This window comes from Gilliamella sp. X-46 (assembly GCF_057063525.1).
The window spans coordinates 1-57671 of the sequence record NZ_JBXSQH010000001.1; the positions used below are offsets into that span (position 1 = coordinate 1).

Consider the following 57671-nt stretch of genomic DNA (forward strand, 5'->3'; position numbering starts at 1 on the left):
GCTACAAATAAGGTCAGCACCTTTCACGGGAAAAGTCAGGAAAAGTTACAAACGGCTTTTTACGTTATTTAAGGGCGAATGCGGCAACGCAGTAAGCTGGTAGTATTAAGATTAAGGTGCAAAAACGGGCTACATGAACAACTACGCTGATGCGGGCTTCGTCAATAACAACTACTGGACGAGTGACGCAACAGGTAGCAACCAGTTCAATGTCAACTCGAACAACGGCAACGTCAACAGCAACAGTGCCAGCAACTCCCGCTATGGCCTTTGCACCGAGGCCTTATTACAGTGTGCTCTGCTATGGGTGTGTTTGAATAAATTGATGTAAAAATTGTTTTTTTACATGCACCGCTGTATAGGCACTATTACTTGGCACAAAGTAGTGATTGAGTCTATTGAAATGGTGCTCAATGACCTGTTTACGCAGTCGATAGTGGTTAGCATGTTTCATTAAACCTAAATAACTATTGATGACTGCTTCCATTTTTTTGAGTAATGGGTAATCAACTGTTAAAGGTTGCTCAATAATAGATTGCCAATAGGCGTTATTAGGAATAAAACTAAATTGTTTGTTGCTTGTGAGTAACTGATTAAAGAAGCGCAAATAATTGTTGAGTTTTTTAATGTTGCGACTGCGTAAATGTAAGTAATGAGGGTAAACCTTATAACCTAAATAATCAGCACCTTGCCGACATAGTTGTAAATGTTGTTTTTTGGGATGAAGTTGTAATTTTAGCTGTGTGGTAAGAAATTGGTTAATTTGTTGTTTCCATGCTAATAATTGTTTAGCCGAATTGCCAAGTATAAAAAGGTCATCCATATAACGCACATAACCTTTTATTTTTAATTGATGTTTTATAAAGTGGTCAAGCGGATTTAAATATAAATTAGCAAAAAGTTGGCTACTTGCTGAACCAATCGGAATCCCTGTATCCGGAGGAGATGACGCTAATCGCTTATGTTTGGGAATGGTTGCTAATAATGCTCTGCTACCGCTAACAACATAAGCAGATTGTGCGACATTTTGTAGTAATATTTTACTTGATACATAGGCAATTAATGATTGGTTATGGGGTGCATGTTTTTTTAATAAGGTTAACCAGTTATTGAGTAATGTTGGGCGATGGATTGAGTTGAAATAATTTTGAATATCAAGCTGTAAATAGTAAGTATTATTGGGTCTACGCATTAATTGTTGTACTCGCTTTACGGCATATAAAGTACCTTTACCAATACGATTAGAGTAAGAGTCTTCAATAAAGTGAGGACTAATAATTGGCTCAGCTTGGTTTACTAACCAACATTGCAATAATCTGTCACGATAAGCTGGTGCATAGATTTCGCGTAGCTTTGGGTCGCAAACGGCAAAACGTGTATAGGTGCTTGGTTGGTACTTTTGGTTCAGTACATCGTTTGCTAACTCGTTACAAAGTTCAGCAATGTTCAACAGTGATAACGATTTTTGTAAACTTTGTGCGGTTTGTGTGGCTGCATTTAATAATTGTTTTGTGAGGTTATTATGCATAATGAATTGCCTAATCCTATTAAATCAACTTTTGTTCAACCTAAAATATTTAATGATTTAGTGACATTATACCAATGCTATTGGCAAACGCATTGCCACTTACCAAAGTCCTTTAAATTTACCACTGGCGAAGCGATATTGACCGAGCTAACTGAGGCAATTCGTTCTGCAGTATTATCTAATATCGTTGACCGAGATAACATCAAAGAATGCCAATCCGCCATTAAACAGTTACAACATATTCGCGCCTCGTTAGATGTTATCAAAGGGCTATTGTGTGTAGGTTGGAAAATGAAAATGATATCACACGGTGCTTTTGCTTTATTCAACCAATCCATCGACAACATCCAAAAGCAGACCACGGGTTGGCAACATTGGTTTATGGCGCAGATGAATGATGAGGATTTAAGCTAAGGCTAAAACAAAAACAAAATTAAAAAAGCGCATTAATTTAAACGTTTTTATTTCACAAAAAAAACACCTTATTTACTCACAAAAAATCGGTCAGAAAAGGTATTGATTTTATTAAAGTTTTTCTGGCTGTTTTTTTACAAAAACCGCCTAATAAAAACACAACAATTCTTCCCAAAAAAGATGATTATGTTATTTGTCCTATTCCGGCGTCAGAATGTGCCGACAACAGAGCGAGGTTAGCACGCCAAACAGGGATGTTTGGCGTGTTTGTGGTGCGCTTGGAGCGCGTCCACAAACGGTGCGTTAAGACCGAGCGACGGCGGACAAATTTGTCTGGAACAAATTTGAACATCTGAGCAAAGCGAAGATGGCCTCGAAGAGGCGAGTATCAGGATGATACGAGTAATTGCGGAGGGTAGCCGCAGGCCACATTCTGCAGCCAAAGCGTGGGTTGTCAGGGAATTCGCTTTAATTCCCTGACTCGGACGTGGTCACTGTAGCTATTTTATTCACCCAAGGTCAAAACGTCCGAAACCACCGCACCCAATTTATTCTATTCACCAACCCCAAAAGGCTTGATTTTCCGCTCAAAAATCAGTCAGAAAAGGTATTGATTTTATTAAAGTTTTTATTTTTGTTTTTTTAAGTAAAATCAACCATTTAAAAAACCTATCGATTTGCATTGATAACCTACTCACTGCTACTTTTTGCTAATAGCTTGTCTACATCCCCCCTTATTTAAATTAATTTACCAATAAACCATTTCCCCTCGTTGTGAGATAATTTGCATTGTTTAATATTGCATCAATTATCGGCAGTTTAAAGACTATTTTATTGGTTTATGGTATGATTATCGCCAAATTCAACGACAATAAGTTATGGTGATTATGAGTTATCAAGTTCTGGCACGCAAATGGCGACCAAAATCATTTTCTGAAGTTGTGGGGCAGGAACATGTCCTTAAAATTTTGTCTAATGCGCTATCACTTGGTCGCGTTCATCATGCTTATTTGTTTTCAGGCACGCGTGGCGTGGGTAAAACGTCAATTGCGCGTTTGTTAGCTAAAGGGCTTAATTGCGAAACTGGCATTACAGCAACGCCTTGTGGGATTTGTGATAATTGTCGTGATATTGAGCAAGGGCGATTTGTTGATTTACTTGAAATTGATGCTGCATCGCGTACCAAGGTCGAAGATACACGCGAAATACTTGATAATATTCAATACTTGCCAACCAAAGGGCGTTTTAAGGTCTATTTGATTGATGAAGTCCACATGTTGTCACGCAGTAGTTTTAATGCACTACTCAAGACCCTAGAAGAGCCGCCCGAGCATGTTAAGTTCTTATTGGCGACAACGGATCCACAAAAATTACCGATTACTATTTTGTCGCGTTGTTTGCATTTGCATTTAAATGTGCTTGATACAGCGCTAATCAGCAAACAATTAGCTCATATTTTACAGTTAGAACAAATTAGCAGCGAACCTAAAGCGATTGGGATGTTGGCAAAAGCCGCTAATGGAAGTATGCGTGATGCACTGAGTTTGACCGATCAAGCCATTGCCCTTGGTAATGGTAAGGTTGATGCTAATTCGGTGGCGGTTATGCTTGGTACGCTTGATAAATCGATTCCGTTTTCGTTTGTTGAGGCATTGCATCATAGTGATGGTAATGCACTAATGCAACAAATCGAAGCCGCTGCTATGCAGGGGGCGGATTGGGATAATTTATTAGCCGAAACCATTACCTTGTTGCACCAAATTGCGTTATTACAAGTAGTGCCAACAGCATTAGGTGATTATACCGATAACGAAGACCGTATCCGCTTTTTAGCACAATATATGTCGCCGAATGATGTGCAGTTGTTTTATCAAATTTTGTTGATGGGTCGTAAAGAGCTTGCTTTTGCTCCCGATAAAAAAATCGGTGTTGAAATGAGCTTTTTACGTGCTTTGGCTTTTATGCCTAAGGCGGTTGATGCGGTCACTCCCCCCGTCGTAGTTAGTCCTGTTTCTGTTGAAAGCAATACGAAGCCACAAGGGCAAATGCATTCGCAAACTCAGAATGATATCCCTGCGCTAGCAACAAGTGCACCACAAGTAAGTCAGCCTGAGAATATCCCAGTTGCTGACTCAGAGCAAACTACATCATCAGCCCTTGATTCGCAAAAATCAGAGCTTAGTTCACCTTTATCAAAACAACCGCAAAACTCTTCGCAACTTATGAGTGATACGTCGCCTGTTATAACCCAAAAGGTTGAGCAAACGGCTAATACTAAATCAACCACTGGCGATGTAGCGATTCCTGAAGATGTTTCATCGGTGACTAAGAGTATTTTAGAAATGCGTATGCAGTTGATGAAAGAGGAACAAAATCCAAAAAAGTCTAACGCGGTTGGCGCGACTAATGTGGCCCAACCAAAAAATCCAGTAATCAGTTCATCACTTAAACGAATTAAACAAAATAAGGCTCCTGTTGAGTCTATCAATACCCGTAGTGGTGAAGATAGTCGTGATAACGAAGAAGAAATCACAGCGGAAAATTATCAATGGCAAGCCAGTGGTTTAATTGCTATGAAAGATGAGATCGTGGTTGATACAAAAGCATTCCGCGAGTCACTTAATGGCGAAAAGACCCCCGAAATGACCAAAAAACTGATTGCCGAAATGGCTCAAAAAGATGCATGGTGTGCTGAAATTGAACAGTTGGATTTGTCGCCTTTAATTAAACAAATTGTGGTTAACTCCGCTTTTGAGCAAGTAGATAATGGAACGATAGTGTTGCATATGCGATCGGCAGTTAAACACTTAATTAATTCAGCAGGGAATGTGATTAAAGTGAAAAAAGCACTTTGTAAATATCATAATCAAGATCTTGATGTGAAGATTGTTATTGATGATGATCAAAATCGTAAGACGCCAATCGAAATGCGTGAAGAGTTGTATCAACAAAAACTAGCTCAGGCAAAAATAACCATTGCCGAAGATCCAAAAGTGGCAACAATTTGCCGATATTTTGATGCCAAGATTGATGAAGCAAGTGTTCGTCCTGTATAATCGTGGCTATATTTTTTAACGAGGAATTATTATGTTTTCAGGTGGAAAAGGCGGCTTGGGTAATTTAATGAAACAAGCCCAACAAATGCAAGCAAAAATGCAACAAGCTCAAGAAGAGATCGCTAAATTAGAAGTAACTGGCGAGTCGGGCGCGGGTATGGTTAAAGTCACTATTAACGGTACGCATAGCTGTAAACGTGTTGAAATTGATCCATCACTATTAGCAGAAGACGATAAAGAGATGTTAGAAGATCTTATTGCCGCTGCTTATAACGATGCTGCTCGTCGTTTAGATGACGCACAAAAAGAAAGAATGGCGCAAGTAACTGGTGGTATGCAACTACCTCCAGGCTTTAAAATGCCGTTTTAAGTTAACGCATTCATTTAGTCAATTAACCCTTTTATATTGCCGAGTTTGTTAATCAACTCGGCAATGTTTTAGTTATGCCTGTCTATTTATACAGTTTTTCTTTATTATTTTTTTGCTATCAGGTAAACTACTTTAATCATTTGCTTAATTATTACGCTTTATTATTAAGGATATATTGTGATTGGTCGTTTACGTGGCACTATTATTGAAAAGCAACCTCCTAAAGTACTGATTGAAGTTGGTGGAGTCGGTTACAATGTGTTTATGCCGATGACCTGTTTTTATGAATTACCTGAAAACGGGAAGGAAGTTATTGTGTTAACTCATTTTGCTGTGCGTGAAGATGCCCAAGTGCTTTATGGGTTTAATCAAGAGCAGGAACGTGAGTTATTTCGTGAGCTAATTAAGGTTAATGGTGTTGGTCCCAAATTAGCGTTAGCTATTTTGTCGGGTATGTCTGCATCGCAATTTATTAGTGCGGTTGAACAAGGCGAAATTAAAACCTTAGTTAAGTTGCCGGGCGTAGGTAATAAAACGGCTGAACGGCTAATTGTTGAAATGAAAGATCGTATTAAGCGTTTTGGAGAGCAATTATCAAGCGCTAGTACAATTGTTGATACAGGTAATATTCTTAAATCGGCTAATCAAATTGAAGGCGAGGCGGTTTCAGCTTTAATTTCTTTAGGTTATAAACCGCAAGAAGCTAGTCGCATTATTAATAAAGTCATTAAGCCAGACATGGATAGCGAAACGCTGATTCGTGAAGCCTTAAAATCAGCATTATAAATAGGAATTTATTATGATTGAAGCGGATCGTTTAATTGCCCCACAAGCACAAAAGGAAGAAGAGTCACTTGATCGTGCTATTCGCCCTAAATGTTTGGACGAATATATTGGGCAACCGCAAGTGCGGGAGCAGATGAAGATTTTTATTCAAGCAGCTAAACAACGTAGTGATGCGCTCGATCATGTACTTATATTTGGTCCACCAGGACTTGGTAAAACAACTTTAGCCAATATTGTGGCGAACGAAATGAATGTCAATTTACGCACCACTTCTGGTCCTGTTTTAGAAAAGGCTGGTGATTTAGCGGCTATGCTGACTAATTTAGAGCCTAACGATGTGCTGTTTATTGACGAAATCCACCGACTTTCCCCTGTAGTTGAAGAAATTTTATATCCTGCGATGGAAGACTACCAATTAGATATTATGATTGGTGAAGGCCCTGCTGCACGTTCGATCAAAATCGATCTTCCCCCCTTTACGTTAATTGGTGCAACAACTCGAGCTGGATCGTTAACTTCACCACTGCGGGATAGGTTTGGTATTGTGCAGCGCCTTGAGTTTTATCGAGTTGAGGATTTGGAATATATTGTTAGTCGTAGCGCTAAATTTTTGGGGATGGATTTGTCAGACGAAGGTGCACATTTAATTGCTAAACGTTCACGCGGTACACCACGAATTGCCAATCGTCTTTTGCGTCGTGTACGCGACTATGCCGATGTAAAATCAAAAGGGGTTATCGACAAAAAAATTGCCACTCAAGCACTTGATATGCTTGATGTTGATAACGAAGGCTTTGATTATATGGATCGTAAATTGTTGCTGGCTATTATCGAAAAGTTCATGGGTGGTCCAGTCGGATTAGATAACATTGCCGCTGCCATTGGTGAAGAGCGCGAAACGATAGAAGATGTGCTCGAACCCTTTTTAATTCAACAAGGTTATATTCAACGAACACCTCGTGGCAGAATCGCAACACCACATGCGTATCGCCATTTTGGCATTATTCAGGATAATTAGGTTAAAGTTGTGAGAAACTTAAGTTTCATAAAAAAACGTGACTATTAGATGAGTCACGTTTTTTTATTTACTGATGTTATATTGCTAATTTTGGCTTAACCGAGTTCTTTTTCAGTAAAAATGCCACTAAATAAATCGGTACTTAAATAACGCTCGCCAGAAGATGGCAAAATCACCACAATGGTTTTGTTGGTATTTTCAGGTAATTTTGCTAAGCGATCCGCGGCAAAAATAGCAGCACCCGATGATATTCCCGCTAATATGCCTTCTTTTTCCATCAATTCGCGAGCTGTTTCGATAGCGTCTTCGTTCGATACTTTTTCGACTATATCAATTAAACTTAAATCAAGATTTGTCGGAATGAAACCAGCTCCAATACCCTGAATTTTGTGCGGTCCTGGTTTGATAGGCTCGCCTGCTAGTGCTTGACTAATGACGGGTGAATTGGTCGGTTCAACGGCAACTGCGGTAATATTTTTGCCTTGTGTTTTTTTTATGTAACGTGTTACGCCAGTGAATGTACCGCCTGTTCCGACACCAGCAATAAAAATATCGATTTGCCCATCGGTATCTTGCCATATTTCTGGTCCCGTTGTTTTTTCGTGTATTTCTGGGTTAGCAGGATTACTAAATTGTTGTAGCATGAGATTCTTTTTAGGATCACTTGCCACAATTTCTTCGGCTTTTTCGATTGCGCCTTTCATCCCTTTGGCTGCTTCAGTTAAAATTAAATTGGCGCCTAAGGCTTTTAGCAGTTTTCGACGTTCAATACTCATGCTTTCAGGCATGGTTAAAGTTAATTTATAGCCACGAGCAGCAGCAACTGCCGCTAGCGCAATGCCTGTATTACCACTGGTTGGTTCGATTAGTTCGACGTCTGAAGTTAATAATCCTCGCTTTTCAGCATCCCAAATCATGTTCGATGCAATGCGACATTTAACACTAAAGCTGGGGTTGCGCGATTCAACTTTAGCTAATATATTGCCATGACCAAAGTGTTTTAAACGAACAAGTGGGGTATGACCAATGGTTTGTGAATTATCATCAAATATTTTGCTCATGTATGTATCCTTATCAATAACTTTTAAACGGATAGCCTTAAAATTTTTGCTAATTTTTATGAATTAGTATTATAAAGATAACTCAAAAAGATGATACTAATTAATAATTATAACAATATTCGTTTTGGTCATAAGCATAGTCAATTATGTTTTTTATATCTTTCTTAATAGTACTGTGTACCTATTTTTAATTGTATTAAAATCTAGCAATTTACCGATTTAGGCATAATTTTATGAGGGGATTAAATTTAAAGAGCAATATCTAAACTTTTTTTAAATTCATCCATCAACATCACTTTCCATCTCTAATTCGATCTTCTTAATCGCCTGTGCACAGCGATAAATACGATTATCAAGTGCGGCTATTTTGCTTTGGTTGATGACGTCCTGCGATAGTTCTAGCTCGTATTTCATCTCTTGCAATCGGCGTAAATAATCTAAATGGCGCATGTGTTTTTGGGCTAGGGTTTCTTCAATAATGGTGTCGGGTTCTTTTTGACGCAAATTGTGGGTGGCAAGTTCGCGCGTTAGGGCAGCCATTTGGTTGACTAATGTTTCTGATAAAAAAGTAATTTGCTCAATTTTTTCTGATTCGATATTTGCGACTAATGCTTGATACGTTTGTTTGACCTTTTCAAGGTAAAACGTTTTATCTGTGACAATTTTATTGGTATGAAAAAGTTGTTCGTCAAAATAAGGCTCTTTAAATTTCTGTTCGTTTGCCAAATGAACTTGTTGTTGTAATTGGTCAATTTGCTTTTGTAGTGTAGCGAGTAAATTTGCCATTGTTGTTAGTCTTTGTTATAAGGTGGGAGTATCATTATCTTGACCAAAATAATCGCCTAAGTGCAATTTTGCTAATGTTATGATTTTCATAAATGATTCAAATGTTAATGTATTGGTTTCGGTACCGTTTTCGGCAATGACTTTTTTAGTAATTAATTTTCCTTTTAGTTGATTATAGCAGTCAACTAAGTTAAGTGGTAAGGGCGATAGGGCACGTTTACCTAACCAAAATATTCCTTGTAGCGGCAGGCTTAAGGTAAATAGTATCGTTATTGCCGTGACCGCAATTGGTGCTGGCATGTAATATTGCCAAACCAGCAAACTAACCACGATAGGAGGTAAGTATTTAGTTGTGGTTTTTATGTGGTTAATGATTTTTACTTCAGGAAATGAATGTGCTAGTTGTTTGTCTGTCGGGCAAAGCTTCATATACCTTTGCCCAGCTTTATATGTGTTTATTAGATTCATATTTTTGTGACTCCTCGACATTCACTTCTTATTATCTTAAAATAGTACTATTCAAATTGGGGACTCTTTTTATTCTATCTCAAAAAGTAAGATATCAGAAGTCACCTTAGCGTAGTCACATTGATTTTTAAATCATGTGCAGAGTTACCAATTTTGATTGGTATATATCTTTTTATTCAATCTATAGGAATTACTATGTCATCAAGTAATAACGCTCTTGTTCTTAATTGCGGAAGTTCATCATTAAAATTTGCTATTATAAACCCTGAAAACGGTGATGAGTTTCTTTCTGGATTAGCCGAATGTTTTAACCTGCCTGATGCACGTATTAAGTGGAAACTTGATGGGGTTAAAGGTGAAGCATCTTTAGGTGCAGGTGCTGCACATAGTGAAGCAATTAAATTTATTGTTAATAGTATCTTCCCACAAAAACCAGAATTATTAGATAGTATTAAGTCTATTGGCCATCGCATTGTTCACGGTGGTGAAAAATACACTCAATCAGTTGTTATCGATGATTCAGTACTAAAAGGTATTGAAGATGCCGCTGCTTTTGCTCCATTACATAATCCTGCGCATTTAATTGGTATTCGTGAGGCGTTTGCTGCGTTTCCACATTTAAAAAATAAAAATGTGGCAGTATTTGATACAGCTTTCCATACTACAATGCCAAAAGAAGCTTATTTATACGCGATTCCTAACGAATTATACACAAAACATGGTATCCGTCGTTATGGTGCACATGGTACAAGTCACTATTATGTAAGCCAACAAGCAGCCAAATTATTAAATAAACCAGTTGAAGAAACTAATGTGATCACTTGTCACTTAGGCAATGGTGCATCAATCACTGCAGTTAAAAACGGTAAATGTGTTGAAACTTCAATGGGTCTAACACCACTTGAAGGTTTAGTCATGGGTACACGTAGTGGTGATATCGATCCTGCGATTATGTTCTTCTTACACGATAATTTAAAAATGTCTGTTGCTGATATTAATAACCTTTTAAACAAAAAATCTGGTTTATTAGGTTTAACGGGTGTGAGCAGTGACTGCCGTTATGTAACCGATAATTACGAAACAGATGAAAACGCTAAAAACGCTTTAGATGTGTTTGTTCATCGCTTAGTAAAATATATCGGTGGTTATGCTATGCTTTTAGACGGTCGTTTAGATGCTATAGTATTTACTGGTGGTATCGGTGAAAACTCAGAAGAAGTGCGTCGTATGGCATTACAAAAATTAGGTATTCTTGGGTTTGAACTTGATCAAGAACGTAACCTTGCAGCTCGTTTTGGTAAAGGTGGAACAATTACTAAAGATGGTTCAGCTATTGCGATGGTGATTCCAACCAATGAAGAACTAGTCATTGCTCAAGATGCTGCGCGTCTAACTGCGTAATAAATATTTAAAACCGCCTAAATGGCGGTTTGTTTTTTTATATAAAAGAATTAAGAGGTAACAATTATGTCTCGTACTATTATGCTGATTCCTACCGGTACCAATGTTGGATTAACAGGGGTGAGTCTTGGTGTTATTCGAGCTATGGAACGTCAAGGTATTAACTTAAACGTTTTCAAACCAGTAGCACAACCTAGAGCGGGTGGCGATGCACCAGACAATACGACAACATTAGTTAGTCATAACACTTCAATCCCAACACTAAAACCGCTTAAAATGAGCCATGTTGAAAATCTATTAGGTTTAAATCAACAAGATGTGTTAATGGAAGAGATTGTAGCTCTTTATGCTGAAAACACGAAAGGTGCTGATGTTGTTTTGGTTGAAGGTATTGTACCAACGTCTGATTATCCTTTTGCTAATGAACTCAATAATAATATCGCTAAAACTCTTGGTGCCGAAATTATTTTTGTGGTCAATATGGGCAAAGATACGCCAGAGCAACTTAGAGATCGCATTGAAATTGCTCGATCTAACTTTGGTGGCATTAAAAACGAAAAAATCGTTGGTGTGATTGTTAATAAAGTCAATGCGCCAGTTGAAGAACAAAGCCTTGCTCGTCCTGATGTTGCTGAAATTTATCACACACCTAAATTTGATGATAAAAAAATTACTATCGATGATTTAAATGCACACAGCCCATTACCAGTACTTGGATGTATTCCTTGGAATATGGATTTAAGTGCTTGTCGTTCTGTTGATATTGCTAAGCATTTTGATGCAAAAATTATTAATGAAGGTGATATCAAAAACCGTCGCATTAAACATATATCTTTCTGCTCACGTAGTGTGCCTAACATTATCAGTCATCTACAACCAAATGCACTGTTAGTGACTTCTGCCGATCGTGCTGATGTATTAGTGACGATTAGTTTAGCTGCTATGAATGGTGTGGCTATTGGTGGTGTGCTTTTAACTGGTGGTTATGAAATCGACGAAAAAATCGCAAAATTATGCCAACCTGCCTTTGATACTGGTTTACCTGTATTTACAGTTAAAACTAACACTTTCCAAACGTCAATTAACTTACAACAATTCAATTTAGAAATCCCTGTTGATGACAAAGAACGTATGGAAAATACCCAAAATTATATGGCTGATCATATCGATGCTAAATGGGTTAAATCATTAAATGAAGTGGTGAATTCTGCACGTCGTTTGTCTCCTCCTGCATTCCGTTACCAATTAACTGAACTTGCACGCAATGCGAAAAAAGTAGTGGTATTACCAGAAGGTGATGAACCAAGAACAGTTAAAGCAGCTGCAATTTGTGCTGAGCGTAATATCGCTAAATGCGTATTAATTGGTAATCCTGACGAAGTGCGTAAAGTTGCCGCTTCTCAAGGCGTAACTTTAGGTCAAGGTGTTGAAATTGTTGATCCTGAATTAATTCGTGAAAAATATGTACCTCGTTTAGTTGAATTACGTAAAAATAAAGGTATGACAGAAGTGATTGCTCGTGAGCAATTAGCTGATAACGTAGTACTTGGTACAATGATGCTTGAAGCAAATGAAGTTGATGGTTTAGTTTCAGGTGCTGTACATACAACTGCTAATACTATCCGTCCACCATTACAATTAATTAAAACTGCCCCAGGTAGTTCACTTGTTTCATCAGTATTCTTTATGTTAATGCCTGATCAAGTGTATATTTATGGTGACTGCGCAATTAATCCAGATCCAAATGCACAAGAGCTAGCTGAAATAGCTATTCAATCTGCTGATACAGCAATCGCCTTTGGTATTGAACCACGTGTTGCGATGATCTCTTATTCAACAGGTAGTTCAGGACAAGGTGCTGATGTTGAAAAAGTGAAAGAAGCAACCCGAATTGCTCAAGAAAAACGTCCAGATCTTATGATCGATGGTCCATTGCAATATGATGCTGCGGTAATGCCAGATGTAGCAAAATCGAAAGCACCAAATTCACAAGTTGCAGGTAAAGCAACAGTATTTATCTTCCCTGATCTTAATACGGGTAATACTACTTATAAAGCAGTACAACGTTCAGCCGATCTTGTTTCGATTGGTCCAATGCTACAAGGTATGCGTAAACCTGTGAATGATTTGTCTCGTGGTGCATTAGTTGACGATATTGTCTACACTATTGCATTAACCGCAATTCAATCAGCACAAGAACAAAACGCTGCAAAATAAGTTTAGCAAAACGTTTTAACTATAGATAAAAGGTGATGCAATATCACCTTTTTTTAATTAAATTTAGCTAAGTGATGGGTTTTAAAAGCTTGAGTTATAACGATTTAGTTTTAAAGTATTTTGTTCTAGAAATTTGAGACAAGGTCTTCAAAAACTTATTTTAAGTCAAGTCCAAACATTCAAAGTTGATAAAAACAATAAATAATAAAAATTTATAAATGATTTTATCCCTCTATGTTAGTTTTTAATAGTGTTAATAACATTTTCATAAATTGTTCTTTATCACCTTGTAATGTCGAAAAAAAATCTTTATCTATTTGTTCAACCAAAGGTACAGTTTCATTTGCTTTATTCAATCCTTTTTGTGTTAATTGAATGGATTTTGCTCGACTGTCTTTAATTGAGCAAGAGCGTTTTATATAATCCTTTTTTTCTAAATTCTCTAATATTTGGGAAATTGTCATCACATCGATATTTGTTTTATTTGATAAAATAACTTGTGTTATTTCGTCTGGTTGCTGTGATAGATAAGCAAGCGTTGCAAGCACTATAAATTGAGGATGAGTGATAGACTGTTTTTTCAAGCAATTTTTGATATTCGTATGCCAGGACGAATAAGTTTTCATAAAAATAAAACCAATAGATTCAGAATCAGTTTGGAATTGAGTCAAAAACTTATTGTCCTTTGTCATAATTTACCCTTCAACTAAGCCATTTAATTTGTAAGTTTTATCTATAATATCATCTGAAATCTGTTTTATAAAATCATAGGATGCTTTAGTATCCATTTTTGGATCCGGTTTTAGAGAAATTTCTGATTTTAATGCATATTGATTATGCGATATTTCAATAATCTGATGTGAGAAAAACAATAAACCTATTTCAGGCATATCAAATTGTTCTGTAAATTCTTGCTCATCAATAATTTTTGATAAAGTTACCTCCATTTCCGGTATATTTTGTAATTTGAAAATACCTTTAGACCCTGTTTTTAAGTCACCAAATATACGAAAGTCTTCAAGATCAGTTTCCCATAATTTTCTTAAATTAAGATCAGTATAGTATTGCCAAATTTGAGTTGGTTTAGCTTTGGTTGGTAATATGAAAGAAATTGAAATGGTATTCATAGCGGCTCCTTTTTATAAGTTGACTTGTTATAAGTTTACTTATTAATTAAGTAAAGAGAATTCAATTTTTTTGATTTGTTGACCTATTACGAGGTTAATTTGATGACCATGATATTGAATTCTGTAATAAGATGAGTTCAAAATTATTAATAATATAAAATATTTATAATTGTTTTTAATTAATGCTCTCAATTTAATTGGTAAATGGTACAATATCAGCCTAATTTTGTATTAGTTCATAGTTTAGGAATAAAATTGATGAAAAAAGACATCCACCAACAGCGCATATTAATCCTCGATTTTGGTTCACAAGTTACTCAATTAATTGCTCGTAGAATTCGTGAAATTGGTGTGTACTGTGAACTTTGGCCGTGGGATGTATCAGAAGAAAAAATTAAACAATTTAATCCTAAAGGTATTATTTTATCAGGTGGTCCAGAAAGTACTACAGAAGCTAATAGCCCTCGTGCTCCCGAGTATGTCTTTAATGCTGGCGTACCTGTTTTGGGTATTTGTTATGGCATGCAGACTATGGCAATTCAAGTTGGTAAGGGCGGTCAAGTCACTGGCTCTAACCAACGTGAATTTGGTTATGCTAAAGTGGATCTTATTGGATCGTCAAAATTAACTGATGGTATTTTGGATAGTACAAGCGAACAAGGCATTAATCAACTTGATGTCTGGATGAGCCACGGTGACAAAGTAACAACCTTGCCTGATTGTTTTACACTAATTGGTCGTACTGAAACTTGTCCATTTGCTATTATGGCTAATGACGAAAAACAATTTTATGGTGTCCAATTCCATCCAGAAGTGACTCACACTGTTAAAGGTTTCAAGTTATTGCAACGTTTTGTGATTGATATCTGTCACTGCGAAAAACTTTGGACACCATCTTCAATCATTACTGATGCTATTGCTCGAATTAAAGAACAGGTTGGTAATGACAAAGTATTACTTGGCTTATCTGGAGGGGTTGACTCTTCAGTTACAGCATTGCTATTGCACCAAGCCATTGGCGATCAGTTAACTTGTGTATTTGTTGATCATGGTCTGTTACGTTTGAACGAAGCACAACAAGTTATGGATATGTTTGGTAATAAATTTGGCTTAAATATTATTGCAGTAAATGCCGAAGAGCGTTTTTTAGCTGCACTAAAAGGTGAAGCAGATCCAGAAGCTAAACGCAAAATTATTGGACGTGAATTTGTTGCTGTATTTGATGAAGAAGCAGCAAAGTTAAAAGATGTAAAATGGTTAGCTCAAGGCACTATCTATCCTGATGTTATTGAATCGGCAGCTGCTGATACCGGCAAAGCTCATGTAATTAAATCACATCACAATGTTGGCGGCTTACCAGAAGATATGAAAATGGGCTTGGTCGAACCTTTGCGAGAACTATTTAAAGACGAAGTGCGCAAAGTGGGTTTAGAACTTGGGCTACCTTATGACATGCTTTATCGTCATCCATTTCCAGGACCAGGCCTAGGTGTGCGGGTACTTGGTGAAGTAAAGAAAGAATATTGTGACTTATTACGCAAAGCCGATGCCATTTTTATTGAAGAGCTATATAAGGCAGATTTATACCACAAAGTCAGCCAAGCTTTTACCGTATTTTTACCAGTACGCTCTGTTGGTGTAATGGGTGACGGTCGAAAATATGACTGGGTCGTTTCACTACGTGCAGTTGAAACTATTGACTTTATGACTGCTCATTGGGCTCATTTACCTTATGATTTTCTTGGTCGTGTATCCAATCGCATCATCAATGAAGTTAATGGTATTTCGCGAGTTGTTTATGACATAAGTGGAAAACCGCCAGCTACCATTGAGTGGGAGTGATTCCATTTAAAAATAGATATATTTTATAAAAAGCTTTGTTAATCAAGGCTTTTTATTTTTTATATTGGATTTTTTATTTTTCGAGATAAAAGTTCTCTATCTTGTTTTTTATAGCGCCATAGCCATTTCCCACTGGCTAATCGATGATAAAAGAATAGGCTTCTGATTATCCAATCAATAAACATACCAAACCAAACACCTATCACACCAAATGAAAAATAAACCCCTAAAAGATATCCAACTACAATTCGGCACATCCACATGCTACCTATTGCTATCCACATGGTATAGCTGGCATCTTTTGCGCCTTTAAAACCGTATGGCAAGACAAATGAGGATGCCCAAAATGGGGTGAATAGAGCATTAAACCATAGCAGGTGTTTGGCTATATCAATAACTTCTTGGTCGTTGGTGTATAGTGAGCTTAATAAGCCCGCAAAAGGTATTGATAAAAAAGCTAAAAGGCATAATAGAAAATTTGTTAAATGAAAGATAAATTTAAGTTGTCTGGTTGGTTGATATATTTGTCCCATACCTATGCGCTTACCGACGATGATAGTAGATGTGGCACCTAAAGTACCTCCAGGCAAATTAAGTAAGCCTGCGATTGAAAACGCAATAAAGTTGGCGGCTATGGTTGATGTACCCATTCCTGCTACAAAGGTTTGGGTTAGTAGTTTGCCTATATTAAACATTACCGATTCAACACTTGCAGGTAAACCGATGCTTAATATATCAATAAGAATTTTTGCATTAAACGAATGAAAGTAGCTTCTAAAAGGGATAAAAAGTGCTCGGCTTGGTTTGATAGTTAATACTAGTAATATAAAAAACATACCGCAATAACGTGATATAGTTAAGCCAATACCCGCACCAATAAATCCTAATCCTTGCCAATCAAATATACCGTAGATTAATACATAACTTATCGATAAATTTAAGATATTCATGATAATGTTTAAATACATGGGTAGTTTAGTATTTCCTGCCCCACGTAGTGCACCGCAACCAATTAAAATAAAGGCTAGCGCAGGGTAACCTAATACAGTTAATCTAAGAAAGGTTAATGACAATTCTTTAACATTGGCTTCGGCTTTACCTGCGATAATCTCAATTATCCAATATCCTGAAAATTCAATAAAAATAAATAATAAAATTGAGATAATAATGAGTAAAGAAATAGATTGTCTGGCGGCAACAACGGCTTTTTTTCGGTTGTGACGTCCAAGGCTAAAGGCAACGACTACTGATGTTCCAAGCGCAACAGCCATAAAAAATGACATGATAATCATATTAAAGCTTTCAGCTAGACCTACGGCAGCCATCTCGGCTTTGCCTATCCAGCTAACTAAAAATGTACTAAAAATACCCATTAATATAACTGACAGGTTTTCAATAAGTATAGGAATGGCTAAAGGGTAAATTTCTCGCCATAAGAGTACATTATTTGAATGTCTTTTTTTATATATTTGAAATTCTTTTAAGCGGCTAATAATTTCAACATTCAATTTAAGGCCTAAATTTATACATTAAAATATGCTGTTTATTATAACGCTATTATTTAACAGAAATAAGTTTATGCTTAAAAAATACATCTGGAATCGGTTGATAAATAATTTAATGTTAATATTTTAAATATTAATGATTCAAAATTAACTAAAAATAAATGTTTTTTTTTAATTGCTAACACATATAACGCTATATTTTATTGCGTAATTTCGTATTTGGCTTTATATTATTGCCAATAATCTTATTCTCGTTCTATTCTAATCATTTATAAACATAATTTATGCATAAAAAACGTCTTTCTTTGATTGTAGCGATCATTGCTGTTATTGCTTTGGTTATCATTATATATCTTGCTAATCAACCTAGTACGATTATATTACAAGGTGAGATTGAATCTAGCCGTGTTGATGTCGCAGCTAGGGTGCAGGGGCGAGTGATTCAATTTAATTATGATGTTGGGGATAATGTTAAACAAGGTGATGTTCTTCTTACCCTTTCAAACCCTGCGTTGTTAGCACAGTTTGCGACAGCTGAAGCAGAATTAAAAGTAGCAATGGCGAGTCGTGATAATACTTATAGTACTAGGCCAGAAACAATTGATGTGCAAAAAGCGCAATTAGATAAAGCGAATTCGGATTTAATTTTAGCACAAACAAGCTATGAAAGAATCGATCGCTTAGCTAAAAATGGCACTGTTTCAAAACAGAGTTATGATGAATCTTTTAACCAATATCAAGCGGCGATTAAAGCTCATGAAGCTGCTAAAGCTAATTTAGAATTAGCCGAAAATGGTAGTAGTATAGAACAGAAAAAATTAGCTGATGCGCAGGTGGAACAGTCTGAAGCTGCGTTATCGCAAGTAAAAGCGGATGTAAATGAATTAACTTTGGTTTCTCCTATCAATGGACAAATTACAACCCGTGTTGCAGAAACAGGGCAATTGTATAGCCCAGGAACGCCACTTTATTCTATTATTGATTTAAATGATATTTGGTTTACCTTTAATATTCGTGAAGATTTACTTGGAAATCTTAAAGTCGGCGATACGTTTCAAGTAAAAGTACCAGCATTAAATAATCAAATTATTGATGTTAAAGTCACTGTATTAAATGCATTAGGTCAATATGCTAATTGGCAAGCGACTAAAGCAACAGGGGATTTTGATCTGAAAACTTTTGAAATGCGTGCTAAACCAATCAATAAAGTGTCTGGTCTTCGTCCGGGAATGAGTGTCACAACAAAATGGCAATCTCATTAAAATAATCACTCAGGTGGCGATTATTTTACACAAAAGGAAACGGCATTGATGTCTAATTCGCTATTAAAAGTGATTAGGTGGGAACTGAGTAAAGTAATAAAACAACGTTTTTTGTTTTTAATGGTTTTCATCTATCCTTTATTATTTATTTTTTTATTTCTTTACATGTACCATGCTGGCATTATTACTCAGGTACCTATCGCTGTTGTTGATCAAGATACAACTAAATCATCACGTTTACTGATCCAACAAGTTGCCGCTTCACCGCAGTTACAAGTAGCTAAACGTTATCAAGATCTTTCTTCTGCCAAACATGCCTTAATTAAGGGAGATGTTTATGCTGTGCTTTTTATTCAGCCTGAGTTTGAAAAAGATCTTATAGCCGGTCATCAACCAGAAGTTGTGGCTTTTTATAATAACCAATATATGTCTGCTGGTACGATTATTTTCCGAGCTATGAGTTCTGCATTAAAAACGGCAAATAGCCAAATAGTCTTGCAAGGGTTGTTAGAAAAGGGAATTGCAGCACCTGTTGCGGAAGGTCAAATGCAAACTGTCCCAACAAGTTTACATCCACTATATAATCCAACATTAAATTATCTATATACCTTAATTAGCGGTATCATTCCGACTATTTTGCAGATAATTATTATGATGGCAATGGTAACAAGTATTACTCGTGACCGCTTTGATGTAACGAGTTATCAAAAAACGTTACAATTAGCTAATCATAATATTTTTATTTTTCTATTGGGACGTATTCTTCCTTATTTTTGTTATTTTTTATTTTGCCTCAGTTTATTTGATATTATTTTAATCACTTATTTTCATTTACCACTAAATGGGAATTTTATACTGCTTATACTCGGTGGAATGGAATTTATTTTAACTTCATGTTTATATGGTGTTTTCTTTGGTTTAACAGGATCAACACTAGCGCAAGCTTATGGCAGTGCAAGCTTAGTTGCATCTCCATGTTTTGGATTTACAGGGCTTATTTTCCCTCGTATTGCAATGAATACTTTTGCTTATGTTTGGGGGGCTTTATTACCCGTGACATGGTATATAGAGATTCGTCTGGATCAAACTCTAAGAGCTCCGAGTATAATGACTTCATTAGAACCATTTGTTTATTTATTGATCCAATTAAGCGTTGTTGTCACTCTTATCACTCTCCATTTACGAAAAATCCGTAGGCGGTTAATATGATTAAATCTTTACTATTAATTTCCTATGATGAATTAAAACGTATTTTCCAAACTAAAGCGATAGTTAGCGTTATGTTTGTAGGGATTTTTATCTATTTCTTCTTTTATCCACAACCTTACTTAAATGAAGCGATACGAGATGTTCCCATTGCAGTTATCGACCAAGATAATTCCAACTATAGTCGAGAGCTAATAAGGCAAATGGATGCCAATAAATCTATTAAAATAGATTTGCATATTGCGGATTTACAAACCGCTAAAAAGCAGATTGAAGAACGTAAAATATATGGTGCAATACTGATACCTTATCGTTTTCAGCAGCATATTTTAGAAGGGAAAACCAGCTCTGTTTTATATTATGGTGATGCTAGCTATATTTTAATTTATAGTAATGTCGCAACCGCTATTAATACTGTTGCTAGCAATTTTGGCGCTAACATTTCAATTTCTCGAAAAATAGCTCAAGGTGTTGATCCTGCGGTAGCGACTAATAATGTTTCGCCGTTTAATACTCAGTTGATTAGCTTATTTAATCCTCAATCAGGTTATGCAACCTATATTATTCCTGCAGCTTTTATTTTGATCTTATATCAAACATTACTTATTGGCAGTATTTTATGTCGTTTATTTAGTAAAAACTCTAATTTTGAACAAGATTTTATTAAAAAGCAGAATAATTCCTCATCTTCAGCATTATTACTACTTTTGGGTAAATTATTGACCTATTTAGTACTCTATTTAATCTATTTTATTATTTATACCGTATTTGCTAATTATTGGTATGAGTTACCACGACTAAGTCATCTTTCAGTTTCGTTATCATTTATTATTCCCTTTATTTTTTCTACGGCGTTATTAGGTAAAGTGATATCACATGTTGTCCATACGGTGAGTGATGTGTTTTGCTTAATCATACCGTCAAGTATGGTTATATTTTTTGTTACAGGACTCTCTTGGCCCAAAGAATTAATGCCTTCTTTGTTCTACTTGATTGGCGATATATTTCCTGCGGTACCTGCCATAGTAGGCTCGGTAAAAATTAATCAAATGGGAGCAAGCTTTTCTGAATTTAGCCAGCAATATTGGCATTTGTGGATATTAACCATTGTTTATTTTTGTATCGCATTCATGTTAGAAAAACGTTGCATTCAAAAGGCAATGTCTGCATATATTAGTGAAGAAAAAGAAAAAAATTAAAACTACTGTGCTTAAATCAAAATAAAAACACAGATTTGATAGGGTATTTTCTAAGTTTTGCATCGATTTGTTTAGTGCTTTTTAAAATAGGCTTATCTTTTTAACTCTATGATGAAAAACTCATTTTCTAAATTAAGTTTTGATAATTAACTATAAATATAAAAATTTAAAGCTCATCTTGAAGGGTGATGTATATCATTATATCATAGCCAACCATAAAGGCTTTATTCACTAAAATAACAAATAAATGAGTCCTCATGTTAATTAATGCTAAAACTATTCTTGATAAATTAAACCCACATAATAAAGTTAATTACGATTCTGTTCTAAAAGAAGTGATTGCTGATTGGCAATCGGGCGAAGTTCGACCTAAGCTGCTGATTCATAGCTGTTGTGCACCGTGTAGCACTTATGTTTTAGAATATTTGGCGCAGTATGCCGATATTACAATCTATTTTGCTAACTCTAATATTCATCCGCGTGTTGAGTATGAATATCGTAGCGTAGTGCAACAAAAGTTTATTGCTGATTTTAATGAAAAAACGGGTAATAATGTTCAGTTTTTAGAAGCTCCTTATCAGCCTGCAGAATTTATTAAACAAGTTGAACATTTACGTGATGCCCCCGAAGGTGGTGAGCGTTGTCATCTTTGTTATAAAATGCGTTTGGATTTAGCTGCAATAAAAGCTCAAGAACTGGGTTTTGATTATTTTGCTAGTGCATTAACTCTTAGTCCTAAAAAAAATAGCCAAAAAATTAATGAATTGGGGTTTGAAATCCAAGAAATCTTCTCGGTCAATTACCTTCCTTCTGATTTTAAAAAAAATAATGGTTATAAACGTTCTATTGAACTTTGTAAAGAGTACGATGTTTATCGACAATGTTATTGTGGCTGTATTTTTGCAGCTAAAGCACAAGGTGTTGATTTAAAAAATGTGATTACAATTGCTAAGCAAGGTTTAGCCAAAAGTAGTCTTTAAACGATTAACATATTTAATCTGGCAATATATACTCAAAAGTATATATTGCCTAAAACGCCGTGTCATTCTGTTGATTTTGCTGATGCAATATAAAGGTCCAGAACAGCGTGTGATTTAATAATACTGTTGTACTTTGTTTATGTATACTAAAGTTCATAGCAGTTGAACCGATGTTTTATGACAAAGTGGCAATTGGGATCACCAGCTAGCAGTTTTCATGAGCTAAATTATTTACATTTTATGCTTCCTTATTTAAAAAATACACAATTACTGTGCATTGTTTAATTCTTATAAAATGATATAGTTAGATTTATTTTTCAAATTTAATTATAGCAGTCGGTTTGACGACAGGAATGTAGATGTTATCAATTTATCAATTAAAACCCAAATTTCAAGCATTACTCCGTCCTTATACAGATCGTCTTTATAAAGCCAATATTACAGCTAACCAAGTAACCTTAGTTGCTTGTTTGGGCTCTGTTATGATTGCTTTTATCGTTGGATTATTGGCATCATATCAATGGATTTTTGGCTTGATTCCTTTATGGATGTTCATTCGTATGGCACTCAATGCTATTGATGGAATGTTAGCCCGAGAATACAACCAAAAATCAAACTTAGGTGCTTATTTGAATGAAATTTGTGATGTGATTTCGGATTGTGCATTGTTACTTATTTTTACGCAACTAGTTGATGTAAATATTTATTTAGTTATTTTTGTCGTTCTGCTGTCGTTCCTAACGGAATATAGTGGTATTTTAGGTGTTATGATTGGTGCTTCAAGACGATATGATGGGCCAATGGGGAAAAGTGATCGGGCGTTTATTTTTGGAGTGATAAGCTTAGGTATTGCAACTTATTTATTACCTTTAAGTTGGATCAATGTACTGCTATGGATTATCAGTTTTTTACTTATGTATACAGTCATTAACCGAGTCCGAAAAGGTATGCAAGAAGCAAACAAATAACAAGGAGAAAAACATGCGCCAACAGCAACAAAAAACCTTTATTAGTCACGATGGGTGTCAGTTATTTTATCGCTATTGGCCTGCCATTGATAGCAATACAAATCTTTCTAAAGCAATAGTGCTTTTTCACCGAGGGCATGAGCATTCGGGGCGTGTTGCTCATCTTGCTGACGAATTAAATCTACCCGATTACCAAATTTTTGCTTGGGATGCCAGAGGCAATGGTCAATCAGAAGGCGAACGTGGTGACGCTCTTAATTTTGCAACATTAATTAAAGATGCTAACTGTTTTATTGAGCATATCATATATGAGTATGGGCTTCATCAAGAAGATATTGCCATTATTGCCCAAAGTGTTGGTGCAGTTATTGCTTCGGCGTGGGTACATGACTATGTACCCAATATTCGGGCTTTAGTTTTAGGTTCGCCTGCTTTTAGCGTTAAGCTTTATGTTCCACTCGCCGTATCAGGGTTAAAACTATTATATAATTTAAAAGGTAATTTTTTTGTTAATAGCTATGTTAAGCCTAAATTGTTAACACATGATACGGAGCGTGCGGAATCATTTACTCAAGATCCATTAATTACTCGACCAATATCGGTTCGATTACTTCTTGATTTATATGAAGTGTCCGATCGTATTGTTAAAGATGCCAATGCCATTAGGGTTCCAACACAGTTATTGGTCTCGGGTTCAGATTATGTGGTAAGGCGTAAACCACAAAAACAATTTTATGATAATTTAGGTACCGAACAAAAAGAGTTTCATATATTGCCTAATTTTTATCATGATACCTTTGGTGAAAAAGATCGAAAGTTTGCTATTGAGCGGGCAAGACGATTTATTGTTGGTTGTTTTGCAAATGAACTAAGTACTCCATCACTAGTTAATGCTGATCGAGTTGGTTATACAAGACAAGAGGCTGATAATTTAACAATGCCACCATCGGGTTGGATTAAGCCATTATATTGGAAGTTTATTAAAGCCAATTTAAAATATGCAAGTAAACTCTCTGATGGAATTAAACTTGGTTTTGAGACGGGTTTTGATTCGGGTAGTACGCTTGATTATGTTTATCGTAATGAGCCATCAGGAACATCAAAACTAGGACGCTTTTTTGATTATATTTATTTACAATCTATAGGTTGGCGCGGAATTCGGCAACGTAAAGCACATCTTGAAGAATTATTAAAACTGGCTATTAATAAACTTTATGAGCATAATTGCTCTGTTGATATTGTGGATATAGCAGCAGGGCATGGTCGATATATTTTAGAAACAGTTAATCAAATCACAAATAAGCCTAATTCAGTATTATTACGAGATTATAGCGATATTAATGTACAAGAAGGCCAAGCATTAATAGAGGAAAAAGGCTTAGCGAATATAGCGCGCTTTGAAAAAGGTGATGCTTTTAGTCGGGAGCAACTAGCCCAATTATCACCTAAACCTACTTTGGCTGTTGTATCTGGTTTGTATGAACTGTTTAGTGATAACCAGTTACTACGTGATTCTCTATCAGGTCTTGCTGAGTCAATACCGGAAGGAGGATATTTAATTTATACTAATCAACCATGGCATCCTCAATTAGAATTTATTGCAAGAGCATTAACATCACATCGTGATGGTCACCCCTGGGTTATGCGAAGACGAACTCAAAGTGAAATGGATCAGTTAGTTGCGGCTGCTGGTTTTAAAAAAATCACAATGCGTATTGATCAGTGGGGTATTTTTACCGTATCACTAGCGCAAAGAATTAAATAATTATTCATGGATATAGTAAAACGACGATTTGATAAGCTAACTATTTATAAGTTGGTATGGTTAGTTAGCTTAACTATTTTCTTTTTTACTAGCTATAATTTTGTCAATTGGTTTACAGCTACACGTAGTGATGTAGGGCATATTGTTTTTGGATGGGAGCGTTCAATTCCTTTATGGCCTTGGACTATCGTACCTTATTGGTCGATAGATCTTATGTATGGGTTGGCAATTTTATTGGCGTACTCTTGTCGAACTCTTAAAATTCTCTGTTTTCGACTTTTATCCGCTCAGATTATTTGCATTATCTGTTTTTTGATGTTCCCGCTCAAATTTTCTTTTGAACGTCCCACATTAGATGGATTTTTTGGAGGATTATTTGATATTTTGATGGGATTTGATAAACCCTTTAATCAAGCTCCGTCGCTTCATGTTACATTATTGGTTATTTTGTGGAAATTTTATGCTAACTATTTTCGTAGTGGCTGGCGTTATATTTTACATATTTGGTGTTTATTAATTGGAATATCGGTATTAACTACTTGGCAGCATCATTTTTTTGACATTCCAACAGGCGTTTGGGTTGGGTGCTTTTGTATTTGGTTATGGCCTGATCATGATCTATCACCAATAAAAAATTGCCAACGGCCTAAACAATATCTTTGGAGTTGCATCTATTTTTTACTGTTTTTATTGTCGTTTTGTATTGCTATTTACTTTTATTATTGGGCATTGTGGCTATTATGGTTTTCAGGTGCGTTTTTATTGGTTTCAGTAAATTACTTATTATTTGGTGCCGCAGGTTTTCAAAAGCAGGTTAATGGTCATTTTAATCTGGCTACTACTATTTTATATCTGCCTTATTTTATCATTATGTGGATTAATTCACGGTTGTGGACCTTTAAAAATAGGTCAGTAGATTTAATTTGTGATAATGTTTATTTAGGGAGAATACCATCCAATAATACATTGCAGACAAATCACTTTATTTCGATTGTTGATCTTTGTGCTGAATTACCAATAACACAATTTAAAGGTTATTATCATCTGATTCCTGTATTGGATATGACTCCATTAACTATTAAACAGTGCCAAGATGTTGCTGAAATCATTGAGCAGTATCACCAGCAAGGAAAATTATTGGTTTGTTGCGCATTGGGTTATTCACGCAGTGCTACAGCTATTATTGCTTGGTTATTGTTGACGAAAAGAGTACCAAGTTTAGATACAGCAATAGCTATGGTAAAAGCGCGCCGTAGCACCATCGTCATTTCAGATAAACAACGTTTAATCTTATCGAATTGGTTATTACAAATAGACAAAGGAAGTTAGTATGTTAAGTTGTGATAAGACAGAATCAACAAAAGCTGCCAATCAAACTACACTAGTAACATTTTGTAGTTTGCTAGCTATAAGTCAACAATTGAATGGTTTGTCGCTATTACTCACTATAATTGCATTATGTTTTGGGATGATGGCAAGTTGGTGGATAGGCTCTTTTTTGTTTACGATTTGTTGTCTTGTAGCTTTTTTGCTTGGATTAATAAGCAAATATTATGCCTTGCGAATCGAATTTGATAAAAAACTGTTTGATTATTTAGTTATTAATATTGATCGGTTACCTAACACACTTATTGAGTTGGATGATGCATTACTACAATTTAATTTGATCAAATCACGCCAACTACCAGTACGCTCGATTAATGAGCGTCAAAAGGGGACAATAAAGCTATTTAAAAAACAAGTTATCTGGCTTGTTTTACAGATATTGCTGTTAATCGGAATATTAATGAGTGGCATTATTCATTTTAACTAGAAAATTCAACGCTAAAAATTATAAATTTAAGTCAGCGATAAACACACAATAAGGAGAAAATGGATGTCTAATTATCAACGCGATACTTTATTGTTATTTGTTGGTATTGGTGTGTTATTGATTATCGCATCAATAATTGGTTTGTTGTTGAAACGATACGTGAAAAGCCCAAATAGTGTTATTAATAATCTCAATACTCGCATTAAAGCATGGTGGATAATGGTCGTAATTATTGGTATCGCTTTTTTGTTAGGTAAATTAGCTGTAATTTTTCTATTTTTTGTGGCTTCTGGTATTGCGCTTCGAGAGTTTTTAAGTTTAACGCCAGCTAATCGTTATGATTTTTATGCACTGATATTTGCTTATTTTATTGCTTTACCTTTGCAATTTATTTTTGTGGCTATGTCATGGTATGGATTGTTTAGTATTTTTATTCCTATTTATGGTTTTTTATTATTAGCCATTTTGGCAGCAATAACTGGTTCAACCAATAATTTTTTAGCACGAACGGCTGAAGTGCAGTGGGGACTAATGATTACAGTTTATAGCATTTCTTGCGTACCGGCACTATTAACATTACCAATCGACCATTATCAAGATCGTAACCTTCTTTTGATTGCTTTTTTAGTATTGGTTGTTGAACTTTCAGACGTGTTGCAATATGTGTTTGGGAAATTATTCGGCAAACATAAAATTAGCCCAAATTTATCACCATCAAAAACGGTTGAAGGTTTTCTTGGTGGCACATTAACAGCAAGCTTTGTTGGCGCTTGCTTATTTTGGATAACACCGTTTAGTTTTTTTCAAGCTGGGTTAATTTCACTTATGCTAACCTTACTAGGTTTTTTGGGAGGCTTAGTTATGTCAGCCGTCAAACGTGATAGAGGAATAAAAGATTGGGGAAATCTAATCGGCGGTCATGGTGGAGTGCTTGATCGTCTAGACTCTATCTGTTTTACTGCTCCTGTTTTTTTTCATGTTGTACGTTTTTTTTGGGTATAGAATTTACATGATATTTAAATAGCCATAGTTTAAATAAATTACAAAAAAATCAAATTATGTGAATGAATATAAAAATCCACCGTAAAAAATGAGCAAAACAGTTTAATTTGTGATATAAATACAGACATTGTATTAACGTTAAGATATAGATAAGGACTTTATTATGTTAAAAGAACAAATGGTAGTAAAAAATTCAACCGGCTTGCATGCACGCCCTGTTACAACACTAGTTAAATTAGCTGGTCGTTATAAATCATCAATTGAACTTGTTTATAATGATAAAGCAATTAAATTAAAAAGCATGATGGGTTTACTTGGTGCTGGAGTTAAAGGTGGTTCAACCGTCGAAATCATTTGTGATGGTGAAGATGAGAAAGCCGCAATGGACGAAATCCGTGAATTATTTGCTACTGGTTTTGGTGAATAATTGTTAAATTAGCTTAGCTAATCATCAATTTAAACACTTGATTCCGTCGACTTAGGTCGACGGAATTGTATAAAAAGGCGTTAACTTTATACTTTGAGTAGACGTATTTCTTTAATTAGACCGTTAGTCTTTGATTATCGAATTTAGTTCTTTATGATCAATCGAAGGTAACATTCGTGTAAACCCTCTAGTAAGATAAAGTAAATAAAGAAAACCCATTGCCAACCAAACTAAACCAACAATCATCGCTGTCGCATCAAGGCTTGTCCATAACCATAATGACAGTAACACGCCAATTGCAGGTAGTAATCCATATTTAAATAGCATTGATGCTGTTTTTGAGCTTCCTTTTCCTAAATAGCTTTTAATCACACATAAATTGACGAAAGTAAAAGCCACTAATGCGCCAAAGCTTATCATTGAAACCACTAAACTAAGATCTAGTACTAATGACAGCAATGAAAAGCAAGCAACAAAGATTATCGATAAATAAGGTGTTCTAAAGCGTGGGTGAATTTTATAAAAAATCTGTTTAGGTAGCACTCCTTCACGCCCCATTGCATAAAAAATCCGTGATACACTGGTTTGTGCGGTCATAGCCGATGCAAAAACGCCAGTTATATAAGCAGCTTGGAAGAAGTTATACATAAATTCTCCGCCCAATGTACTAATATCACCAACACGACGAACTACGTCTAAACTTGCTGTATCTTTATTATTTACAAAATCTGTCCACTGAGGATAGGCTAAATGTGCACAATATGAAACAACTAAGAAGATACAACCAGCAATTAATACGGTACATATAATAGCTTTAGGTAATGATTTTTGTGCATCATTTGATTCTTCGGCAAGTGTTGCTATTGCATCAAAGCCTAAAAAAGCTAAACATAATATTGCTGCACCAGATAGCAATCCACTAAAATCATTTGTATCAACTAATAATGGTTTTAGCATTGTTTCTGGTGTCAAATGAACATTAGTCACTGTTAAAATGATAAATAATATGATGAACACCACTTGTAATAAATTCAAAGTAATGTTCACACAATTAATTAGTTTGATTCCAAGATAGTTTAATACACTGACCCCTAAAAGGGACGCCAATACAAAAACGTAAGCAGGAATAAAACAGAATCGATCGTGAAGATAAATACCTAAAACTAAATAATTTAATATTGGTAAAAATAGGTAATCAAGGATTTGTGCCCAACCCACCAAAAATCCAACTTTTCCACCAAAAGTACGTTGTACATAAGAATAAGCAGAACCAGCAATAGGTAACTTATTTGCCATACGACAATAGCTTAATGCAGTGAAAAAAATCATGGCAAGGGTGATGATATAGGCTATAGGTAAGTGTCCATTACTGGCAACAGTTACTTCCCCATAAGTGGTAAAGATCCCCAAAGGAACCATATAAGCTAAACCAAATGCAATTAATGCAGGTGTGGTTAAAACTCGTTTCATTTTTATTGCGGACATGACTTTGCTCCTCTGTCCCAAAAAACAATAAAAAACTACTAAGTATAGTTTTGCCTTTTTACCCGCTTAAAGCGGCAGGGAATTCTGCCATATTGTGATAATTATGCAAGTTAATTTTTAGTAAAAAGGTACTTAAACAAGCAAATTATAAGCTTTAAAGTGCTTTACGAGTTATTTTAGCTCAATTTAATTTAGGTTATTACGTTAAACCGTAAAATTTCTATTTGTATATTTGTGATCTAAATCTATTATTTATTAGACAAAATAAGTGTCAGTGTAAATAAATTATTGTATATTTTATCCACAAAACAAATAGAGTGGAAATTAAGTTATTGTTAATAATCTATTATTATTAAGAGGAGCCATTTATGCAGTCAATCCCTGTTTTACCGGTTGATTTAACCGGTGATGCTGTGAATCAAAAATCATCAGTTATCCATTTAATGGTCGAAACTAGTCAAGCTTATTTAACCAATGTAAAAACTTTTTTTGACGATGTTATGGCGCATGAACAAGAAATGGAAACCGATGTGCTACCTGATATTGCCTTGCCACATGCAAAAAGTAGTGCAGTTAAAATGCCATTTATTGTGGTGGGGAAATATAGCGATGGCATCATTTGGAATAATGATAATAAAGTGAAGTTAATCGTTATGATTGGTGCTCCAGAACATGCCAATAAAGAGCATTTATCCATTATTGCTAAATTAGCATCGAATTTAGCTAATGATGATTTTGTAGAAGATTTGCTTAAAAGCGATATTGAATCTGTAGCAAATAAGATTAGAGGTCTATATGAGTAGAAAAAAGATTGTTGCAATTTGTGCATGTACAGCTGGAATGGCGCATACTTATATTGCCAAGCAAAAAATTGAAAATGAAGCAAAAAAACGAGGCTGGGATTTCAAAGTTGAAACACAAGGTGCCGCAGGTATTGAAAATTCATTAACCGAACAAGATTTTAAAAGTGCCGATGTAATTTTATTAGCGACTGATATTTCAATTGAAAATGCCGATAGGCTTGAGCCTTATAAAAATGTCATAAAAGTGAGTACTGGTGAAGCAGTTAAAAATACTGCCAATATTTTTAATAATGCAGAAACTATGTCGACTAAAGTGGTTAAAGATAGTATTGGTAAAGAGATATTTAGAGCATTGAATACGGGTATTAGTAAGTTTTTACCCGTTATCATTGCATCGGGAATACTTTTTTCAATTGTGTTAATGACAGGTGAGGTAACAAACGATACTATTTTGCCAAGTAATCAATTCTTTATTGATTTAAAACAAGTTGCCTTATATGGCTTTGCCATGATGGTGCCTGTGCTCGCTGCTTATATGGCTTATTCCATTGGTGGTAATGCTGCTTTAGCACCTGCATTTATTATGGGCTATGTGGTAAATAATCCAATTGGTTCTAACCAAGTCAGTACTGGATTTATTGGTGCAATGATTTTTGGTATTTTAATTGGTTATTTTGTTAAATGGTTCAAAACAGTTAAAGTTCATCCAGTGATAGCTTCGGTTATGCCTGTGATGATTATTCCAACTGTAACTATACTAGTGATGGCGCCACTTTACATTTATGGTTTATCTTATCCGCTTGATTGGTTTGTTAAAGCCATGGTCGCAACGTTAAAAGGTATGTCTGAAGTCAATGCCGCATTCTTAGGCATTGGTATTGGCATATTAGCTGCGCTAGATATGGGGGGACCATGTAGTAAAGCTGCAACTGCATTTACCTTAGCTGCAATGGCTGAGGGAGTTTATGGTCCAAATGGCGTATTTCGTATGTGCTGTGCTATTCCTCCATTAGGATTAGCGGTGTCATCATTGATTGTGTCACGCTCAAAATACACCAAAGAAGAGAAAGAGTTTGGCATTACCGCTTTCTTTTTGTCATTAGCGGGCATTACCGAAGGTGCGATCCCTTTTGCGGCTAAAGATCCAAAGCGTGTTATTATAGCTATTGTTGTTGGCACTGCCATCGCAGGTATGCTAGGTATGATTAATGGTATTGAATCATTGGTGGCATTTGGCGGGTTAGTGGCGTTAGGTGGGGTGACCAAAGCTGCCACGTGGTATGTCATTGATATGTTTATTGGCGCATTAATTATTGCCGCTATTTTACATTTAACGAAACCAACAGCAGTAGAAACAGAGACAGTAGCTGAAGTTGACTAGAGGCTAAATAATGACTCATGCTACACCAATCATGGTTGGTGTAGCAATGTGTTAAAAATAATTGAAGTTTAAACTATGCTTGCTGGTAAACTATTTGACCGCCGACAATCGTTGTTAGTACCTTGACATTTTGCATATCTGTTGCTGGGATGGTAAATGGATTGCGATCTAAAATAATCAAATCAGCAAATTTACCTTTCTCAATTGACCCGATGTATTCATCTTGTTTTAATACATATGCGGCATTAATAGTGGCACTACGTAATACTTCAATAGCGGTTAGATTGCGATCACTGTTTAACCGAGGATGATCGGCGTCGATTTGTCTAGTCATTGCAATTTGGAAATCGTACCATTCATTTAATGGATCAATTGGCCAATCGCTACCAAAAGCACATGTTACACCTGCATCAATATATTGTCCGTGCGCTTCTAAACCGTTATAGCGTTCTGGACCAAATAGGGTTTGATATTGTTCAACCATTGCAGAACTACAACCAGCCCATTGGAATGAAAATACTACACATGCATTTAATTGTTTGTATCTAGTAAATTGGTGTAGTGCGCTTAGTTCGTTATGCGCAGTGCTTGGACGAATATCGGCATTAGGTAGTGCCTTACGCATTTTTTCGATGGCATCAAGTACAACTTCGATAGCACCTTCACCAACTGTATGCATATGCGGATGAAAACCAGATTTTGCGGATTCAAGTATTAACGCATCTAACATCTCAATGGAATAATAAAGATCACCATAACGATCTTTTTCGTCGGCTAAATTATATGGTTTAAGCAAGCGAGCGGTCATTAAAGGTGCTTGCATTACGCCATCTACAAATAATTTAGTATGTGATATTTTAATGCCAGGCTTTGGCTGCCAGTTTTTGTCATCGTAACGTGCAGCGAATTGTTTAACTTTGTTCAATAAAGTTGGAATTTCTTCTATTGAAGATACATCATCTGGCGGTAATTCACGTGCACCAAATAAGCGAATAGATAATTGGTCTTGCTGTTGTAGTTTTAAAAATGCATCGGCTTGGGTTTCGGTAATTCGAGCATCCATAACAGCAGTAACGCCTTGTTTATTTAGTTCTGCTTGCGATAATTTAGCAATGTTGACTGCTTGTTCATCGGTGAGCTTAGAAATGCTGTCAAACGCACGCATGGCAGGGGCATCTTCTAATATGCCATTTAATTCACCGTCATCAGTACGTCCAATCTTTCCATCAGTTGGTTCAGGGGTATTTCTGTCTAAACCAAATTTCTCTAAAGCAATGCTATTGGCAACTAAAGTATGACAATCATTTGAAAACAAAATAACAGGACGTTTTGTATTAAGTCTATCGAGATCAAAGCGCGTAATATCTGTGCCAATTGGTAAAACCTCTTGCCGTAGCCAGCCACGAACTTGTAACCAATGAGTATTATCACTGATAGAATCTTTATCTAAATATTGCTGTATAATAGCTAACGTATCATCAATAGTTAAGCTTTGATAATTCAAATTACATGACGATAATTGCATACCTCCCCAAAAAGTATGCAAATGCGAATCAATGATACCTGGCATCATGGTTTTGCCTTGTAAATCATAAACAGTTGTATGATTATCGACATATTGACTATTATTTATTTGCTGCGTAGTCCCCGTTGCAATAATATAACCATTTGCAACAGCAATTGCCTGACAAACGGTGTCTTGTTTATCGGCAGTGTAAATATAACCATTAATGTAAATGACATCAGCCTTAGCCATTATTTGTGACTCCTTAACATAGAGAGCAAAATGAAAGCTGAACGATAGCAGATTTATAAAAAATTTGTCAAATGCAATAATTTTCTTTATTGTGTGCCAAGGTTATGCTACAAATAAGCTATTTAGTTACAGCGTCACAAGGTGAGCCGATGAAATATCAACAACTAGAAAACCTTGAATGTGGTTGGAAGTGGCACTATTTAGTAAAAAGACATAAAGAAGGCGAATTAATTACTCGCTATATTGAAAAAAGCGCTGCTGAGCATGCTGTCAATGAGTTACTATTATTAGAACATAATCCAACGAAAGTTGTTGATTGGATAAAAGCACATTTAAATCCCGACTTAGATAATCGAATGAAGCAAACTATTCGGGCAAGACGAAAACGGCATTTTAATGCAGAGCAACAAAATACACGAAAAAAATCCATTGATTTAGAATTTTTGGTTTGGCAACGATTAGCAAATTTAGCCAAACGTCGTGGATGTACATTATCACAAACTATTACGCAACTAATTGAAGATGCCGAGCAGAAAGAACAATATGCAACAAAGGTATCGACAATTAAAGATGATTTACTATCGCTTCTTGATGTGAAGCTAGATAGTAAATAATACAAACAACAGAATAAAAGGTTTAATTATGGGAAAATCCCTTGTTATTGTGGAATCACCAGCCAAAGCAAAAACGATTAATAAATATCTTGGCAAAGATTTCGTGGTTAAATCAAGTGTAGGTCATATTCGTGATCTGCCAGTGAGTGGTAGCAGCCAACGAGCTGAAAAAGCCACAAAAGATACAAAAAGTAAAGTCGAGAAAAAAGTTAAACGTTCTGAAAAGCAAGCCTTAGTTGATCGTATGAGTGTTGATCCATACAATGGTTGGAAAGCACATTACGAGATTTTACCGGGCAAAGAACGGGTAGTTTCTGAACTTAAAAAACTTGCTAAAGACGCTGATATGATCTATCTCGCAACCGACTTGGATAGAGAGGGAGAAGCTATTGCTTGGCATCTTAAAGATGTCATTGGTGGAGATGAGAGTAAGTACCGTCGTGTTGTTTTTAACGAAATCACCAAAACAGCGATCAAAAACGCTTTTAATGAGCCATCAATGCTTGATATGGATCGAGTCAATGCTCAACAAGCGCGTCGATTTATGGATCGGGTTGTGGGCTTTATGTTATCGCCATTACTTTGGAAAAAGGTTGCACGTGGATTATCAGCTGGTCGTGTGCAGTCAGTTGCAGTGCGTTTAGTCGTTGAGCGTGAACGTGAAATCCATGCCTTTATTCCTGAAGAGTATTGGGATCTTTATGCTGATTTAACGACTGCTCAAAAAGAACAATTAACATTACAAGTCACCCATTACAAAGACAAAGCGTTTGAACCAAAAGATAAAGTTGCAATTGATATAGCCCTAGCCGAACTTAATAAAAACCAATATCATGTAACAAATATTGAACAAAAACCAACCAAAAGTAACCCGACAGCACCGTTTATTACTTCGACTTTGCAACAAGCCGCTAGCACGCGTTTAGGCTTTGGTGTTAAAAAGACCATGACATTAGCTCAGCGATTGTACGAAGCTGGTTACATCACTTATATGCGTACTGATTCGACCAATTTAAGTCAGGATGCATTGACAATGGTACGTGATTATATTGGTAAGAATTTTGGTAATAAATATCTACCAACGTCAGCCAATGTATATAGCAGCAAAAAGAATTCTCAAGAGGCACATGAGGCTATCCGTCCATCTGATGTCACCATTCTTGCCGAAAAAATTAGTGATATTGATGCTGATGCTTGTAAATTATATCAATTAATTTGGCGACAATTTGTGGCATGTCAAATGACATCGGCTGAATATAACTCAACTACCATTACAATCCAATCTGGCGATTTTACTTTAAAAGCAAAAGGTCGTACATTGCGCTTTGATGGTTGGACTAAAGTACAACCGCAACTAGCCAAAAGCAATGAAGATAAAATATTACCGCCGTTATCAGTCAACGACAAACTCGATTTAATTAACTTAAATCCAAATCAACACTTTACCAAACCACCTGCTAGGTATAACGAAGCATCATTGGTTAAAGAGCTTGAAAAGCGTGAAATTGGTCGCCCATCGACTTATGCAACCATTATTTCGACAATTCAAGATCGCGGCTATGTGCGTTTAGATAATCGTCGCTTTTATGCAGAAAAAATCGGTGAAATTGTTACTGATAGACTCAGCGAAAACTTCAATGATTTGATGAGCTATGATTTTACTGCACGTATGGAACATGCATTGGATGAAATCGCTCATAAAAAACAAGAATGGCGCGAAGTACTTGACCAGTTTTTCAGTGATTTTAGTCAGCATCTTGAAGTTGCCGAACAAGCGCCTGATAAAGGTGGTATGCAACTTAATCCATTAGTATTAACGCCTGAAATTAAATGCCCTAATTGTAGTCGTGAAATGGGTATTAAAACTGCGGGTACAGGTGTATTTTTAGCCTGTTCAGGCTATGCGTTACCACCTAAAGAACGTTGCAAACAAACCATCAATTTAATTCCGGAGCACGAAACTCTAAATATTTTGGAAGAAGCTGAAACAGCCGAAACCGAAGCATTAAGAGCACGTAAACGCTGTCCAAAATGCCATACAGCAATGGATAGTTATTTGCTTGATAACGAACGTAAATTACACATATGTGGTAATAATCCAATTTGTGATGGTTCATTAATTGAAAAAGGCAACTTTAAAGTAAAAAGTTACGAAGGACCAATTATTGAATGTGAAAAATGTGGATCTGAAATGCATTTAAAATCAGGGCGATTTGGTTTATATATGGGCTGTACTAATCCTGATTGTAAAAATACACGTAAGATCTTAAAAAATGGTGATGTTGCACCACCTAAAGAAGATCCGGTTGATTTACCAGAACTTCAATGTAGTAAATCTGATGCACATTTTGTATTGCGTGATGGTGCAGCGGGTATCTTTTTGGCGGCACATAATTTTCCAAAATCAAGAGAAACTCGTGCACCGTTGATTGAAGAGTTACAACGTTTTAAAGATCGCCTGCCAGAAAAGTTTATTTACTTGACCGAAGCACCAAGTAAAGATCCTGACGGTAATCCATCCATTGTTCGTTTTAGCCGTAAAAGCAAACAACAATATGTTACCTCTGAAGTTAATGGTAAATCGACAGGTTGGGTGATGCAATACGTAGATGGCAAATGGATTAATAGTAAAAAATAGGTAATAGCAACTAAACTTTTGTCAAAAAGAGTTTCAGGAAAGCATATGTTTTAGTATAAAAATAGTTATTATTGTTTGTGCTAGACAGTGAAAAGACTTACCTTACCAATTCTCCCTTTTGAAATGTGATTAAAAGGGAGAAAGCATACAGTTAAAGGAGCTTTTGTTTGTCATGAAATTGCAACAATTACGCTATATTGTCGAAGTCGTCAATAACGATCTCAATGTATCGTTAACATCCGAAAAACTGTATACATCTCAACCAGGCATCAGCAAACAAATAAAATTGTTAGAAGATGAGCTTGGCGTTCAGATATTTACCCGAGTGGGTAAGCACCTTTCAGAAGTGACGCCTGTCGGTGAAAAAATTATTGCGCTTGCTCGAGAAATCCTCAACAAATCTAACGATATTAAAATTATTGCCAAAGAATTTAGTCAGCCAAATCAAGGCTCATTAACAATTACCACAACTTATACTCAAGCACGTTATGCCTTGCCTGTTGTGATCCAGCAGTTTATGCAACAATATCCAAATATTACTTTGCATATGGAGCAAGGATCATCACCACAGTGCATATCTCAAGCACAAACAGGGCAGGCCGAATTAGCTATCGTGACCGACATTTCACAGCTTAGCGATGATATGATTGCGTTACCGTGCTATCACTGGAACCAAGCAGTGATTGTGATGAAAGATCACCCACTTGCCAAACGCAGCTTAATTTCGATTGAAGAACTTTCAAAATTTCCGTTAGTTAGTTATGATTTTTCTAACGATGGTTCCGATTTAAATCAAGCTTTCTTGCTAGCTCGTCAGTCGCCTAATATTGTTTTTAGTACAACGGATGCAGAGTTAATTAAAACCTATGTTAAGTTGGGAGTAGGCGTTGGCATTGTCGCAAAAATGGCTGTGAGTGATACATCCGATGATGATTTTGTCGTACTTAATGCAGGACATATCTTTCCTTACAGTACAACCTATATCGTTTTTGCTCGTTCGTTATTTTTACGTGGTTATATGTATGATTTTATCGGTAAGTTTTCGCCTCAATTGGATCGGCAAACAGTAGACAAACTGATGTTATGTGAAAACAATACCGAAGTATTAGCGATGTTTAACGGGGTAAAATTGCCTGTTTGTTAAGTTAATTTATTTTTATCATAATAAAAAAGATATAAATCAAAGTGCGATATGATTCGCACTTTGATTATTTTTATTATTTATGCCTTGCTTTTAAAATGCCAATCACATCTTGCAATGACAAATTCTGATCTTGAAGCAGGACTAATAAATGATAAATCAAATCCGCAGATTCATTTTTTAACTCTTCTCGATCATGAACTGTCGCAGCAAGTGCGGTTTCAACACCTTCTTCTCCCACTTTTTGCGCTATTCGTTTTGTGCCATCATGATACAGCTTTGCTGTATACGACGACTTAGGATCGGCATTTTTACGTGCTGCAAGTAACTGTTCTAATTCAAACAAAAATCCCCACTCGGTTTCCGCCTTTGTAAAACAGCTATTAGACCCAGTGTGACAGGTTGGACCTACGGGATTGACTAAAATTAATAAAGTATCATTATCACAATCTGCTGATATACTCACCACATTTAAAAAATTGCCTGAGGTTTCACCTTTGGTCCAAAGGCGTCGCTTAGTGCGTGAATAAAAAGTGACTTTACCGCTAGCTTGTGTTTGAGTTAACGCATCTTGATTCATATAACCCAGCATTAGTACATCGCCAGAAACATAATGCTGAATAATGACCGGTATTAAATTATTCACTTTTTGCCAATCGAGTTGCTGTAAATCTAATTTTATATCGCTATTTTGAGTTAACATAATCGAATTTCTACTCCATTCTGAGCTAAATACTGTTTAAGTTCGCTAATATTGATAATTTGTTTATGAAACACTGAGGCCGCTAATGCACCATCAACATTGGCTTCTTTAAAAGCTTGCAAAAAATGATCCATGGTGCCAGCACCACCTGAAGCAATAAGTGGTACATGACAAACCTCACGAACTGCTTTAAGTTGATCAAGATCGTAGCCATTACGTACACCATCTTGATTCATCATGTTTAATACAATTTCGCCGGCACCACGTTTTTGAGCCTCTTTTACCCAATCAAGCGTATTCCATTGGGTGGCAACGGTGCGTTTTTCATCACCTGTAAATTGATAAACATGATAATGATTAGATGTTTTGTCATACCAAGTATCCACTCCAACCACCACACATTGCACACCATAGCACTCAGCGAGTTCACTAATTAAATCGGGATTAGCTAATGCAGGGGAGTTAATTGAAATTTTATCGGCGCCAAATGAGAGTATTTGCCCCGCATCTTCAACGGTTTTAATACCGCCAGCCACACAAAACGGAATATCGATCACTTCGGCAACTTTAGCCACCCAGCTTTTATCCACCACACGGCCGTCAGATGAAGCAGTAATATCATAAAAAACGAGCTCATCGGCACCTTCTTGCGCATAGCGCTTTGCTAAAGGCACAATATCACCAATAATTTCGTGATTTCGAAATTGCACGCCTTTAACCACTTGACCATTACGAACATCTAAACAAGGAATTATCCTTTTTGCCAGCATGAAATTGCCTCCTGAACAGTAAATTTACCTTCGAGTAAAGCTCGCCCTACAATTACGCCTGCAACGCCGCTATTGGCAAGTGCTTTAACATCGTCCAATTGACCTATACCGCCAGATGCTTGAAAAGCAATTTGTGGGTATTTTTGACTAATTTCTTGGTACAACTTAACATTCGAACCGCTGAGAGTGCCATCTTTCGAAATATCAGTACAAAGCACATGTTTCAACCCATAAGGTAGATAATCCTCAATCACTTGTTCTAATGTCTGTTTTGAGTCTTCTTGCCAACCATGAATCGCCACATATTTATTGCCCTTAGTATCAATGCGCACATCCAGTGCTAATACCAATTTTTCAGCGCCGTATTTTTTAAACCACTGTTTAACTATTTCTGGTTGCTTGATGGCGGTTGACCCAATTACCACGCGAGCAGCACCGGCTGATAATAATGATTGTATGTCTTTCTCAGTGCGAATTCCGCCTCCAACTTGGATAGGAACTTGTACGCCATTAATCAACGTTTGTATTAACGAAATTTGACGAGCATTAGGATCTTTGGCGCCGGTTAAATCCACTAAGTGCAATAGCTTAGCACCTTGCTTTTCATAATCTTGTAGGCGCAAAAGTGGATGATTGCCGTAATCGCGTTTTTGCTCATAATCGCCTTGATGCAATCGCACCACGCTACCATCAATTAAATCAAGTGCAGGGATAATCATTGGATAAACTGCCATTGTTACATCTCCAAAAAGTTTTTGAGCAATTTTGCACCGGCTGAGCCAGAACGCTCGGGATGAAATTGCACGCCGTAAAAGTTTTCTTTTTGTACGGCTGCGGTAAAGTTTTCGCCGTAATTGGTTTCTGCTATTGTTGCTGAGCATAGTGGCATCGCGTATCCATGTACAAAGTAAAAATAAGCACCATCAGGAATATCTCTAAATAGATGATGACCTGCTTTTGGGTAGACCTGATTCCAGCCCATATGGGGTAGTGGTAATCCACAATCAGGAATTTCAATCACTTTTTCATTAATTATACCAAGTGTATGCACATGTCCTTCATTACTATAATCGGCTAAAAGTTGCATACCAAGGCAGATCCCTAATACTGGTTGAGTACAAACTCTTATCAGTTCAATTAAATTGCGCTCTTCTAATTTTTGCATTGCAGATGAAGCCGATCCGACACCCGGCAAAAATAACTTGTCTGAATTCAATACCACATCAGGATCAAGACTAATGATGGGTTGATAACCAAGCCTTTCTATTGCATATTTCACCGATGAAAGATTGGCGCAACCAGTATCTAAAATGACAATATTCATTTATAGCACTCCTTTTGAGCTAGGTAGTCGATCACTTTCAATTTTAATTGCTTGTTTTAAAGTACGAGCAAAAGCCTTAAACAGACTTTCTACTTTATGATGATCATTATCACCTGCAGTTTCAATATGCAAAGTAATTGCCATTGCATAGCTGATTGAATAAAAAAAGTGCTCAACCATTTGTGTACTCATATCGCCCACTTTTTGGTGGGAAAAATGAGCCGAAAATTTAAGATAAGGACGGCCTGAAATATCCATTGCACATTTTGCTAAACATTCATCCATCGGGATCACAGAGGCATAGCGAGTAATGCCACGTTTATCACCAAGTGCTATTTTTAATGCTTCGCCCAAGGCAAGTCCCGTATCTTCAATGGTGTGGTGATCATCAATATGCAAATCACCATCGACTTGGATATTGAGTTTAATTCCGCCGTGAGTGGCAATTTGGTCAAGCATATGATCAAAAAAACCGATCCCTGTATTGATGTTACTCCCTCCCTGGCGATCAAGCCATACTTCTATTAAAATCTTGGTTTCTTTAGTATTACGCTCAACTTTTGCATAGCGATCTGTTGTGGTTAACCGCTGGGCGATTTCGAGCCAGTTTAACTGTTCAGGATGATAGCGTAACCCTTTGATTTGCATATTTTCAGCCAACTGAATATCAGTGACCCTGTCACCAATAACATAGCTATTTTGTTTGTCCAATTTACCACTAGTAAGATAAGGTAACACTAATTGGATTTTAGGTTTACGACATTCGCAGTTATCCTCGGGAAAGTGAGGGCAAATTAGCACATCTTCAAAATTAATGCCTTGCGATTTAAAAATCTGCATCATTAGATTATGTGGTCCATCAAAATCTGCTTGTGGATAGCTGTTAGTACCCAGTCCATCTTGATTGGTTACCATCACCAATTTATAGCCAGCGGCTTGCAATTTAAGAAGCGCAGGGATGACATTTGGTTCAAAAGCCAGCTTATCAAAACGATCAACTTGAAAGTCAACTGGAGGTTCGGTAATTAATGTGCCATCTCGATCAATAAATAAGTATTTTTGTAACATTTTTGCTCCTATTTTATTGCTTTAAGCGCCGAAAGAACTGCCTCGCACTCTGCTTGAGTACCAATGGTGATTCGAATCATATTATTTTCCCCAATCGACTTACTTTGATCGCGTAAAATAATCCCTTTATTCCATAAGATATTAAACACGTCTTTATTATCTTGAAACTTCACACATAAATAGTTAGACGAACTCGGATAAATTTTTTCAACAACTGATAACTGTGCTAGCGAACTGGCAAATTTTTCTTTTTGTTTGTTCAAATTGATTACATGCAACTTCATGGCATTAATGCCATCTTTACTAAGCGCTTGTGCTGCAATATCGGACACGGGCGTAGCGAGTGGATAGGGAGCAATGACTTTTTGTAATGCATCAATTACTGGTTTATTCGCAATCGTAAAACCACAACGTAATCCCGCTAAAGCAAATGCCTTTGATAGTGTACGTAACACCACTAAATTAGGGTAGTTAGCAAGCCAACTCACCACCGTTGAGTTAGGGGAAAACTCAATATAAGCCTCATCAATCACCACTAAAGCACGATTGTTGGCAATATTGAGCAACGCCTTAATATCCTCAGGATCAATTAAGTTACCCGTTGGATTATTTGGTGAACAGACATAAATCAGTTTAACGCTATCAAGATGCTGCTCAATACCTTCAAGATCAAGTTGCCAATCGGCTTTAGTTGGGACTGTTTTGGTTTTTATGCCTAACGTTTCAGCACTCACTTGATACATGCCATAAGTTGGTGGACAGTACAAAATGCTGTCTTTTTCAGGCTCGCAAAATGCACGCATTAATAATTCAATAGCTTCATCAGCGCCGCGGCTAACAATTAACTGATCGGGTTGTACACCTGCATATTGAGCATAACGCTGAATCACCTTTTCTGGTTGTGGCTCAGGGTAACGGTTTAAAGTTTGTTCGGTCAATTCGAAATGTGGTGCGACGGGGTATTCGTTCGCATTGAGCCACACATCGCCATTACCACCAATCCGACGGGCGGATTGATATGGCGTTAGTTTTTGAATATTTTTTCTGACTAATTGATTGATATCCATGTTATCCACCTATTTTTAACCCATTGAATTTAATGCCGCTAGGCGCAAAGTAACCGCTTGTTTATGGGCGGTCAGTTGTTCGGCTTCTGCCATAAGTTCAACTGCGTTTCCAATTGCTTTTAAGCCCTCTGGTGATAATTTTTGTACTGTCATTCTTTTTTGAAAATCAGCCAGCCCAAGACTAGAATATGTGGCGGTATAGCCATATGTTGGCAGTACATGATTAGTCCCAGAAGCATAATCACCGACTGATTCAGGCGACCAATTGCCTAAAAATATTGAACCAGCACTGGTGATTTGTTCAACTAATTCATCCGCATTGGCTGTTTGAATAATTAAGTGTTCGGGACCATAACGATTGCTGATGTTAATGCACTGAGTTAAATCTTTCGTTACAATTAAGCGACTCTCTTTTAAGGCTTTTTCCGCAATCTCTTTGCGCGATAGTTGGGCAAGTTGCTTATCGACGGCGATTGATACTGCTTGCGCAATGACCTCGTCAGGGGTAAGCAGAATCACTTGCGAATCAGGGCCATGTTCGGCTTGAGATAACAGATCGGCAGCAATAAAATCAGGGTTTGCCGAACTATCAGCAATAACCAGCACCTCAGAAGGACCCGCAGGCATATCAATGGCGGCACCGTCAAAACGTTGACTTACTTGGCGTTTGGCTTCGGTAACGTAAGCATTGCCTGGACCAAAAATTTTAGCCACTTTAGGCACCGATTCAGTACCAAATGCCATAGCAGCAATCGCTTGAGCTCCACCAAGTTGATAAATCTCGGTAACGCCACAAAGTTCAGCTGCATATAATATTTCATCCGCAATCGGTGGCGGCGAACATAAAATCACTTTACGACAACCCGCAATTTTAGCTGGTATTGCCAGCATTAACACGGTTGATAATAAAGGGGCCGAACCACCCGGAATATACAGACCAACAGAATCGATTGGGCGAGTTACTTGCTGACATTTTATACCCGGCATTGTTTCAACTATAATGGCTTGTTTTACTTGTGCTTGGTGGAATTTTTCGATATTAGAAACAGCAAGTTGCATAGCTTGTTTCAATTCAGGATTAACTCGGCAAGTTGCAGCTTTAATTTGATCTTGAGTTAATTTAATTTGCGTGATCTGGACTTTATCGAACTTGTTACTAAGCGTTTTTAATGCTTCATCGCCATTTTGTTTAACTTGAGCCAAAATATCTGTTACTGATTTGCTAATCGAATCAGAGGCCGTGATAGCAGGGCGTGTTAATAGCGCTATTTGTTGTTCATTTGTACATTGTTGCCAATAAGAGAGTTTCATATTATTACTCCATCATTTTTTCAATTGGTAAGACCAGAATTGAGCTGGCGCCTAATGCTTTTAGTTTTTCCATAGTTTCCCAAAAGAGTGATTCACTGCTCACCATATGTAGCGCCACACGATTTTGTTCACCGGTTAAAGGTAAAATAGTTGGATTTTCTGCCCCTGGAAGCAGGGCAACTACATCTTCTAAAACGGCGGTTGGGGCGTGTAGCATAATATATTTGGATCCACGTGCTTGAATGACACCTTGAATTCGAGTCATGATTTTATCAATCAGCTCTTGTTTTACTGGTGGCATTTCGCCTTGGCGCTGGATTAAACAGGCTTTTGATTTATAGATAACTTCGATCTCTTTAAGACCGTTTGCTTCAAGTGTCGCGCCACTTGAAACCAAATCACAAATCACATCGGCAAGTCCTGCGCGCGGTGCAACTTCGACCGAACCATTAAGCAAACAGGTTTTAAAGGTAACATTATATTGTGCAAGATAACGGCGTAGCAGGTGAGGATAAGTGGTGGCAATACGCAAATCATTTAAACATTCTGGTCCTGTATACTCAAAATCACGAGGTGCTGCGATCGACAACCGACAGCCACCAAAATCTAAACTGCGCAATTTTTTAAATTGTGGATCTTCGCCTTCGGCTTGCCGGTCTAATACTTCTTCTTCTAATACATTCTCGCCGACAATCCCAATATCGACAACGCCATCAATCACCAGACCGGGAATGTCATCATCTCGAACTCGCAAGATATCGATGGGCATATTTTCGGCAAAAGCAATTAACCGTTGTTCTTGTAGATTAATCTTAATGCCACATTGTGCCAGTAATTTTTTTGACTCATCACTTAAACGACCTGATTTTTGCATCGCAATGCGTAAACGCGAATTATCCAACATATCTTTCTCCAAAGTTATCTAAAAATTTATAAACCACAAACAAAAAACCCTCGGAAGTTTGATCTTCCGAGGGTTCTCTGCTTGCTTTTGCGATATCACCGGAAGATCAATGTCTTCCAGCACCAATCGCCCGAAGACTATTCAGGAATGATGGTGATGATGATGTGTACTAATAGCATTAGTAATAAAAACGCAAAAACAATTCATAAAAATAAAAAACCTTTAACTGAGTTGATAATTAAAGCTACTGAACAAAATATAACAGAATTTGTCTATTCGCAACTAGTTTTTTTATTTTAAATAGTCAGCGTGATTAGCTTAACAACTTCGAAACAGCCGTACAGCTACACAATTTTGACGTCTAATTTAATTTATGTTATTTATATTCAATAAATTATATATAGAATATTGAAAGGCTTAATCATCATGTTACACCCTTATTACCATAATATTGAAGTATACCCTTTTTTATGGGCGCTAATGTTTCCCTTTTTCTATTTGGTTTATCTGCTTTCTACTATTATTGTTTATACTAAATTAAATAAAAAAGTAAAAATCGGCTTTATGATTATAGTGGGTGCGTGGTTGGTATACATTTTTCCCCCAACTGATATTCATTTTTTCTTGTTTTCGTTAACTGGAGCGCTCTTTCCAGTTGGTCTTCGTTATTGCCAAATGCACAAAAAACACTACCAAGGCATAAAACAAAAGTTAAATCTTGCCGTTGTTTATGTTGTATTCCCCTTATTGGCAACCTTTTTTTGGCCGATTTATCTTGGAATGCCGATGCTTATTGAATACTGGAACAGCCGCCCAAGTAGCGAATGCAAGCAAAATGGACGTTTGATTTCACTGGCGAATGATGCGGTTTATCGTCTTTATCCCCAACATAGTCGGGGTAATGAATTTTGGGTAAATATGACAGATGTTACAACTAAAGAGTTTTGTGACAAATTTTCAGCAACAGAACCGAAGCCCGTTGTTGAACTGTCATATTCCTTTAAAAAAATGTGCAGGCATCCTGAAACGCCGAATCAAAAAGCATACTGCGATAACGTAAAACAAGGTGAGATCTTGTTATCAGATGTCACAATCAAAGCAACTAGCAATATGGCACCTAGTCATCGAATATGGCCAGATTTACAAACAAAACTAAACGAAGACTTAAACAAGCAACTAACACAAGGCAACACCGACTTAGCGCCACTTGATTATCATCAGCTTAAAAACTACAAAGAGTTTGATAATGGCGTTGCTTTATATGTTTCTTATGATCGAAATAAATATAACAAAATCTATAATATAATCATAAATAATCCTAATTGGCTTCATCCACAAACAGAGCCTTTTACTCTTTATTGTAATCTTAATTATGAAGGTAACCAATATTGCCGTGCGGTCTATCTATATCAAAAAAATGCGTATATTGATTACACCTACGATTTAACCGAGACACAAAAAGATGAATTCACAATTCAACCCCAAAACTACAGTCAGACCTACATGGACAAACAAATAGCCGCAGCCCAAAAAGCCCATCAAATTGTCACATCAATTTTTGAGGAAATGCGAATAGAACAATAAAGGTAATAGTTTCGGACGTCGCTATTTTGAACACTAAACTACAAACGTCCGAAACCGCTGCATCTAATCCACTATGACCACAACAAACAAAAAAGTCTTTATTTTCATTCAAAAATCGGTCAGAAAAGGCATTGATTTTATTAAAGTTTTTGTTTAGTTGTTTTTAGCCAAAAAACGCTAGTTTTACCTACTAATATTCTCTATTTTTAGATAACACACTAAACCGACCGCTTCCCAACAATGCTAAACTGAGTGCTGTTAGCGCCATAAAAGCAGGATACTCCCAACCGCCACCAGCATTACTAAATGACCAGCCATTCACCGAGTGAATAAAAGCAATGACAACCATTTGAATTACGGTTAATGAACTAACAATGCGGGTTAAGATGCCTAAAAGCAATAATAAGCCGCCGCCAATTTCAAATACTATCGTCAAATAACCAACAACCCCCGGAAAGCCAATTGATTCAAAGTATTGTGCTGTGCCTGCTGGAGTAAAGACGAGTAGTTTGGTTAATCCGTGTACCAAGAACATGACACCTAATGCAACTCGTAACATGAGTGAGGCTAGATCGGTTTGATATTGTTTCATTTTATTTTTCCTGTAAGTTAATTATTGTGATTGGTTAGCACTATTTGTTTATCTTAATAGTTATTTTTTATAGATAAATAAGCTATTATGTGACTTATTGTCACAATAAGTGGAACAATTGCTTGGTAGGTGAAGGCAGATGGATAGATCTAATAAATTACTAGAAATGATGGTCTTTGTGACGGTGGTTGATTGTAATAGTTTTGTTGATGCTGCGGTTAAGTTAAAGATGTCTAAGCAAGCGGTGTCACGTTACCTTCAAGCGTTAGAAGATCGTTTGCAAGTACGATTGTTACAACGAACCACTCGCAAAATGGTTATCACTCTTGAAGGGCAAACTTTTTATTTGCAAGCTAAAGCCATAATTAATGCTACTGCAGAAGCAGAAAACAGCCTCACTTTAGATCACGCAAGTCCACAAGGTATACTTCGGGTTAATGTGCCCGTTAGTTTTGGAATTTTACATTTAGCGTCTTTATGGCAAAAATTTATCGATAAGTACCCTAAGATTGAGCTAGATATTACGTTGTCAGATCGTGTGGTTGATCTGCTTGAAGAGGGCTACGACCTTGCTGTTCGAATTGGTCGGTTAGAAAACTCCTCGCTAATTAGTCGTAAACTGGCAACCACGCAAATTATAGTTGCCGCTTCGCCTGATTATATCGCTAAATATGGCATGCCGAATGATCCTGATGATTTGTTCAATCATAAAATTGTGATGTATAGTCAGTGGGCTAAAAAGGAGCAATGGCATTTTTATAAAGATAATGTCGATCTGTCGGTTAATTTAAAGGCGAATATCTATTGTAATAATGGTGATACTTGTCGTCAGATTATGTTACAAGGGGGCGGTATTTCGTTGCAACCTGATTTTATTATTGGTCAAGATATTAAAATAGGGCGGTTGGTGCGTGTTTTGTTGGATTATAAAGTTGAGGATTTGAACATTTATGCGGTTTACCCAAGCCGTAAATTGTTACCACTCCGAACGCGTTGTTTAATCGATTTTTTGATTAGTGAGCTAAAAGATTATCAATGGTCAGTTAGTTGAAAAAACAACAGTGATTGTTTGAATTATTTTTTTAAGTTCATATAATTTATATCAAAATTATGCAGATATTGTTAGGCTATTTTGGATTGTAAAAAAACGGACAAAATAATGATGCATATAATATATTGAAAGCAGGAAGGTTATAATGAAAGGATTTATTTTTATTCTTATTTTTTGTCTTTGTGGTTGTGCACATAAGCAAGTCAAAATTTTGCCAACCAATGACACTATTATAAAATTAAAAGTAGATGAAAACACCGGTATTATTGCCGAGTCTGAACAATACTCATACCAATTTACTCACCCTGATGCGTTAAAAAAACTGAAAAATTATCGTGATTTTTTAGCCGAATATAAAAATGATGTTGAAAGTGTATCCATCATTTTTTATCAAGATAATTTAGATGGCGAAATTACTGCTCAGTATATCAATTTTATCCCAGAAAATAAGAGATTAAGTGATAAAAAGTTACTCGAAAAGTATAAATCAAATGTGATTTTGAAAAATGGTTATTATCAAGTGTTATTTACAACAAAAGGGAATGTTTATAGGCAAGCCAATACATTGTCTGATCAATATTTATTGCCAAAATCAATAACTGTATTAGTTAGACCAAATCACGAGATAGATTCGGATCTTGATATCAAAGGTGATGTGGCTGGATTGATTATATTTCCAATTTTTGTTCCACTGATGATGGTTGGCTGTTTAATGGGCCCTTGTTAAAGGGTCTATCATATTGACTTATTTAACATTAATTTTATACTGTTACATTAAAATACTGACTATTGATAGATGAAGATTTTGACTAACTTGCTTAATTGTCTCCTTTTTCCCATACGCAAACCTAATTTTTGTCAGTTAGCGCAGTGTTTACGGCATAAAACTATTATTATTACAGGGGCGAGTTTTGGGATTGGTGAAGCTTTGTGCCATCTTTTATCCGATATTGAGTGTCAACTTATTTTGGTAGCTCGAACTGCAGATAAATTACAATTAATTGAGCAATCGTTATCTAACAAAAAAGCAAAAATCGATCTGTTTTGTGCCGATTTGCGTGATGTTGAACAGTTAGATAGTTTTATTGCTTATTTAGCGTCTTACCATGTTGATGTATTTATTAATAATGCTGGCATATCGATTTGCCGTCCAATTATGCAATCACTAGATCGTATGCATGATTTTGAAAGAACCATCAAGCTAAATTATTTGGCACCGGTCAAATTGTGTTTGGCGTTAATTCCTAAATTACAACAATCTAAAGGGCACATTATTAATGTGTCGGCTATAAATGTGCTGTTAGCGCCAACAGTTAATTGGGCAGCTTATCAGGCGTCTAAAACTGCTTTTGATCAGTGGCTACGCTGTGCCAGTAGTGAGCTTGAAAACCGGCAAATAAAAGTTTCTACAGCTTATTTGCCTTTGGTTAAAACCCGAATGATAGCGCCAACCAAAATCTATAAAAAACTACCTGCACTGCAACCCTGTCAAGCAGCAACCATTATTAGCCGTTTGCTTGTTAGCCAAAAACGTCAATATAAACCATGGTGGGTTATTATTGGACAACTTGCTTCAGTTATTTTTAATGGCGTATGGTGCAAATTAAATTATTATTATATTAAGAAAAAACAATGATAAAATCGATTCTAGCCTTGTATAAAACGCAATTGTTGACTTTTAAAGGTATTTGGCATCTATTAGCTAGTATTCGCCTTGTCGGTATGAATTTAATGGCTTTACTTTATGTTCGTCAAAAGCTTTGCCCTGAGCAAATTGCGATTAACGAAGATGGTGTGTGCATTAATTACCATACGCTTTATTCTCAATCTCAACATTTGGCAACGCAATTAGCGATGTATTGTGGTATTAAACCTCATCAAAAAATTGCTATTATCGCAAGTAATCACGTTAATCTTGTGTATACAATATTTGCCGTTGCAAGGCTTGGCGCTGATATTTATCTATTAAATACGGAGTTATCGGCAACACAACTTAATGATATTAACAATAATGTACAATTTGATTGGATTATTCATGATCCAGAAATCACCAATCTGCCACCCATCAAAGCATTGCCGACTTACCATGAAAGTAAACAGTCCGTTTATTCCTTGTTAACTGCCTTACCGCTAATGCATCAAACTAAAATTAAAGTGACCAACTTTTCAAAAATAACTGTTTTAACTAGCGGTACGACAGGGCGCTTTAAAATAGCTGGTCGTAGTAGTAAGGCGCAAAATTTTATGAGTCCTTTTTTTCAATTGCTAATTAAATTGAATCTTAGTCATTATAAAAAAATCTATATTGCAACGCCGATTTATCATGGTTTTGGGATAGCGACTTTATGTATGTCAGTATTGTTAGGTGCTACCATGTTTTTAACCAAACGATTTGAAGCTTCAAAAGCGTGCCAATTAATTTCTTACAATAAAATCGAAGTGGTTACATTAGTGCCATTAATGTTAAATCGAATGCTAACATATTCCGAAGATCAACTTAAAAGCTTACGTTGTATTATCAGCGGTGGCGCTCCCATTACAGCAACGTTGGTTAAACAAGCTCTAAATTGTCTTGGTAAGATTTTGTTTAATTTATATGGAACATCAGAGGCAGGTGTTTGTATGATTGCCACCCCAGAGGATTTAGCCATCGAGCCAACTACAATTGGTAAACCACTTAGAGGTCTTTGTGCTAAATTAGTGACAAAAGAAGGGCGAAACGAACTCTATATCAAATGTGCTTGGTCAACACTAGGTAATCGTTGGGTAGCAACAGGAGACTTAGCCGATAAGGATACTAATGGATATTATTATCTACAAGGTCGAGTAGATGACATGATTGTGTCTGGTGGCGAAAATGTTTATCCGTTTGAACTAGAGCAAAGCTTACTGTCGCATCCCGATATAAAAGATATCGCCATCATTAGTGTTCCTGATACAGAATTTGGGCAACGGTTAGTGGCTTTTGTTGTTTTAGTATCTAATACCAAAATAACCGAAACAGTACTAGTTGATTGGTTAAAGTCTCAAGTTGCCCGTTATCAAATGCCGAAAAAGATCGTCATTATCGATCAATTACCCATGACAGGGATTGGTAAAGTTGATCGGAAAAAACTCGCTCAATTGTATTTGTCTTCTTAACCATATTTTGTGCTTGATGCTATTGAATTAGTTGTCCACACTGTTCATCGTGAACTAAAAGCAAGCAGGTATTGCTTGATAATACGGCTTGCTGTAATCGCTGTTTGTTTTGTTCATTAAGATCGTTAATGCAAGCAACAATATAACTACAAGTTTTGCTTCGTAAAGCCTTTTCTATCGTCGATATTAAATTTTCATTTTTTAAATTACTTAAATGGACAACTTTTTGTTTGTCTAGGCCAGCAGTATTGATCCATGAACGTTTTAACATTGGACGATCTGATAACCATAATTGCCATTTTTTGGCTTTATTCAATGATTTTAATAAAGGTCGCTGTTGTTGTAACAGTTGTTGGAAAGGAGATTCAAAGTGAATAGCCATAAGTTGTTGCGATGAATGTTCAATTAACATAATAACCTCAATACTGTTTCTATATACAGTGTATATTAATACAGTATTTTGGCGTTGTAAACTCTATTTATGATTATTTTTTGTATTATTTCCAATTGAATCATCTTAAGAACGTAAATATTGATACGATAAAATACCTAAAAATGTCATTAAAACTGAGCCAATTACATGGATCAATATTGTTGCTAATCCCCAAGATATTCGACCTTCTTGTAAAAAGTTAACAATTTCAGCTGAAAAGGTTGAAAAGGTCGACAATCCACCGCAAAAACCAGTTATGACAAGTAAACGCCATTCGGCAGAAAGGTTAGAGTGGTTAAAAAAGGCAATGGCAAAGCCAATAATATAACCTGCAACTAAATTAGACAGTAGTGTGCCTAGCGGAATTGCAAAAGCGATAATATTCAATTTAAGCGATAAAAACCAACGCAATAAACCACCCGCCACAGAGCCGACTGAAATGGCTAAAATTAGTTTTAACATAATAATATATCCTTGCCCATACACTGAAATAAGAATTTGTTATCGATATCAATAGTAATTGATCAATAAATATATAAAACGATCATACCAGTAGAAAATAGAAATAGGAAATTCTAATCAGATTACGATAGAATATTCAATATTAAGAATAATTGAGGTATATATATGTTTACGGGTATTGTGCAAGGCGTTGGTCAGATTATTGATATTGTAGATAAAGATAAATTAAGAACGTATAAAGTCAAATTGCCCAATAAATTAATGTATCACCTTGAAATTGGCGCATCTGTTGCCAATGATGGTTGTTGCTTGACAGTGACAGGTTTTGGGCAAGATTGGGTGTCATTTGATATTATGCAAGAAACCTTAGCATTAACTACATTAGGTGATAAAAAAATCCACGATTTTGTCAATATTGAACGTAGTGCTAAATATGGTGATGAAGTTGGTGGGCATATTATGTCTGGTCATATTTCTTGCACAGCAACGATTGTTAATATTGAAAAAACTGCAACCAATTGCCAAATGACGTTACAGTTACCACCACAATTTAGCAAATATGTATTATACAAAGGCTTTATTGGCATCGATGGCGCTAGCTTGACAGTTGGCGAAGTTAGCGATAATTGCTTCCATATTCACCTAATCCCCGAAACACTTGCAATTACTACATTAAAAGCTAAAAAAGTTGGAGATAAAGTTAATATCGAAATCGACTCACAAACTCAAGCGATTGTTGATACTGTTGAGCGAGTATTAGCAACAAAAAATTTGCATTAATTAAATCATTAAAATGCCAAGGTGAGACTTATTTTAAAACCTAGAATAAAGGGTTTAAAATAGTTAAGAACGAGGAATTGAATATAGATAAAACTGCAATCCCTCTACCTTGTGAGGTGAAGGGATATTTTGTTATTTTGACAATGTTCTTGGGTTAGGTCCGTATTGGTTTTCACCTGGAGTTGGTTTTATTATTAAACATGCAATTATTATAGCTCCTGAACAGAGAAGATAAACGAAGCACCACAGACCACTTTGACCTATATCATGTAATCGTCTAACATTGTAAGACAATGTTGCAAGAAAAGTGGTGATAAAAATCAACATTACACAGAGCCCTAGTAAAGCTGATGGTAATATATTGTCCAGATTGAATAGCAATGAAAAAGAGAGGTACATTACTATAAATTGGATAAGAAGAAAAAATCCAAATTCACTACGAGTTGAACGTCCTTTATAACAAAATATTTTTTTATAGCCATCAAGCCATGAATTAATTGCTTTACTTAACACTTAAATACTCCTTATTTATTAAAAGCTTCGCAAATATATAATAAATTAAGCGTTATTTCAAATTTTTTATATCGATAAAAATAGATTTTTTTAAGAAAAATTCTGTCAGATTTTTATTGGATAACAAATTGATTTTTAATTAAAATTAAAGGTGAATTGTTTTTATAAAATGTTTTTATGTATTTAGATCTTTGATATTTTAAAATGCTATGACTGCATTACACAATTTTGTCGTGATTAAATCGTAAACAAACTAGAGCATCATAGCAAAAATCCCGATAAATACGCCATCCCTTATCGCATCCCAATAGATTCTGTTTTTAGTTCTTTTAATTACACCTGATTCCAGATTAATCTGGAAAAAAATGTCATCGTCTTATTTATTCAACTAATTATACTTTAGCACATTGAATCATGAATATTTTACAAAAAACATAAAAAGGAGTTTGGTAATGGAAAGACAAATAGAGTTACTGAAACTGCTTTTTAATGAATCCGAATTTAAACCTGCTGCCTATTTTAGTTCAAAATTATCCATTTCGACCAAAACCATTTATTTTGACATTGAAAAATTAAATGATCAGCTATTAACCGTCCCAAATAGCGATATTTATATCGAAAAATCCCCCCGTAAAGGATTAATGCTGGTAGGGAACAAAGGCAGTATTGATTCGATAATTGGTTATTTAGAGCAAAATAATAGCCATGGCTATTTTAATAAAAACTCACGTCGATTAATGCCAGAATATCGCCGATTAGATATTGTAAAACGTTGTTTGTTAAATCAAGAAAACGTCTCATTAGAGCAACTATCTGATGATTATATTGTAAGTAAAACATCGCTACATAAAGATATTGAGTTTATTAACCGTTCATTAGCATCTGAAAATGTCTTACTAAATGTCACGCATAAAACCATTGTTGTAGAGGGTAAAGAAAACCAAATTCAACGCGCTATTAAGCATTTTTTATTGTTATATATTCATAAACAAGACAGTTATTATCTTAATCAACTTATGAAGTCATTGATGGATGATGATTCTTTTGAGCAAATTAGCCAATTATTATTTGAACATTACGAATCAATTGTTCAGCGATCCTCTGAATATTATTTATCATCATTATTAATATCGATAGCAATACTGTTAAAACGGTTAACGCTAGGTTATACCATCGATGAAGAAGATGATTTTTTATTTAACCATATTCGTTACATGCAATCGTATTTAATTGCATCCGACCTTGCTCAACTGCTTGAGGTTGCGTTTACCATTGAGTTTTCAACGAATGATATTAAATACCTTAGTAAGTTGTTTTTTGCACATAGAATTATCGATGAATCGGTAAAAGTTGATGATAGTTTTTATGAACAAATCATCCGCAAGATTATAAGAAAAATTGGTGAAATTGAAGGAATCGATTTATCGAAAGATAGCAAATTGTTCCATTCATTGTTATCTCACTTTCCACCCATGATTACCCGTTTGCAAAAACAAATACGTATTATTAATCCGATATTAAAAGAGATAAAACACGAATATTCAAAATTATTTAGTGTATTGTGGTATGCACTTTCCGATTTAGAACGTAAATTTGATATTTGCTTAAATGATCACGAAATCTCATTTTTATTGATTCATTTTCAAATTGCGTTAGATAAAGCTGCTGATGCTAATAATATTGTGATTGTCTGCCAATATGGTTGCTGTTCATCAAATCTAATTCTTAATAAAGTTCGAAAAATATTACCGTCTAAAGATAATATTGAAGTTTATTCGGTTTCGAAATTGACATCGACCAACCTTAGTAATGTTGATTTATTTATTACTACACTTGATATCAATAATCTGAATAAGCCAGTTGTTAAAATATCATCATTGCTAAATACCAATGACTACCAAAATATTATTCAGGCATATGCCAATTATGTATTAAATAAACAGTCTGATTTTTCTGAAAAACAGAATTGTTATCCATCCACGGCAAAATTTGTTGATCCTGACCTTATTCAATTAAATGTCAATATTGATAATAAAAATGAATGTCTTAACCAATTAATACATCGTCTTGAAGATAAAGGTTATGTCACTTCTCACTACCGCGATTCTGTTTTACAGCGCGAAGAAATAGGCGACACGGCTATCGAAAATGGTATCGCCTTACCTCATGGCTCACCGATGTTTGTGACTAAATCCAGTATATCCATTATGACATTACGCAAACCCATCAAATGGGGTGTTATTGATGTTAGCGTGATTATTATGGTTAGCCTTTCTGAAAAAAACATTAATAGTATCAATGAAGTATTTACTGAAATTTACGAAATTGTTTCGAACAAACACGCTATATCAGCATTAAAAAATATCACCAGCTTTAAACAACTAAAATTATTTTTGGATAATCAAAGAGGAATCAAAAATGTACTTTGATAAACAGTTATGCCTTTTAAATATCGAGGCATTAAATCAAGAACAAGTTCTCACGCAAATGGCACAAATGTTATTTAGCAATGGGATAGTTAAACAAGATTTTTTAGACGGCATTTTACAAAGAGAACAACAATATCCAACTGGTTTATTGGTTAATTCTGTTGGGTTTGCTTTGCCACATACGGATTCATCAAAAGTTAATCAATCACAAATTTGTTTTGCATCATTAAAACAGCCAGTCATTTTTAGATGTATGACCGATGAAAACGAAAAAATTCCCGTCAAATTTATTTTTATGCTTGCCATGAAACAACCTCATGAACAAGTTGAAAACTTACAAAATTTAATAGGCTTATTCCAAAATGAACAACAAATAAAATTATTGGAACAATGTCATTCAATTAACGAATTTATCGCTATTTTAAATGTAGCTGGTGTGAAATAGAAAGTTAACTTTTATAAAGGAGTCCTAAAATGGATAGTGTGATTAACATTTTTCAATGGTTAATAAATTTAGGTGGGATTGTTTTTTTACCTATCATTATCTTTATTATCGCCTTATTTTTTAGAGTGCCGTTTTCTAAAGCGATTATGTCCGGTATTACTGTCGGTATTGGTATAGTCGGTTTAGGTTTAGTTATCACGTTATTGTCTGACACTTTAGGTGTTGCAATTCAAAAAATGGGGGAACAATACGGAACATCATTAAGCATCATGGATATTGGGTGTGGAGTAGGTGGACCATTGGCATTTTCAACTACGTTGGGATTACTGCTTATTCCTATTTCGTTGATAATTAACTTTATCTTTATTTCACTCGGTTGGACGCGCACTTTAAATGTTGATATTTGGAATTTTTGGTTTGCGATATTCTTAGGCCTAGTGGCTTATTCGGTAACGGGGTTTTATTGGGTAGGGATTATTGGATGTATCACGGCTGTTATGTTGCAATGGTTCTTAGCCGACTTATTACAAAAACCGATAAGTTCATTTTTTGGCTATCCAGGTATTTCAATTACTCACTTGATGGCCTTGTCGGGTGCTGTTGTGGCAATTCCTTTAAATTGGATCTTTGATCGTATTCCTGGATTTAATCAATTAAATGCCGATTCAGAAGCTCTAACCAAAAGATTCGGTATTTTTGGTGATACGGTCGTTATTGGTTTAATTATTGGTTTAGTTGTGGGAATTTTAGCCGGTTATGATGTGCCGCAAATTGGTAAGCTAGCAATTTCGACCGCAGCAATTATGAAAATAATGCCCAAAATGGTTGCCATGTTTATGGAAGGTTTGCTACCGGTTGCTGAAGCTGCTCGAGAATTCACCAGCAAAAAACTCAATGGTAAGCAAGTGAATATTGGTATGGATGCGGCATTAACAGTTGGACATCCCGCTGTTATGGCAACGGCATTAATTATGGTGCCGGTTTCACTCCTATTGGCCTTAATCTTGCCGGGTAATAAAGTGTTACCTTTTGGTGATTTAGCCTTCTACGCTTTTGGTATCTGTTTGATGGTTCC

Annotated in this window: 53 protein-coding genes and 1 other annotated feature (1 of these 54 running past the window's edge); of the genes, 32 read left to right on the forward strand and 21 right to left on the reverse strand. The window is 35.9% G+C overall.

What is annotated here, in order from left to right; genetic code table 11:
• Nucleotides 1–301: 301 nt before the first annotated feature.
• Entirely contained in the window at nucleotides 302–1528 is a 1227-nt protein-coding gene (locus ACYIAJ_RS00005) for an RNA-directed DNA polymerase (RefSeq protein WP_483564111.1), read from the reverse strand.
• Between ACYIAJ_RS00005 and ACYIAJ_RS00010 the strand changes: the two genes are divergently transcribed.
• From ACYIAJ_RS00010 to ruvB, 5 genes are all read left to right on the forward strand, one after another.
• Entirely contained in the window at nucleotides 1523–1942 is a 420-nt protein-coding gene (locus ACYIAJ_RS00010; protein ID WP_483564112.1) for a four helix bundle protein, read from the forward strand. The two genes, ACYIAJ_RS00005 and ACYIAJ_RS00010, sit on opposite strands and share 6 nt — an antisense overlap.
• 887 nt (nucleotides 1943–2829) lie before the next feature.
• Nucleotides 2830–4998: a DNA polymerase III subunit gamma/tau gene (gene dnaX, locus ACYIAJ_RS00015; RefSeq protein WP_483564113.1), complete on the forward strand. Its 2169-nt coding sequence runs from the start codon at nucleotides 2830–2832 to the stop codon at nucleotides 4996–4998.
• Nucleotides 4999–5029: 31 nt separating this feature from the next.
• The gene (locus tag ACYIAJ_RS00020) at nucleotides 5030–5368 is read left to right on the forward strand and encodes a YbaB/EbfC family nucleoid-associated protein (RefSeq protein ID WP_091347193.1); all 339 of its coding nucleotides are present in this window, start codon (nucleotides 5030–5032) and stop codon (nucleotides 5366–5368) included.
• 177 nt (nucleotides 5369–5545) lie between these two features.
• On the forward strand, nucleotides 5546–6154 hold the full coding sequence (gene ruvA / locus ACYIAJ_RS00025; protein ID WP_483558397.1) for a Holliday junction branch migration protein RuvA: 609 nt from the start codon (nucleotides 5546–5548) through the stop codon (nucleotides 6152–6154).
• 13 nt (nucleotides 6155–6167) lie between these two features.
• Nucleotides 6168–7172, forward strand: coding sequence for a Holliday junction branch migration DNA helicase RuvB (gene ruvB, locus ACYIAJ_RS00030; RefSeq protein WP_091347189.1), 1005 nt, complete (start codon nucleotides 6168–6170; stop codon nucleotides 7170–7172).
• Between the two features lie 95 nt (nucleotides 7173–7267).
• On the opposite strand, the gene cysK is transcribed toward ruvB, so the two are convergent.
• The 3 genes from cysK to yfbV all read right to left on the reverse strand — a co-directional run bounded on the left by cysK (nucleotide 7268) and on the right by yfbV (nucleotide 9487).
• Nucleotides 7268–8233 (reverse strand): cysteine synthase A, encoded by a 966-nt coding sequence (cysK, locus tag ACYIAJ_RS00035; RefSeq protein WP_483564114.1) that lies wholly within the window; start codon nucleotides 8231–8233, stop codon nucleotides 7268–7270.
• 279 nt (nucleotides 8234–8512) lie between these two features.
• A complete protein-coding gene (gene priC, locus ACYIAJ_RS00040; protein ID WP_483564115.1) occupies nucleotides 8513–9019 on the reverse strand; it encodes a primosomal replication protein PriC in 507 nt (168 codons plus the stop codon).
• Nucleotides 9020–9034: 15 nt separating this feature from the next.
• Nucleotides 9035–9487: a terminus macrodomain insulation protein YfbV gene (gene yfbV, locus ACYIAJ_RS00045; RefSeq protein ID WP_483564116.1), complete on the reverse strand. Its 453-nt coding sequence runs from the start codon at nucleotides 9485–9487 to the stop codon at nucleotides 9035–9037.
• Between the two features lie 195 nt (nucleotides 9488–9682).
• Here yfbV and ACYIAJ_RS00050 point away from each other — a divergent pair, with 195 nt between their 5' ends.
• Together ACYIAJ_RS00050 and pta are read left to right on the forward strand one after the other, a co-directional pair.
• Entirely contained in the window at nucleotides 9683–10888 is a 1206-nt protein-coding gene (locus ACYIAJ_RS00050) for an acetate kinase (protein ID WP_483558389.1), read from the forward strand.
• A 66-nt stretch (nucleotides 10889–10954) separates the two neighbouring features.
• Nucleotides 10955–13105, forward strand: a complete 2151-nt coding sequence (pta, locus tag ACYIAJ_RS00055; RefSeq protein ID WP_483564117.1) for a phosphate acetyltransferase — start codon at nucleotides 10955–10957, stop codon at nucleotides 13103–13105.
• A 224-nt stretch (nucleotides 13106–13329) separates the two neighbouring features.
• Here the strand turns inward: pta and ACYIAJ_RS00060 are convergent, their stop codons facing one another.
• Both ACYIAJ_RS00060 and ACYIAJ_RS00065 read right to left on the reverse strand, forming a co-directional pair.
• A complete protein-coding gene (locus ACYIAJ_RS00060; protein WP_483564118.1) occupies nucleotides 13330–13797 on the reverse strand; it encodes a MarR family winged helix-turn-helix transcriptional regulator in 468 nt (155 codons plus the stop codon).
• 3 nt (nucleotides 13798–13800) lie between these two features.
• Nucleotides 13801–14232, reverse strand: coding sequence for an SRPBCC family protein (locus ACYIAJ_RS00065; protein ID WP_065567570.1), 432 nt, complete (start codon nucleotides 14230–14232; stop codon nucleotides 13801–13803).
• A 258-nt stretch (nucleotides 14233–14490) separates the two neighbouring features.
• Between ACYIAJ_RS00065 and guaA the strand changes: the two genes are divergently transcribed.
• Nucleotides 14491–16074: a glutamine-hydrolyzing GMP synthase gene (guaA, locus tag ACYIAJ_RS00070; protein WP_483564119.1), complete on the forward strand. Its 1584-nt coding sequence runs from the start codon at nucleotides 14491–14493 to the stop codon at nucleotides 16072–16074.
• Between the two features lie 59 nt (nucleotides 16075–16133).
• Here guaA and ACYIAJ_RS00075 read toward each other — a convergent pair whose 3' ends face one another.
• Complete coding sequence (locus tag ACYIAJ_RS00075; protein ID WP_483564291.1) at nucleotides 16134–17567, reverse strand: EmmdR/YeeO family multidrug/toxin efflux MATE transporter; 1434 nt, start codon at nucleotides 17565–17567, stop codon at nucleotides 16134–16136.
• A 296-nt stretch (nucleotides 17568–17863) separates the two neighbouring features.
• On the opposite strand from ACYIAJ_RS00075, the gene ACYIAJ_RS00080 reads away from it, so the two are divergent.
• From ACYIAJ_RS00080 to ACYIAJ_RS00125, 10 genes are all read left to right on the forward strand, one after another.
• Nucleotides 17864–18841 (forward strand): HlyD family secretion protein, encoded by a 978-nt coding sequence (locus ACYIAJ_RS00080; RefSeq protein WP_483564120.1) that lies wholly within the window; start codon nucleotides 17864–17866, stop codon nucleotides 18839–18841.
• Nucleotides 18842–18889: 48 nt separating this feature from the next.
• Nucleotides 18890–20050, forward strand: coding sequence for an ABC transporter permease (locus ACYIAJ_RS00085; RefSeq protein WP_483564121.1), 1161 nt, complete (start codon nucleotides 18890–18892; stop codon nucleotides 20048–20050).
• Complete coding sequence (locus tag ACYIAJ_RS00090) at nucleotides 20047–21246, forward strand: ABC transporter permease (protein ID WP_483558378.1); 1200 nt, start codon at nucleotides 20047–20049, stop codon at nucleotides 21244–21246. Before ACYIAJ_RS00085 ends, ACYIAJ_RS00090 begins: the two co-directional genes overlap by 4 nt.
• Nucleotides 21247–21503: 257 nt before the next feature.
• Entirely contained in the window at nucleotides 21504–22226 is a 723-nt protein-coding gene (locus ACYIAJ_RS00095; protein WP_091347169.1) for an epoxyqueuosine reductase QueH, read from the forward strand.
• A 359-nt stretch (nucleotides 22227–22585) separates the two neighbouring features.
• Entirely contained in the window at nucleotides 22586–23194 is a 609-nt protein-coding gene (locus ACYIAJ_RS00100; RefSeq protein WP_483564122.1) for a CDP-alcohol phosphatidyltransferase family protein, read from the forward strand.
• A gap of 13 nt (nucleotides 23195–23207) precedes the next feature.
• Nucleotides 23208–24959: a bifunctional alpha/beta hydrolase/class I SAM-dependent methyltransferase gene (locus ACYIAJ_RS00105; protein WP_483564123.1), complete on the forward strand. Its 1752-nt coding sequence runs from the start codon at nucleotides 23208–23210 to the stop codon at nucleotides 24957–24959.
• Between the two features lie 6 nt (nucleotides 24960–24965).
• Nucleotides 24966–26288 carry a phosphatase PAP2/dual specificity phosphatase family protein gene (locus tag ACYIAJ_RS00110; protein WP_483564124.1) on the forward strand — a complete coding sequence of 441 codons (1323 nt, stop codon included), beginning with the start codon at nucleotides 24966–24968 and terminating at the stop codon, nucleotides 26286–26288.
• 1 nt (nucleotide 26289) lies between these two features.
• On the forward strand, nucleotides 26290–26772 hold the full coding sequence (locus ACYIAJ_RS00115; RefSeq protein WP_483564125.1) for a hypothetical protein: 483 nt from the start codon (nucleotides 26290–26292) through the stop codon (nucleotides 26770–26772).
• 63 nt (nucleotides 26773–26835) lie between these two features.
• Nucleotides 26836–27774, forward strand: coding sequence for a phosphatidate cytidylyltransferase (locus ACYIAJ_RS00120; protein WP_483564126.1), 939 nt, complete (start codon nucleotides 26836–26838; stop codon nucleotides 27772–27774).
• Between the two features lie 163 nt (nucleotides 27775–27937).
• The gene (locus ACYIAJ_RS00125; protein WP_065734887.1) at nucleotides 27938–28201 is read left to right on the forward strand and encodes an HPr family phosphocarrier protein; all 264 of its coding nucleotides are present in this window, start codon (nucleotides 27938–27940) and stop codon (nucleotides 28199–28201) included.
• A 123-nt stretch (nucleotides 28202–28324) separates the two neighbouring features.
• Here the strand turns inward: ACYIAJ_RS00125 and ACYIAJ_RS00130 are convergent, their stop codons facing one another.
• Nucleotides 28325–29686, reverse strand: coding sequence for an APC family permease (locus ACYIAJ_RS00130; RefSeq protein WP_160402484.1), 1362 nt, complete (start codon nucleotides 29684–29686; stop codon nucleotides 28325–28327).
• A 368-nt stretch (nucleotides 29687–30054) separates the two neighbouring features.
• On the opposite strand from ACYIAJ_RS00130, the gene ACYIAJ_RS00135 reads away from it, so the two are divergent.
• Together ACYIAJ_RS00135 and ACYIAJ_RS00140 are read left to right on the forward strand one after the other, a co-directional pair.
• On the forward strand, nucleotides 30055–30489 hold the full coding sequence (locus ACYIAJ_RS00135; protein ID WP_483558365.1) for a PTS sugar transporter subunit IIA: 435 nt from the start codon (nucleotides 30055–30057) through the stop codon (nucleotides 30487–30489).
• Nucleotides 30482–31870, forward strand: coding sequence for a PTS fructose transporter subunit IIC (locus tag ACYIAJ_RS00140; protein WP_483564127.1), 1389 nt, complete (start codon nucleotides 30482–30484; stop codon nucleotides 31868–31870). Before ACYIAJ_RS00135 ends, ACYIAJ_RS00140 begins: the two co-directional genes overlap by 8 nt.
• A gap of 73 nt (nucleotides 31871–31943) precedes the next feature.
• On the opposite strand, the gene ACYIAJ_RS00145 is transcribed toward ACYIAJ_RS00140, so the two are convergent.
• Nucleotides 31944–33626 (reverse strand): amidohydrolase, encoded by a 1683-nt coding sequence (locus ACYIAJ_RS00145; RefSeq protein WP_483564128.1) that lies wholly within the window; start codon nucleotides 33624–33626, stop codon nucleotides 31944–31946.
• A 149-nt stretch (nucleotides 33627–33775) separates the two neighbouring features.
• On the opposite strand from ACYIAJ_RS00145, the gene matP reads away from it, so the two are divergent.
• From matP to cysB, 3 genes are all read left to right on the forward strand, one after another.
• Complete coding sequence (matP, locus tag ACYIAJ_RS00150; protein ID WP_483558359.1) at nucleotides 33776–34240, forward strand: macrodomain Ter protein MatP; 465 nt, start codon at nucleotides 33776–33778, stop codon at nucleotides 34238–34240.
• A 28-nt stretch (nucleotides 34241–34268) separates the two neighbouring features.
• A complete protein-coding gene (topA, locus tag ACYIAJ_RS00155) occupies nucleotides 34269–36878 on the forward strand; it encodes a type I DNA topoisomerase (RefSeq protein ID WP_483564129.1) in 2610 nt (869 codons plus the stop codon).
• 172 nt (nucleotides 36879–37050) lie between these two features.
• Nucleotides 37051–38022 (forward strand): HTH-type transcriptional regulator CysB, encoded by a 972-nt coding sequence (gene cysB / locus ACYIAJ_RS00160; RefSeq protein WP_483558355.1) that lies wholly within the window; start codon nucleotides 37051–37053, stop codon nucleotides 38020–38022.
• 73 nt (nucleotides 38023–38095) lie between these two features.
• Here the strand turns inward: cysB and hisIE are convergent, their stop codons facing one another.
• From hisIE to hisG, 8 genes are read right to left on the reverse strand one after another with little or no spacing between them, the layout of a single operon-like run.
• Entirely contained in the window at nucleotides 38096–38722 is a 627-nt protein-coding gene (gene hisIE, locus ACYIAJ_RS00165) for a bifunctional phosphoribosyl-AMP cyclohydrolase/phosphoribosyl-ATP diphosphatase HisIE (RefSeq protein ID WP_483564130.1), read from the reverse strand.
• Entirely contained in the window at nucleotides 38716–39492 is a 777-nt protein-coding gene (hisF, locus tag ACYIAJ_RS00170) for an imidazole glycerol phosphate synthase subunit HisF (protein ID WP_483564131.1), read from the reverse strand. Before hisF ends, hisIE begins: the two co-directional genes overlap by 7 nt.
• Nucleotides 39474–40211: a 1-(5-phosphoribosyl)-5-[(5-phosphoribosylamino)methylideneamino]imidazole-4-carboxamide isomerase gene (gene hisA / locus ACYIAJ_RS00175; RefSeq protein WP_483558420.1), complete on the reverse strand. Its 738-nt coding sequence runs from the start codon at nucleotides 40209–40211 to the stop codon at nucleotides 39474–39476. Before hisA ends, hisF begins: the two co-directional genes overlap by 19 nt.
• Nucleotides 40212–40228: 17 nt before the next feature.
• Nucleotides 40229–40816 carry an imidazole glycerol phosphate synthase subunit HisH gene (gene hisH / locus ACYIAJ_RS00180; RefSeq protein ID WP_483564132.1) on the reverse strand — a complete coding sequence of 196 codons (588 nt, stop codon included), beginning with the start codon at nucleotides 40814–40816 and terminating at the stop codon, nucleotides 40229–40231.
• A complete protein-coding gene (hisB, locus tag ACYIAJ_RS00185) occupies nucleotides 40817–41884 on the reverse strand; it encodes a bifunctional histidinol-phosphatase/imidazoleglycerol-phosphate dehydratase HisB (protein WP_483558349.1) in 1068 nt (355 codons plus the stop codon).
• Between the two features lie 8 nt (nucleotides 41885–41892).
• The gene (gene hisC, locus ACYIAJ_RS00190) at nucleotides 41893–42951 is read right to left on the reverse strand and encodes a histidinol-phosphate transaminase (RefSeq protein ID WP_483564133.1); all 1059 of its coding nucleotides are present in this window, start codon (nucleotides 42949–42951) and stop codon (nucleotides 41893–41895) included.
• A gap of 15 nt (nucleotides 42952–42966) precedes the next feature.
• Nucleotides 42967–44262 (reverse strand): histidinol dehydrogenase, encoded by a 1296-nt coding sequence (hisD, locus tag ACYIAJ_RS00195; protein ID WP_483564134.1) that lies wholly within the window; start codon nucleotides 44260–44262, stop codon nucleotides 42967–42969.
• A 4-nt stretch (nucleotides 44263–44266) separates the two neighbouring features.
• On the reverse strand, nucleotides 44267–45166 hold the full coding sequence (gene hisG / locus ACYIAJ_RS00200) for an ATP phosphoribosyltransferase (protein ID WP_174797174.1): 900 nt from the start codon (nucleotides 45164–45166) through the stop codon (nucleotides 44267–44269).
• Nucleotides 45167–45204: 38 nt separating this feature from the next.
• Nucleotides 45205–45329, reverse strand: a sequence feature (His leader region).
• A 263-nt stretch (nucleotides 45330–45592) separates the two neighbouring features.
• Here hisG and ACYIAJ_RS00205 point away from each other — a divergent pair.
• Nucleotides 45593–46750, forward strand: coding sequence for a hypothetical protein (locus tag ACYIAJ_RS00205; protein WP_483564135.1), 1158 nt, complete (start codon nucleotides 45593–45595; stop codon nucleotides 46748–46750).
• 190 nt (nucleotides 46751–46940) lie between these two features.
• On the opposite strand, the gene ACYIAJ_RS00210 is transcribed toward ACYIAJ_RS00205, so the two are convergent.
• A complete protein-coding gene (locus tag ACYIAJ_RS00210) occupies nucleotides 46941–47342 on the reverse strand; it encodes a DoxX family protein (protein ID WP_483564136.1) in 402 nt (133 codons plus the stop codon).
• A gap of 139 nt (nucleotides 47343–47481) precedes the next feature.
• Here ACYIAJ_RS00210 and ACYIAJ_RS00215 point away from each other — a divergent pair, with 139 nt between their 5' ends.
• The 4 genes from ACYIAJ_RS00215 to ACYIAJ_RS00230 all read left to right on the forward strand — a co-directional run bounded on the left by ACYIAJ_RS00215 (nucleotide 47482) and on the right by ACYIAJ_RS00230 (nucleotide 51534).
• Nucleotides 47482–48393 carry a LysR family transcriptional regulator gene (locus ACYIAJ_RS00215; protein ID WP_483564137.1) on the forward strand — a complete coding sequence of 304 codons (912 nt, stop codon included), beginning with the start codon at nucleotides 47482–47484 and terminating at the stop codon, nucleotides 48391–48393.
• 145 nt (nucleotides 48394–48538) lie between these two features.
• Nucleotides 48539–49120, forward strand: a complete 582-nt coding sequence (locus tag ACYIAJ_RS00220) for a hypothetical protein (RefSeq protein WP_174786766.1) — start codon at nucleotides 48539–48541, stop codon at nucleotides 49118–49120.
• Nucleotides 49121–49198: 78 nt separating this feature from the next.
• Nucleotides 49199–50029 (forward strand): SDR family NAD(P)-dependent oxidoreductase, encoded by an 831-nt coding sequence (locus ACYIAJ_RS00225; RefSeq protein WP_483564138.1) that lies wholly within the window; start codon nucleotides 49199–49201, stop codon nucleotides 50027–50029.
• The gene (locus ACYIAJ_RS00230; protein WP_483564139.1) at nucleotides 50026–51534 is read left to right on the forward strand and encodes a class I adenylate-forming enzyme family protein; all 1509 of its coding nucleotides are present in this window, start codon (nucleotides 50026–50028) and stop codon (nucleotides 51532–51534) included. Before ACYIAJ_RS00225 ends, ACYIAJ_RS00230 begins: the two co-directional genes overlap by 4 nt.
• A 19-nt stretch (nucleotides 51535–51553) precedes the next feature.
• Here ACYIAJ_RS00230 and ACYIAJ_RS00235 read toward each other — a convergent pair whose 3' ends face one another.
• Nucleotides 51554–51946 carry a SulA-like leucine-rich domain-containing protein gene (locus tag ACYIAJ_RS00235; protein WP_091347113.1) on the reverse strand — a complete coding sequence of 131 codons (393 nt, stop codon included), beginning with the start codon at nucleotides 51944–51946 and terminating at the stop codon, nucleotides 51554–51556.
• Between the two features lie 105 nt (nucleotides 51947–52051).
• The gene (gene crcB, locus ACYIAJ_RS00240) at nucleotides 52052–52429 is read right to left on the reverse strand and encodes a fluoride efflux transporter CrcB (RefSeq protein WP_160403901.1); all 378 of its coding nucleotides are present in this window, start codon (nucleotides 52427–52429) and stop codon (nucleotides 52052–52054) included.
• Between the two features lie 165 nt (nucleotides 52430–52594).
• Between crcB and ACYIAJ_RS00245 the strand changes: the two genes are divergently transcribed.
• On the forward strand, nucleotides 52595–53209 hold the full coding sequence (locus tag ACYIAJ_RS00245; RefSeq protein ID WP_483564140.1) for a riboflavin synthase subunit alpha: 615 nt from the start codon (nucleotides 52595–52597) through the stop codon (nucleotides 53207–53209).
• A 132-nt stretch (nucleotides 53210–53341) separates the two neighbouring features.
• On the opposite strand, the gene ACYIAJ_RS00250 is transcribed toward ACYIAJ_RS00245, so the two are convergent.
• A complete protein-coding gene (locus ACYIAJ_RS00250; protein ID WP_091347107.1) occupies nucleotides 53342–53722 on the reverse strand; it encodes a DUF805 domain-containing protein in 381 nt (126 codons plus the stop codon).
• A gap of 452 nt (nucleotides 53723–54174) precedes the next feature.
• Here ACYIAJ_RS00250 and ACYIAJ_RS00255 point away from each other — a divergent pair, with 452 nt between their 5' ends.
• The 3 genes in view from ACYIAJ_RS00255 to ACYIAJ_RS00265 are tightly spaced (at most 29 nt apart) and all read left to right on the forward strand, a layout consistent with a single transcriptional unit that may run on beyond the window.
• Nucleotides 54175–56151 carry a BglG family transcription antiterminator gene (locus ACYIAJ_RS00255; RefSeq protein ID WP_483558331.1) on the forward strand — a complete coding sequence of 659 codons (1977 nt, stop codon included), beginning with the start codon at nucleotides 54175–54177 and terminating at the stop codon, nucleotides 56149–56151.
• A complete protein-coding gene (locus ACYIAJ_RS00260; protein ID WP_483558329.1) occupies nucleotides 56141–56596 on the forward strand; it encodes a PTS sugar transporter subunit IIA in 456 nt (151 codons plus the stop codon). The genes ACYIAJ_RS00255 and ACYIAJ_RS00260 overlap by 11 nt, the downstream gene beginning before the upstream one ends.
• Before the next feature lie 29 nt (nucleotides 56597–56625).
• Nucleotides 56626–57671: the 5' portion of a PTS galactitol transporter subunit IIC gene (locus ACYIAJ_RS00265; protein WP_483558327.1), read on the forward strand. Its footprint extends 292 nt past the window's final position; 1046 of the gene's 1338 nt are visible here — the first part of the coding sequence; the start codon lies at nucleotides 56626–56628; its stop codon lies off the right edge, out of view.

Coding starts and splice junctions, on each gene's coding strand:
- ACYIAJ_RS00245 (WP_483564140.1), top strand. CDS start 52,595: ATGTTTACGGGTATTGTGCAAGGCGTTGGTCAGATTATTGATATTGTA.
- topA (WP_483564129.1), top strand. CDS start 34,269: ATGGGAAAATCCCTTGTTATTGTGGAATCACCAGCCAAAGCAAAAACG.
- ACYIAJ_RS00145 (WP_483564128.1), bottom strand. CDS start 33,626: ATGGCTAAGGCTGATGTCATTTACATTAATGGTTATATTTACACTGCC.
- hisF (WP_483564131.1), bottom strand. CDS start 39,492: ATGCTGGCAAAAAGGATAATTCCTTGTTTAGATGTTCGTAATGGTCAA.
- cysK (WP_483564114.1), bottom strand. CDS start 8,233: ATGAGCAAAATATTTGATGATAATTCACAAACCATTGGTCATACCCCA.
- ACYIAJ_RS00255 (WP_483558331.1), top strand. CDS start 54,175: ATGGAAAGACAAATAGAGTTACTGAAACTGCTTTTTAATGAATCCGAA.
- priC (WP_483564115.1), bottom strand. CDS start 9,019: ATGGCAAATTTACTCGCTACACTACAAAAGCAAATTGACCAATTACAA.
- yfbV (WP_483564116.1), bottom strand. CDS start 9,487: ATGAATCTAATAAACACATATAAAGCTGGGCAAAGGTATATGAAGCTT.
- ACYIAJ_RS00115 (WP_483564125.1), top strand. CDS start 26,290: ATGTTAAGTTGTGATAAGACAGAATCAACAAAAGCTGCCAATCAAACT.
- ruvB (WP_091347189.1), top strand. CDS start 6,168: ATGATTGAAGCGGATCGTTTAATTGCCCCACAAGCACAAAAGGAAGAA.
- ACYIAJ_RS00080 (WP_483564120.1), top strand. CDS start 17,864: ATGCATAAAAAACGTCTTTCTTTGATTGTAGCGATCATTGCTGTTATT.
- guaA (WP_483564119.1), top strand. CDS start 14,491: ATGAAAAAAGACATCCACCAACAGCGCATATTAATCCTCGATTTTGGT.
- dnaX (WP_483564113.1), top strand. CDS start 2,830: ATGAGTTATCAAGTTCTGGCACGCAAATGGCGACCAAAATCATTTTCT.
- ACYIAJ_RS00005 (WP_483564111.1), bottom strand. CDS start 1,528: ATGCATAATAACCTCACAAAACAATTATTAAATGCAGCCACACAAACC.
- ACYIAJ_RS00065 (WP_065567570.1), bottom strand. CDS start 14,232: ATGAATACCATTTCAATTTCTTTCATATTACCAACCAAAGCTAAACCA.
- ACYIAJ_RS00090 (WP_483558378.1), top strand. CDS start 20,047: ATGATTAAATCTTTACTATTAATTTCCTATGATGAATTAAAACGTATT.
- ACYIAJ_RS00220 (WP_174786766.1), top strand. CDS start 48,539: ATGAAAGGATTTATTTTTATTCTTATTTTTTGTCTTTGTGGTTGTGCA.
- crcB (WP_160403901.1), bottom strand. CDS start 52,429: ATGTTAAAACTAATTTTAGCCATTTCAGTCGGCTCTGTGGCGGGTGGT.
- ACYIAJ_RS00120 (WP_483564126.1), top strand. CDS start 26,836: ATGTCTAATTATCAACGCGATACTTTATTGTTATTTGTTGGTATTGGT.
- ACYIAJ_RS00210 (WP_483564136.1), bottom strand. CDS start 47,342: ATGAAACAATATCAAACCGATCTAGCCTCACTCATGTTACGAGTTGCA.
- ACYIAJ_RS00235 (WP_091347113.1), bottom strand. CDS start 51,946: ATGTTAATTGAACATTCATCGCAACAACTTATGGCTATTCACTTTGAA.
- ACYIAJ_RS00215 (WP_483564137.1), top strand. CDS start 47,482: ATGGATAGATCTAATAAATTACTAGAAATGATGGTCTTTGTGACGGTG.
- ACYIAJ_RS00110 (WP_483564124.1), top strand. CDS start 24,966: ATGGATATAGTAAAACGACGATTTGATAAGCTAACTATTTATAAGTTG.
- ACYIAJ_RS00050 (WP_483558389.1), top strand. CDS start 9,683: ATGTCATCAAGTAATAACGCTCTTGTTCTTAATTGCGGAAGTTCATCA.
- hisIE (WP_483564130.1), bottom strand. CDS start 38,722: ATGTTAACTCAAAATAGCGATATAAAATTAGATTTACAGCAACTCGAT.
- hisC (WP_483564133.1), bottom strand. CDS start 42,951: ATGGATATCAATCAATTAGTCAGAAAAAATATTCAAAAACTAACGCCA.
- ACYIAJ_RS00135 (WP_483558365.1), top strand. CDS start 30,055: ATGCAGTCAATCCCTGTTTTACCGGTTGATTTAACCGGTGATGCTGTG.
- ACYIAJ_RS00095 (WP_091347169.1), top strand. CDS start 21,504: ATGTTAATTAATGCTAAAACTATTCTTGATAAATTAAACCCACATAAT.
- ACYIAJ_RS00205 (WP_483564135.1), top strand. CDS start 45,593: ATGTTACACCCTTATTACCATAATATTGAAGTATACCCTTTTTTATGG.
- ACYIAJ_RS00085 (WP_483564121.1), top strand. CDS start 18,890: ATGTCTAATTCGCTATTAAAAGTGATTAGGTGGGAACTGAGTAAAGTA.
- ACYIAJ_RS00010 (WP_483564112.1), top strand. CDS start 1,523: ATGCATAATGAATTGCCTAATCCTATTAAATCAACTTTTGTTCAACCT.
- hisB (WP_483558349.1), bottom strand. CDS start 41,884: ATGTTACAAAAATACTTATTTATTGATCGAGATGGCACATTAATTACC.
- matP (WP_483558359.1), top strand. CDS start 33,776: ATGAAATATCAACAACTAGAAAACCTTGAATGTGGTTGGAAGTGGCAC.
- hisA (WP_483558420.1), bottom strand. CDS start 40,211: ATGATTATCCCTGCACTTGATTTAATTGATGGTAGCGTGGTGCGATTG.
- ACYIAJ_RS00130 (WP_160402484.1), bottom strand. CDS start 29,686: ATGTCCGCAATAAAAATGAAACGAGTTTTAACCACACCTGCATTAATT.
- hisH (WP_483564132.1), bottom strand. CDS start 40,816: ATGAATATTGTCATTTTAGATACTGGTTGCGCCAATCTTTCATCGGTG.
- ACYIAJ_RS00140 (WP_483564127.1), top strand. CDS start 30,482: ATGAGTAGAAAAAAGATTGTTGCAATTTGTGCATGTACAGCTGGAATG.
- ACYIAJ_RS00100 (WP_483564122.1), top strand. CDS start 22,586: ATGTTATCAATTTATCAATTAAAACCCAAATTTCAAGCATTACTCCGT.
- ACYIAJ_RS00105 (WP_483564123.1), top strand. CDS start 23,208: ATGCGCCAACAGCAACAAAAAACCTTTATTAGTCACGATGGGTGTCAG.
- ACYIAJ_RS00125 (WP_065734887.1), top strand. CDS start 27,938: ATGTTAAAAGAACAAATGGTAGTAAAAAATTCAACCGGCTTGCATGCA.
- cysB (WP_483558355.1), top strand. CDS start 37,051: ATGAAATTGCAACAATTACGCTATATTGTCGAAGTCGTCAATAACGAT.
- ACYIAJ_RS00260 (WP_483558329.1), top strand. CDS start 56,141: ATGTACTTTGATAAACAGTTATGCCTTTTAAATATCGAGGCATTAAAT.
- ACYIAJ_RS00020 (WP_091347193.1), top strand. CDS start 5,030: ATGTTTTCAGGTGGAAAAGGCGGCTTGGGTAATTTAATGAAACAAGCC.
- hisG (WP_174797174.1), bottom strand. CDS start 45,166: ATGTTGGATAATTCGCGTTTACGCATTGCGATGCAAAAATCAGGTCGT.
- pta (WP_483564117.1), top strand. CDS start 10,955: ATGTCTCGTACTATTATGCTGATTCCTACCGGTACCAATGTTGGATTA.
- ACYIAJ_RS00230 (WP_483564139.1), top strand. CDS start 50,026: ATGATAAAATCGATTCTAGCCTTGTATAAAACGCAATTGTTGACTTTT.
- ACYIAJ_RS00060 (WP_483564118.1), bottom strand. CDS start 13,797: ATGACAAAGGACAATAAGTTTTTGACTCAATTCCAAACTGATTCTGAA.
- hisD (WP_483564134.1), bottom strand. CDS start 44,262: ATGAAACTCTCTTATTGGCAACAATGTACAAATGAACAACAAATAGCG.